53 protein-coding genes, 1 tRNA gene and 3 pseudogenes (2 of these 57 running past the window's edge) are annotated in these 57450 nt (G+C 66.7%); 28 read left to right on the forward strand and 29 right to left on the reverse strand.

The genetic code is table 11. The features are described from left to right. Positions 1-748: pseudogene (lplAB, locus tag BM394_RS23575) on the reverse strand (lipoate-protein ligase LplAB); it reaches 302 nt to the left of the window's first position. Positions 749-975: 227 nt separating this feature from the next. Here lplAB and BM394_RS00280 point away from each other — a divergent pair. After that, on the forward strand, positions 976-1155 hold the full coding sequence (locus BM394_RS00280) for a hypothetical protein (protein ID WP_092972589.1): 180 nt from the start codon (positions 976-978) through the stop codon (positions 1153-1155). Between the two features lie 121 nt (positions 1156-1276). Here the strand turns inward: BM394_RS00280 and BM394_RS00285 are convergent, their stop codons facing one another. Both BM394_RS00285 and BM394_RS22600 read right to left on the reverse strand, forming a co-directional pair. Next, on the reverse strand, positions 1277-2110 hold the full coding sequence (locus BM394_RS00285) for an alpha/beta fold hydrolase (protein ID WP_217643259.1): 834 nt from the start codon (positions 2108-2110) through the stop codon (positions 1277-1279). Positions 2111-2333: 223 nt separating this feature from the next. Beyond that, positions 2334-2486: a hypothetical protein gene (locus tag BM394_RS22600; protein WP_175529894.1), complete on the reverse strand. Its 153-nt coding sequence runs from the start codon at positions 2484-2486 to the stop codon at positions 2334-2336. Positions 2487-2534: 48 nt separating this feature from the next. On the opposite strand from BM394_RS22600, the gene BM394_RS00290 reads away from it, so the two are divergent. Beyond that, positions 2535-2891 (forward strand): GntR family transcriptional regulator, encoded by a 357-nt coding sequence (locus BM394_RS00290; RefSeq protein ID WP_245779878.1) that lies wholly within the window; start codon positions 2535-2537, stop codon positions 2889-2891. Positions 2892-2975: 84 nt separating this feature from the next. After that, positions 2976-3440 (forward strand): GNAT family N-acetyltransferase, encoded by a 465-nt coding sequence (locus BM394_RS00295; RefSeq protein WP_092972593.1) that lies wholly within the window; start codon positions 2976-2978, stop codon positions 3438-3440. Positions 3441-3589: 149 nt separating this feature from the next. Here the strand turns inward: BM394_RS00295 and BM394_RS00300 are convergent, their stop codons facing one another. After that, the gene (locus BM394_RS00300) at positions 3590-4342 is read right to left on the reverse strand and encodes a TetR family transcriptional regulator (RefSeq protein ID WP_092972595.1); all 753 of its coding nucleotides are present in this window, start codon (positions 4340-4342) and stop codon (positions 3590-3592) included. 163 nt (positions 4343-4505) lie between these two features. Here BM394_RS00300 and BM394_RS00305 point away from each other — a divergent pair, with 163 nt between their 5' ends. Further along, positions 4506-5660 carry an acyl-CoA dehydrogenase gene (locus BM394_RS00305; protein ID WP_092972597.1) on the forward strand — a complete coding sequence of 385 codons (1155 nt, stop codon included), beginning with the start codon at positions 4506-4508 and terminating at the stop codon, positions 5658-5660. Between the two features lie 215 nt (positions 5661-5875). On the opposite strand, the pseudogene BM394_RS00310 reads toward BM394_RS00305, so the two are convergent. Next, positions 5876-6190 (reverse strand): annotated as a pseudogene (locus tag BM394_RS00310) (TetR/AcrR family transcriptional regulator); the annotation flags it as partial. A gap of 15 nt (positions 6191-6205) precedes the next feature. Here BM394_RS00310 and BM394_RS00315 point away from each other — a divergent pair. Genes BM394_RS00315 through BM394_RS22935 form a run of 3 tightly spaced genes read left to right on the forward strand, consistent with a single transcriptional unit; the run spans position 6206 to position 7568 of the window. Further along, entirely contained in the window at positions 6206-6859 is a 654-nt protein-coding gene (locus BM394_RS00315; protein ID WP_092973566.1) for a hypothetical protein, read from the forward strand. A 53-nt stretch (positions 6860-6912) separates the two neighbouring features. Further along, on the forward strand, positions 6913-7299 hold the full coding sequence (locus BM394_RS22930) for a hypothetical protein (protein ID WP_217643262.1): 387 nt from the start codon (positions 6913-6915) through the stop codon (positions 7297-7299). Continuing rightward, entirely contained in the window at positions 7272-7568 is a 297-nt protein-coding gene (locus BM394_RS22935; protein ID WP_217643263.1) for a hypothetical protein, read from the forward strand. Before BM394_RS22930 ends, BM394_RS22935 begins: the two co-directional genes overlap by 28 nt. Here BM394_RS22935 and BM394_RS00325 read toward each other — a convergent pair. Continuing rightward, a complete protein-coding gene (locus tag BM394_RS00325) occupies positions 7565-7960 on the reverse strand; it encodes a hypothetical protein (RefSeq protein WP_092926549.1) in 396 nt (131 codons plus the stop codon). The genes BM394_RS22935 and BM394_RS00325 overlap by 4 nt on opposite strands. Before the next feature lie 202 nt (positions 7961-8162). Here BM394_RS00325 and murJ point away from each other — a divergent pair, with 202 nt between their 5' ends. Next, the gene (gene murJ, locus BM394_RS00330) at positions 8163-9797 is read left to right on the forward strand and encodes a murein biosynthesis integral membrane protein MurJ (RefSeq protein ID WP_092972599.1); all 1635 of its coding nucleotides are present in this window, start codon (positions 8163-8165) and stop codon (positions 9795-9797) included. A gap of 303 nt (positions 9798-10100) precedes the next feature. Next, complete coding sequence (locus tag BM394_RS00335; RefSeq protein WP_175529895.1) at positions 10101-12758, forward strand: EAL domain-containing protein; 2658 nt, start codon at positions 10101-10103, stop codon at positions 12756-12758. Positions 12759-12880: 122 nt separating this feature from the next. Here the strand turns inward: BM394_RS00335 and BM394_RS00340 are convergent, their stop codons facing one another. The 8 genes from BM394_RS00340 to fdh form a co-directional block, all read right to left on the reverse strand. After that, positions 12881-13597: a type 1 glutamine amidotransferase gene (locus BM394_RS00340; protein WP_092972603.1), complete on the reverse strand. Its 717-nt coding sequence runs from the start codon at positions 13595-13597 to the stop codon at positions 12881-12883. Then, the gene (locus tag BM394_RS00345) at positions 13594-14961 is read right to left on the reverse strand and encodes a MurT ligase domain-containing protein (protein WP_092972605.1); all 1368 of its coding nucleotides are present in this window, start codon (positions 14959-14961) and stop codon (positions 13594-13596) included. Before BM394_RS00345 ends, BM394_RS00340 begins: the two co-directional genes overlap by 4 nt. 843 nt (positions 14962-15804) lie before the next feature. Further along, positions 15805-16251, reverse strand: coding sequence for a VOC family protein (locus tag BM394_RS00350; protein ID WP_092972607.1), 447 nt, complete (start codon positions 16249-16251; stop codon positions 15805-15807). 60 nt (positions 16252-16311) lie between these two features. After that, positions 16312-17256 carry a DUF5996 family protein gene (locus tag BM394_RS00355; RefSeq protein WP_092972609.1) on the reverse strand — a complete coding sequence of 315 codons (945 nt, stop codon included), beginning with the start codon at positions 17254-17256 and terminating at the stop codon, positions 16312-16314. Between the two features lie 135 nt (positions 17257-17391). Further along, entirely contained in the window at positions 17392-18384 is a 993-nt protein-coding gene (locus tag BM394_RS00360; RefSeq protein ID WP_092972611.1) for a ring-cleaving dioxygenase, read from the reverse strand. 149 nt (positions 18385-18533) lie between these two features. Further along, on the reverse strand, positions 18534-19484 hold the full coding sequence (nrfD, locus tag BM394_RS00365) for an NrfD/PsrC family molybdoenzyme membrane anchor subunit (RefSeq protein ID WP_092972613.1): 951 nt from the start codon (positions 19482-19484) through the stop codon (positions 18534-18536). Then, positions 19481-20500 carry a 4Fe-4S dicluster domain-containing protein gene (locus BM394_RS00370; protein ID WP_092972615.1) on the reverse strand — a complete coding sequence of 340 codons (1020 nt, stop codon included), beginning with the start codon at positions 20498-20500 and terminating at the stop codon, positions 19481-19483. Before BM394_RS00370 ends, nrfD begins: the two co-directional genes overlap by 4 nt. 2 nt (positions 20501-20502) lie before the next feature. Further along, positions 20503-23796 carry a formate dehydrogenase gene (gene fdh / locus BM394_RS00375; protein ID WP_139235103.1) on the reverse strand — a complete coding sequence of 1098 codons (3294 nt, stop codon included), beginning with the start codon at positions 23794-23796 and terminating at the stop codon, positions 20503-20505. A 33-nt stretch (positions 23797-23829) separates the two neighbouring features. On the opposite strand from fdh, the gene BM394_RS00385 reads away from it, so the two are divergent. The 5 genes from BM394_RS00385 (at position 23830) to BM394_RS00405 (ending at position 28009) form a co-directional block, all read left to right on the forward strand. Beyond that, positions 23830-24609, forward strand: a complete 780-nt coding sequence (locus BM394_RS00385) for a hypothetical protein (RefSeq protein WP_092972621.1) — start codon at positions 23830-23832, stop codon at positions 24607-24609. Continuing rightward, positions 24602-25189, forward strand: coding sequence for a DUF3558 family protein (locus BM394_RS00390; protein WP_175529896.1), 588 nt, complete (start codon positions 24602-24604; stop codon positions 25187-25189). The genes BM394_RS00385 and BM394_RS00390 overlap by 8 nt, the downstream gene beginning before the upstream one ends. A gap of 53 nt (positions 25190-25242) precedes the next feature. Further along, complete coding sequence (locus BM394_RS00395; RefSeq protein ID WP_175529897.1) at positions 25243-25902, forward strand: DUF3558 family protein; 660 nt, start codon at positions 25243-25245, stop codon at positions 25900-25902. A gap of 14 nt (positions 25903-25916) precedes the next feature. Further along, entirely contained in the window at positions 25917-27137 is a 1221-nt protein-coding gene (locus BM394_RS00400; protein WP_092972627.1) for a hypothetical protein, read from the forward strand. Between the two features lie 89 nt (positions 27138-27226). After that, complete coding sequence (locus BM394_RS00405) at positions 27227-28009, forward strand: ESX secretion-associated protein EspG (protein ID WP_092972629.1); 783 nt, start codon at positions 27227-27229, stop codon at positions 28007-28009. A gap of 105 nt (positions 28010-28114) precedes the next feature. Here BM394_RS00405 and BM394_RS00410 read toward each other — a convergent pair whose 3' ends face one another. Then, positions 28115-28345, reverse strand: coding sequence for a hypothetical protein (locus tag BM394_RS00410; RefSeq protein ID WP_092926521.1), 231 nt, complete (start codon positions 28343-28345; stop codon positions 28115-28117). Between the two features lie 163 nt (positions 28346-28508). Here BM394_RS00410 and BM394_RS00415 point away from each other — a divergent pair, with 163 nt between their 5' ends. Beyond that, positions 28509-29375, forward strand: coding sequence for a helix-turn-helix domain-containing protein (locus tag BM394_RS00415; protein ID WP_092972631.1), 867 nt, complete (start codon positions 28509-28511; stop codon positions 29373-29375). Positions 29376-29379: 4 nt separating this feature from the next. Next, positions 29380-29571: a DUF397 domain-containing protein gene (locus BM394_RS00420; protein WP_245779880.1), complete on the forward strand. Its 192-nt coding sequence runs from the start codon at positions 29380-29382 to the stop codon at positions 29569-29571. Between the two features lie 128 nt (positions 29572-29699). Here BM394_RS00420 and BM394_RS00425 read toward each other — a convergent pair whose 3' ends face one another. Further along, the gene (locus tag BM394_RS00425) at positions 29700-31427 is read right to left on the reverse strand and encodes an MFS transporter (protein ID WP_092972635.1); all 1728 of its coding nucleotides are present in this window, start codon (positions 31425-31427) and stop codon (positions 29700-29702) included. Between the two features lie 105 nt (positions 31428-31532). On the opposite strand from BM394_RS00425, the gene BM394_RS00430 reads away from it, so the two are divergent. Beyond that, positions 31533-32186 carry a TetR family transcriptional regulator gene (locus BM394_RS00430; protein ID WP_092972637.1) on the forward strand — a complete coding sequence of 218 codons (654 nt, stop codon included), beginning with the start codon at positions 31533-31535 and terminating at the stop codon, positions 32184-32186. A 66-nt stretch (positions 32187-32252) separates the two neighbouring features. Here BM394_RS00430 and selD read toward each other — a convergent pair whose 3' ends face one another. Beyond that, entirely contained in the window at positions 32253-33269 is a 1017-nt protein-coding gene (selD, locus tag BM394_RS00435; RefSeq protein WP_092972639.1) for a selenide, water dikinase SelD, read from the reverse strand. A gap of 61 nt (positions 33270-33330) precedes the next feature. Here selD and BM394_RS00440 point away from each other — a divergent pair. Further along, positions 33331-33426: transfer RNA gene (locus tag BM394_RS00440), tRNA-Sec, on the forward strand. A 347-nt stretch (positions 33427-33773) separates the two neighbouring features. On the opposite strand, the pseudogene BM394_RS23855 reads toward BM394_RS00440, so the two are convergent. Further along, positions 33774-33995, reverse strand: a pseudogene (locus tag BM394_RS23855) (DnaJ family domain-containing protein); the annotation flags it as partial. Positions 33996-34244: 249 nt separating this feature from the next. On the opposite strand from BM394_RS23855, the gene BM394_RS00450 reads away from it, so the two are divergent. From BM394_RS00450 to BM394_RS00470, 5 genes are all read left to right on the forward strand, one after another. After that, a complete protein-coding gene (locus BM394_RS00450; protein WP_092972641.1) occupies positions 34245-34955 on the forward strand; it encodes an MBL fold metallo-hydrolase in 711 nt (236 codons plus the stop codon). A gap of 246 nt (positions 34956-35201) precedes the next feature. Then, positions 35202-36473, forward strand: coding sequence for an L-seryl-tRNA(Sec) selenium transferase (selA, locus tag BM394_RS00455; RefSeq protein WP_425427643.1), 1272 nt, complete (start codon positions 35202-35204; stop codon positions 36471-36473). Continuing rightward, positions 36464-38227, forward strand: coding sequence for a selenocysteine-specific translation elongation factor (gene selB, locus BM394_RS00460; protein WP_092972645.1), 1764 nt, complete (start codon positions 36464-36466; stop codon positions 38225-38227). The genes selA and selB overlap by 10 nt, the downstream gene beginning before the upstream one ends. 186 nt (positions 38228-38413) lie before the next feature. Next, positions 38414-39442 carry a non-homologous end joining protein Ku gene (gene ku, locus BM394_RS00465; RefSeq protein ID WP_092972647.1) on the forward strand — a complete coding sequence of 343 codons (1029 nt, stop codon included), beginning with the start codon at positions 38414-38416 and terminating at the stop codon, positions 39440-39442. A 122-nt stretch (positions 39443-39564) separates the two neighbouring features. Continuing rightward, positions 39565-42093, forward strand: coding sequence for an ATP-dependent Clp protease ATP-binding subunit (locus BM394_RS00470; RefSeq protein ID WP_092972649.1), 2529 nt, complete (start codon positions 39565-39567; stop codon positions 42091-42093). A gap of 161 nt (positions 42094-42254) precedes the next feature. On the opposite strand, the gene BM394_RS00475 is transcribed toward BM394_RS00470, so the two are convergent. After that, positions 42255-43142, reverse strand: a complete 888-nt coding sequence (locus BM394_RS00475; RefSeq protein ID WP_092972651.1) for a universal stress protein — start codon at positions 43140-43142, stop codon at positions 42255-42257. Between the two features lie 216 nt (positions 43143-43358). After that, a complete protein-coding gene (gene ligD, locus BM394_RS00480; RefSeq protein WP_175529898.1) occupies positions 43359-44261 on the reverse strand; it encodes a non-homologous end-joining DNA ligase in 903 nt (300 codons plus the stop codon). 464 nt (positions 44262-44725) lie between these two features. Between ligD and BM394_RS00485 the strand changes: the two genes are divergently transcribed. Both BM394_RS00485 and BM394_RS00490 read left to right on the forward strand, forming a co-directional pair. Further along, positions 44726-45247, forward strand: coding sequence for a hypothetical protein (locus tag BM394_RS00485; RefSeq protein ID WP_092972655.1), 522 nt, complete (start codon positions 44726-44728; stop codon positions 45245-45247). Positions 45248-45390: 143 nt separating this feature from the next. After that, on the forward strand, positions 45391-45783 hold the full coding sequence (locus BM394_RS00490) for a gamma-glutamylcyclotransferase family protein (RefSeq protein ID WP_092972657.1): 393 nt from the start codon (positions 45391-45393) through the stop codon (positions 45781-45783). Between the two features lie 4 nt (positions 45784-45787). On the opposite strand, the gene BM394_RS00495 is transcribed toward BM394_RS00490, so the two are convergent. From BM394_RS00495 to BM394_RS00520, 6 genes are all read right to left on the reverse strand, one after another. After that, on the reverse strand, positions 45788-47293 hold the full coding sequence (locus BM394_RS00495) for an SDR family oxidoreductase (protein WP_092972659.1): 1506 nt from the start codon (positions 47291-47293) through the stop codon (positions 45788-45790). A gap of 211 nt (positions 47294-47504) precedes the next feature. After that, on the reverse strand, positions 47505-47765 hold the full coding sequence (locus tag BM394_RS00500) for a DUF3040 domain-containing protein (protein WP_092926488.1): 261 nt from the start codon (positions 47763-47765) through the stop codon (positions 47505-47507). Between the two features lie 302 nt (positions 47766-48067). Beyond that, positions 48068-48475, reverse strand: coding sequence for a cold-shock protein (locus tag BM394_RS00505; protein WP_092972661.1), 408 nt, complete (start codon positions 48473-48475; stop codon positions 48068-48070). A gap of 297 nt (positions 48476-48772) precedes the next feature. After that, positions 48773-49711, reverse strand: a complete 939-nt coding sequence (locus BM394_RS00510; protein ID WP_092972663.1) for a quinone oxidoreductase family protein — start codon at positions 49709-49711, stop codon at positions 48773-48775. 130 nt (positions 49712-49841) lie between these two features. After that, on the reverse strand, positions 49842-50852 hold the full coding sequence (locus BM394_RS00515; RefSeq protein ID WP_245779881.1) for an iron-siderophore ABC transporter substrate-binding protein: 1011 nt from the start codon (positions 50850-50852) through the stop codon (positions 49842-49844). A 334-nt stretch (positions 50853-51186) separates the two neighbouring features. After that, positions 51187-51477 (reverse strand): WhiB family transcriptional regulator, encoded by a 291-nt coding sequence (locus BM394_RS00520; RefSeq protein WP_165400782.1) that lies wholly within the window; start codon positions 51475-51477, stop codon positions 51187-51189. Between the two features lie 711 nt (positions 51478-52188). Here BM394_RS00520 and BM394_RS00525 point away from each other — a divergent pair. Both BM394_RS00525 and BM394_RS00530 read left to right on the forward strand, forming a co-directional pair. Continuing rightward, complete coding sequence (locus BM394_RS00525; protein ID WP_092972667.1) at positions 52189-52836, forward strand: response regulator; 648 nt, start codon at positions 52189-52191, stop codon at positions 52834-52836. A gap of 115 nt (positions 52837-52951) precedes the next feature. Beyond that, positions 52952-54703: a sensor histidine kinase gene (locus BM394_RS00530; RefSeq protein WP_092972669.1), complete on the forward strand. Its 1752-nt coding sequence runs from the start codon at positions 52952-52954 to the stop codon at positions 54701-54703. A 50-nt stretch (positions 54704-54753) separates the two neighbouring features. On the opposite strand, the gene BM394_RS00535 is transcribed toward BM394_RS00530, so the two are convergent. Genes BM394_RS00535 through BM394_RS00545 form a run of 3 tightly spaced genes read right to left on the reverse strand, consistent with a single transcriptional unit; the run spans position 54754 to position 56907 of the window. Then, positions 54754-55347, reverse strand: a complete 594-nt coding sequence (locus BM394_RS00535; protein WP_245779882.1) for a CBS domain-containing protein — start codon at positions 55345-55347, stop codon at positions 54754-54756. Between the two features lie 27 nt (positions 55348-55374). Then, entirely contained in the window at positions 55375-55980 is a 606-nt protein-coding gene (locus BM394_RS00540; protein WP_175529899.1) for an Rv1733c family protein, read from the reverse strand. Between the two features lie 36 nt (positions 55981-56016). Beyond that, entirely contained in the window at positions 56017-56907 is an 891-nt protein-coding gene (locus tag BM394_RS00545; RefSeq protein WP_092972673.1) for a universal stress protein, read from the reverse strand. 170 nt (positions 56908-57077) lie between these two features. On the opposite strand from BM394_RS00545, the gene BM394_RS00550 reads away from it, so the two are divergent. Next, on the forward strand, positions 57078-57450 hold the 5' portion of the coding sequence (locus tag BM394_RS00550; protein WP_092972675.1) for a pyridoxamine 5'-phosphate oxidase family protein. Its footprint extends 53 nt past the window's final position; the window shows 373 of its 426 coding nt (coding positions 1-373); it begins with the start codon at positions 57078-57080; its stop codon lies beyond the right edge, outside the window.

A 57450-nucleotide genomic window follows, 5' to 3' on the forward strand; every position in this document is an offset into this window, starting at 1 on the left:
CCGCCGCTACCCGCTTCTGCGCCGCACCACCGATCTTTCCGCCGTCGGACGTGATGTCGTTGAGCGGCTGGTACCACACGTTCAGCCCCAACTCCCGCAGCACCTGCAGCACCCAATCGTCGAGAAAGGCGTAGGAGGCGGCGAACGACATTCCCGCCACCAGCGAACTCGGCGCGTACAGCGAGTAGGTCACGGTGTTGCCCGGTTCGACGAACATCGCACCACCACCGGTGATACGTCGAACCACCTCCACCCCGTACCGTTCGGCGCTGGGCATGTCCACCTCATTGCGCACCGACTGGAAACTGCCGATGATCACCTACGGAGCGGCCCACTCCCAGAAGCGCAACGTGGGAGGCCGGTTCCCGGCGGCCACCTCCTCGGCCAACACCTGATCCAACGCCATGTGCATCAACGGCGAACGAGCCGACTCCCGCACCAACCGCCACTCGTGATCGAGCCACCCCGTCGACCCGGTCACCGCGCGCCGCACCGCCACGGCCACGGACTCGACGGTGAACCCCACCAATCGTGTCTCGGGATCGAGTCCCTGCCGGACAAGAGCGGTCAGCGTCTCGGTGTCCGCATTCACGGAAGCGCCCCGCAACGACCGATTGAGATCTTCCAACGCCTCGTCGGGCTCCAGGAAGAAATCCCCGCTGATCCGCACCCGACTCAATCGCTGGTCCACCACCTCCACATCGGCCGAAACCAGCTTCCCGTCCGGAACCTTGTACTCACCGTGCACCCGTGTACCTCACTCCCAGCGCCGCGTCATCCGTCCGAGAATCAACTCTAGGCAGCACAAGCCACGACTCCCCACGAGCGCTGCGAAGTTGTGAGATGCGGAACGAGTCGCGGTGACGTTCCTCAATCCGAGTACGTTTACCTCGAGGACACGCCAATCGGAATGCGCACGCAATGTGGGAGCCGCATGATGGGCGGATACAACCACCTCCCGCTAAGGAGTACACCGTGCACTCCGAACAGAACGAAGCCAAGCACCCCGTCACCACCACTCCCCTCGATCAGGAAGCGATGCGGACGGCAGCACTGCGGATACCGAGGCAGAGCGCCTACCACTTCAGCGACACCACCACCATGTGGGAGTCCGATGATCTTGAGGAGACGCACTTCGTTCGCGGTTATGACTGAGTATTTATTCCGTACTTGGTAGGTTTTGTTTTATTTGGTTTTTATTTCGTTCAACACTGAAATAACAGCATGAATAAATTCACTGCACCACACCACGGAGAACACCCTCGAGCGCGAGTGATCAGCCCACGTCCAGGAAACTGGCGATGGTCGAGGCGAAAGCTTTCTCACGCACCACACCGAGGTGGTCCCCGGTGAGAGTGGACAGGGTCGCGTGTGGAAGTGCCTCGACGAGTCGTTCGGGATTCCGGGCCAAGTAGTCCTCGGTGCCCGCGATCAGCGCGGTCGGGGCTGTGATCGCGGGCAGCTCGATCGGGGTGTCATGGACCGCCGCGGCCTGCGCCGCCAGCGAGGGAAGATCGGCACCGTTGGCCTCGGCGAATCGGCGGAACTCCGCGGCCGGTCCGGTAAGGTTGGTGGGATCGTCGGCACGCAGCGCCGAAACCAGCTCCCCACCACCATCCAACGCGCCGGTGTCGACCCCGCCGAGCTCGACGACAGCCCCACCGACCCCACCCACGACCAGGCGACGAACACGTCGATCCCGACTGGCCGTAAGCAGCGAAACGATCGCCCCCATCGAGTAGCCGACCAGATCGACCTCGGACAGCTCCAGCCGATCGAACAACGCCTGGTGATCACGGGACATGTTCCGCTCACCGAAGAAGGCCGGATCCCCGCTCTTCTGCGAACGACCGTGCCCGCGTGCGTCGACACCGACCACCCGCCGACCGGATTCGAGTAGCGCATCGACCACACCGGGCCCCACCCAGTTCGACTCCGTGCTCGCCGCGAAGCCATGCTGCAGCACCACTGGAGGAACCCCTTCGGCGGCTACCCGTGGTTCCCAGGTGTGATACGCGATCTCGGCACCGTCGAAAGACGTGAAAACCGCCGTGTCCATGCCGTTGCTCCTTACGGTCAGCGGGCCGTCGTCGAGCACGAGCCCTGTCATTGGCCACAACTGTCGAATCAATCCCACTGTCGCTGTCGGGAGAGGCACCTCGGAACCGAGGGTGAGCTGTGGCCGAACAGGACGCTGCCAGCACTGGCACCACGTTTGCTGTCACCACTGAACGAGGTGATGTCACGACGACACGGTGGTGATCGTGTTCGTACGACTCCCGTATCGGGACGATTCACCACCGCTGAGCCTTCGGACGCTGCCAACACGAGGTTTACCGATCGCGGTGACCGCCGGGGGGACGGGTGAGCATGTCCCTGATGTCTCCGAGGGAACGTACTCCCTTGGTCAGCAGCAGGATGTAGACGGGCGTGAGCAACACCGCGATCCCCGCGGCGATGACTGCGATCACTGTCTCGGCGTCCATGCACGCACCTCCTTATTTGTGCTAGTAAGACTAGCACAAATTGTGCTAATGTCACTAGTTATGGAGCTCCGATTGGACCCCGACCTCGGTGTCACGCTGCACGATCAGATCACCGGTGTGATCCGTCGTGCGATCAGCGAAGGGGCCCTCTCGCCGGGAGAACGTCTCCCCACCGCGCGTGAGCTGGCCAAGCAGCTCCAAGTCAACCTCAACACTGTCCTGCGTGCTTACCGCGAGCTGGCAACCGAAGAGTTGATCGAGCTACGCAGGGGACACGGAGCCACCGTGCTGGCGAAACCCGACCTCGCTCGGCTCTATCGATTGGCCGACGAGTTGTTGGCGGAAGCGGCCCGTGTGGGGGTCACCAGAGGAGAATTGGCAGCGTTGCTCGCCAGGCGGTCGTGAACGGAACCGGCCGATCGAACAAGTCGGCTCGCGAGTCGTGCGAGAACGGTCCGCGACGCCGAAGGCGTGTGACAAACTGAGGTCATGCACGAGTTCGCGATCCGAACCGAGGATCCCAACTCCACGGAAGTGAGGGAACTGCTCGGCCGGCATCTGAGGTTCACCCGGGACCACAGCCCGGCGGAGGAGTGCTATGCGCTCGACGAAACGGGCCTCGACTCGAAGGAGGTCTCCTTCTTCGGCCTGTGCGACAACTCCGAGCTGCTGGCCATCGGTGCACTCAAACGGATCGAACCGTTCCACCTGGAACTCAAGTCGATGCACACCGCGGAGTCGGCCCGGGGACGCGGTGTGGGACGAGCGATGTTGCGTCAGCTCGTGGAGTGGGCAGGTTCGAACGGCTACTCGCGGATAAGCCTGGAGACCGGGAGCAACGCGGATTTCACTCCCGCTCGCCTGTTGTACGAATCGACCGGCTTCCGGATCTGCGAACCGTTCGGGGACTACGCCCCCAGCGTCAACAGCGTCCACATGACTCTTGAGCTGTAGTTGCTCTCTCGTGGTTCGAAGCGTTTCTTGGTTCTTCTTTGTGGTTTGGTCTGGTTGATGTTGTGTTTTTATTTCATTCAACACTGAAACAACAGATGCAATTTATCGAAAACGTACTACGGCCCACGTCGAGTGTCGGGACGGCTTGCTCAGTCCGAGTCGTTCTCGGCCACCTCACGGAGCACACGTTCGACTCGTTCACGCACCGTGTGAACGGATGTCGAGGTACGAACGACACCGACAACGACCTCTCCGGTGTCGGCGGCCGACTCCGGAGACGAGACGCGCGTGTCTTCGGCCGTCACTTCGTGCAGCGCTTCCCGGAGCGCCGCACGCGCGTCGAACCCTCCCCCGCTCTTCAGCCAACGACGCAACACGTGGTTGTGCGTGGCCACGACCGTGGCGGCGGTGACAGCGGCCCGCAGTTCCGCGTCGGGCGGCTCCGAGAACCGTTGTCGGAGATAACGTGCGAAGACCCGCTGATAGCGATCGATGCTGACGATCTCGCGGTCGCGCAACGAGGGAACCTGCCTGGTCAGTTCGAAACGCTTCAACGAAACCTCGGGATCGGCCAGATACATGTCCAGCACCGTCTCCGCTGTACGGCACACCACCGACATCGGCGGTTCGGATTCCCCGGCCTGTTCGAGCTCGCGTACGACCCCGGCGAGACGCTCGTCGTGGTCCGGGAACACCACTTCCTCCTTGGAGCGGAAGTGCCGGAAAAACGTACGTCGCCCGACCCCCACCGCCGCCACGATGTCCTCGACGGTAGTGGACTCGTAGCCCTTGGCGGCGAACAGGTCGAGCGCGGCCACGGCCAGCGCACCACGCAGTTGACGGCGTCCGTCCGCCGTACGGCCGGCGCGCGGCTTGGACTCACCGGAGTTCCCCTCGGACATGCCGGTAATGTAACAGGCCAGGATTGCTGATGGCACTCAGTGCCGCTAGCATCGCGACAACATGCCGCACCACGGCACTCGATGCCAATCTCAGGTGTGTTCCCAAGGCAGAAACAGCAGGAAGCCCGGCTACGGCCGTGTCACATACCAGGAGGACTCTCTCGTGGAATCGAGCTTCGACACCTACCAGCTCTCCGAAGAGCACGAAGCGCTCCGGGAGGCTGTTCGCTCTCTCTCGGAGAAGGAGATCGCACCCTACGCGGCGGAGTGCGACGAGCAGGAACGCTACCCGAGGGAGGCGTTCCACGCGCTGTCGAAGTCGGGGTTCGCCGGGGTTCACGTTCCGGAGGCCTACGGCGGGCAGGGAGCGGACTCCGTGGCCACCTGCATCGTCATCGAGGAGGTGGCCAGGGTCTGTGCCTCTTCCTCACTGATCCCGGCGGTGAACAAGCTCGGCACGATGCCGATCCTGTTGTCGGCCTCCGAGGACCTCAAGCACAAGGTGCTGCCCTCCATCGCGGCGGGTGAGCACACCGCCTCCTACGCGCTTTCCGAACGGGAGGCGGGCTCGGACGCGGCCGCGATGAAGACGCGGGCACGCCGGGACGGCAACGACTGGGTACTCAACGGCACCAAGTGCTGGATCACCAACGGTGGGGAGTCCAGTTGGTACACGGTCATGGCGGTCACCGACCCGGACAAGGGCCCGAACGGGATCAGCGCCTTCGTCGTCCACGCCGACGACCCGGGCTTCGAGGTCGGCGGCAAGGAGAAAAAGCTCGGGATCAAGGGGTCACCGACCGCCGAACTCCACTTCAACGACTGCACCATCCCGGAGGACCGCATCATCGGTGAACCGGGAACCGGCTTCAAGACCGCGCTGCGAACCCTGGACCACACGCGACCCACGATCGGGGCGCAGGCACTGGGCATCGCGCAGGGAGCACTCGACGCCGCCGTGGACTACGTCAAGGAGCGCAAGCAGTTCGGACAGGCCATCGCCGACTTCCAGGGTGTGCAGTTCATGCTCGCCGACATGGCGATGAAGATCGAGGCGGCTCGCCACATGATCTACGTCTCGGCGGCACGTGCCGAGCGCGAGGAGGGCAACCTCGGTTTCATCTCCGCCGCGGCGAAGTGCTACGCCTCGGACGTGGCCATGGAGGTCACCACCAACGCGGTGCAGTTGTTCGGTGGAGCCGGCTACACCCGCGACTTCCCGGTCGAGCGCATGATGCGCGACGCCAAGATCACCCAGATCTACGAGGGAACCAACCAGGTCCAGCGCATGGTGATGGCCCGCTCGCTGTTGAAGTGAGGATCGGCGTGGCGTGAGATTCCGGTGCTCCGTCGATCTCGTGTCCGGCGGTCGGTCCGATCGTCGACCGCCGGACCAGGCCGACGTCGCCACATCCCACGAAACACGTACGGCGGAACTCCGGCCGATATCTCGACCAAGGTGGGCTGTAGACCTCGCCCACACCGAACGTTTCAGCCCTGTTCGAGCGGTCCACCGATCGCTTTGGTCCGGACTCAAGCGGGAGAGCTCAGGACACAATCGACCGCGGTGTGGAGCGTCTCGGCCTCGGACCGCAGGATCGACTCCTCGGCCGGGAGCGCCCGCTCGATCGACAGGCCGTTGAGGACGGTGCAGAGGAATCTGGCGCGTCGCGTGTTGTCGCCGTCGGCGAGCGCGCCCTCCTCGACCAGGACGCTCAACCAGTACTCGACACGACGCTGCCCCTCGCGCTCCATGCCCAGGTACGCAGCGCGGATCTCATCGGTCTGCTCGGGGACGATGAAAGTCCGGAAGACCGTGATCCAGGCCTCCCGCGCCTGTTCGCCGACTTGGGAGAGGTGTTCGTGTTCGAGGAGTGGCGACGTCGACGTGCCGCGAGACGTGTACGCGAGGGTGACGGTCGAGCACTGCAACGCTTCCGTTGGTGGCAGCTGCCGGGACGCGCTCTGTTCCGGCTCCGTCTGCCGCGCCCCTCGGGGACCCAGGTGGACTACGCGGTCGACGTGCGGCACTGGCAGAACCAGGGTTCCGGGGAGGTCGAGGCGCACCTCTACCTCGACGATCGGCAGCACGCCGTCTCGAAGCTCCCCGCCGCGTTTCCCGTCGAGGGCGGCACGATCGAGGTGGCGATGAGCGGTTTCGGGATCAAGCGCTGCCACTACATGACCACCGGTGGTGCCGAGAAGCAGCTCGTCCCCGACTCCCGATCGGCGGAAGGACGCCGCGCACGCCTGGACCGGGAACATCCCGTGGTCAGCCGCGGTATCGGTCTCCTCTCGCTGGTCCTGCTCCTGATCGGCGCCTGCCTACTCCTCCTGCAGATCGTCGAACCGGTTTCGCAGATCCCACCCGTCGCCCAGCGCTTCGGAAGCTTCGAATCCCCGATCCAACCGCCGCTGTGGCTCAACCTCACGCTCGGCGCCTCGGCTGCGATAGCCGGTGTGGAACGAGCCCTCCGCCTGCGATACCACTGGCTGCTCGACGGTGCGGCGAACTGATCGCGAAGCGCCGCCGTGCCTCTCGCCGACCACGAACTCCCCGGGAGTGCGCGATGCCTACTCGTCCCCTCGACGTCTCCGCCCCGCCGATCGACACATCCCGACCGTTCGGCGCCCATGTCCGGATGAACTGGTGGAAACCCCTGGTCATCGTCTCGGTACTGCCGGTGGTGATGGTCCTGCTGCAGCTCGTGTTCTACTACGCGGCCGCGGTGATCGCGGGTAGGGACGATCCGCTCACGAACGTGATGACGCCATTGACGCTTCTGGCGAACAACCTCAGCGTAGGGGTGACAGGCTTGCTGGCCGTGTCATTCGTGGTACGGCTCGCCGAGGTGCCCTGGCGCAGCCTCCTGAGCTCGTCGCTCCGGGCGACACCGGCTGGACCGGCTTCGAGATCACCAACACGACGGTGGCGCTTCTCCTCGTCGTCGTGCTGACCACCCCGCTACAGGCCGCCGGTGAGGAACTCATCTTCCGCGGCACGATGCTGCCTGCGATCGCGTTCCACGTCTGCAACAACCTCGTGGTGACGCTGCTCAATTCGCTGTTCGCCGACGGCGGCACGTCCACGTACGAAAGATCGGTGGGTGCGGGTGGACCGTCCTACCTGATCCTCGCCGCGGTCGATCTGGCGGTGGTCGGCCTGGTGTGGCTATGCGAACATGGATGGCACCGCCCGGGGAGCGGGGAGGACGGACCGCACTAACCACGGCTGAGCTGCGCGTCGACGAACTCGTCGACCTCCTCGTGGATGCGGCTCAGCCCCCAGGCCCACCCCCATCGGTCCATCCCGGACAGTTCGCCGGTTCCCCCGAGAAATCGGGCGCGCACTTCCTGGGACCAGAATCGCTCACTCGGTCCGAACTCCAGCACCACCCAGTCCCCCAGCTTCTCGGGGGCCAGCGCCTCACCACCACCGCGGCTCACCCGGCCTGGGCGATAACGACTCCAGCCGCTGGACGGGCCCGCCAACCGCGCGAAGCCGTAGAACAACCCGCGCAGCTCCCCCACCGCGCAGTCCACCCCCGCACGGCGCCAACTGTCCAGTACCCGCACCTCTGCCGGAAGATCTTCGGAAAACACCGGAGAACCGCCCATCACCCCTCCCCTGTCGAGTCGGCACGACTCCCCCGGAGGGGTCAGTATGCGCCCGATAAGCCCAGCTCGCACCGGAAGTTTTCCATCGAAATCACGTGGTTGAGCGTTTTCGAACCCGCGACCGGCTCAGTGCTTCGTTACGGTTTGACCAACCGGATTCGGCGGTGCCTGAGCAGCCGTACTTCAGCCAGGGGGAACTTCCGTGGTCGAGCAGCGCCAGCGTCCACCACGTGGGCGAACGCCGTCGCTGGGCAGCGCCAGCGGCGCCATGGCCGTGGCCACCATGGCCAGCAGGATCAGCGGACTGTTCGCCAAGGTGTTGCTGGTGTGGGTACTCGGTCTGGGAATGATCAACGACTCCTACACCGTGGCCAACACCCTGCCCACCGTGGTCAACGAGTTGCTCCTGGGGGGCGTGCTCACGAGCGTCGCCGTTCCGCTGCTGGTGGGCGCGCGGCAGAACAGTGCGGAGGAGGGCGAGTCCTACGCGCAGTGGATGATCACGATGGGCGTGGTTCTGCTGGTGGCGGCAACGACACTGGCAGTGCTGGGGGCACCGCTGCTGACCGAGCTGTACCTCGGCTCGCACACCCGCGCCAACAGCGAGTTGACCACGGCCTTCGCCTACCTACTGCTGCCGGGGATCGTGTTCTACGGCCTGTCGGCACTGCTGATGGCCATTCTCAACGTACGTCAGGTGTTCGGCCCACCAGCCTGGGCACCGGTGATGAACAACCTGGTGATCATAGCCACGGTGAGCCTGTACGCGGTGACTCCCGGCGAGATATCGGCCGATCCGGTGCGGATGGGGCAGGCGAAGCTGTTGATTCTGGGACTGGGCACGATGCTCGGAATCGCGGCACAGAGTGCGGTGATGGTGCTCTCGCTGCGTAGAACCGGTTTCCGGTTCCGTTGGCGGTGGGGTTGGGACCGGCGGCTGGCGGAGTTCGGTTCGCTCGCGGGCTGGGTGGTGCTCTATACCGTTGTCAGCCAGATCGGCATGATCGTGACCATCCGGGTGGCCGGACAGGGCACGTCGGGAAGCGTGGCGACGTTCCACTACGCGTGGCTGCTTTCGCAGGTTCCCTACGGGGTGCTGGGGGTCTCACTGCTGCAGGCGCTGATGCCGCGAATCAGTCGTTCGATAGCCGAGGGGGACACCGAGGGATTCGTCCGCGACGTGGGGTTGGGATCGCGGTTGAGTGCGATCCTGCTGATGCCGGTGAGCGCGTTCATGCTCACGGCGGGATCGGGTATCGGGGTGGCGTTCTTCTCGCTCGGCCAGGGCAGTGTCGGCGCCGCGGACCGTCTCGGGGTCACGCTCGGCGTGGCAGCGGCCGGAATCGTGCCGTTCTCGATCACGATGCTGCAGCTGCGGGCGTTCTACGCGATGAAGGACGCCCGGACGCCGATGCTGATCAACGTGATCATGGTCGTGTTCCGCACCGTCGTGTGCTACACCCTGCTGATGTGGTTGGATCCGCGCGACCTGGTGATCGGCGTGGCACTGGCCATGTCGTTGAGCTTCCTCGTGGGCGCCGCCGTGGGCCAGTGGTGGTTGCACATCCGACTCGGGCGGATACAGACCAGGCGGACCCTGGTCGGGGTCGGGTGGTCGCTGCTTGCCTCGGTAGTGGGCTGCGGATTTGCGTACCTCGTCTGGCACTGGCTGGGAGGGAGTATGCACGGACTCGGTGACGTGGCCACGGCCTGGGTGGGCCTGGGAGTTCGCGGCACGCTCGTGCTCGGCCTCGGCTTCGGACTGATGCTGTTGTTGCCGATACCGGAGATGACCATCGTCCGGCAACGACTGCGGGGACTGCTGAATCGGGTGTGACCTGCTCCCCTCTCCGCTGCCACACTGCAGGGCCCGGCTCGCGGAAGTACGACCGTGAAGTTGCCACGAGGGTGGTAAGCGGCGCACACGGGCACCGGAAGCGAACGGATACCGCCCCGCGGTCGTATCCCACATCGGAATTTCCCGCGATGAGTTGCTTCCGATGCTGGTAGATCTCGAAACTTCTCTCTATCCTCGCGGGCGAGACGGCTGGTGAACGGCTGCATACCGACTGTGCGCAGGTACTGGCCAAGGATGTCTTCGATGGCCGGCGCCTGGTGGGCGTCAACCGAGAGGAGCGCGATGCACAGGGTATTGCAGACGAACAGTGACACGTTGTTCCAGGCTCTGCCGACGGCGATGGCGGTGCTGGATGAGAACGAGCGTGTGTTGGCGGTCAACGAGTCGCTGTGTGCGCTGCTGGGCCGCACCCACGAAAACCTTGTCCGGCGCTCGTCGATGGAGTTGCTCTCCCCACATGACCGCGGCAGCGCTCTCACCGCGTATGACGGTGGTGTCGGCACGGACCACGGCGGCGATGGGTTGACGCGTCATCAACGACGGTTGCGGTGCGCCGAGGGGCGGACGGTGTTTTGCGATGTGTACGCCACGTTCCTGGCGTACGAGGGTCGGGCCGGTGTGTGGCTGGTGGCCTTCATCGATGTCAGGCAACGCCACCACTACACGCAGGCCCTCCACGCCGAGACCGAACATGACGAGCTGACCGGGCTGCTCAATCGCAAAGGCGTACGCCGCCTGCTGGACCAGCAGCTGTCCGACGAGGGGCAGCGTGAGAGCGCTGTGCTGTTCTGCGATCTCGACAACTTCAAACGCATCAACGACACGCTGGGGCACAAGGCCGGAGACGATCTGCTGGTGCGGCTGGCACAACGATTGCAGCAGGGTCTGCCGCCGGAATGCGCGGCGGCACGGCATTCCGGCGACGAATTCCTCATCGTATGCCCGGACGTGGCCGCCCACGGCGGACCGCAGGAGCTGGCCGAGAGGATCTCGGTGCTGCTGCGCACGAGTATGGCCAGGGAAAACCATTTGATCGCGGTATCCGCCTCGATCGGAATCGCTACCACGAGTGATCTCGGAATCGAGCGGTCCGACGAGCTACTGCGATTGGCCGAGGTGGCCATGTACCAGGCCAAAGACCACGGCACCGGACATGTTTTCCGCGCCAATGCCGGCTTGAGCACATCGTTGGAACGCGAGGCCAACTTCGAACAGGAACTGCGCCAGGCACTGGCCCGCGATGAGCTGAGGCTGCACTACCAACCCATCGTCGACCCCACCGGCCGCGTACACGGCGCGGAAGCGCTGCTGCGTTGGCCGCATCCGCAGCACGGCCTGCTGTCGCCGGGGGTGATCCTGCCCGCCGCTCGCAACGCTCACCTGGTCTCCGAACTCGACCGGTGGGTTTTGAGCGCCGCCGCGCGTGAAGCGGCAACCTGGCCCGACCAACAGGGGCGGCCCGTGGCGGTGACGGTCAATCTCAGTAGCACACTGCTGCACGAGCCCGACTTCGCAGCGCAGATCGAACGGATCGTGCCCGCGACCGGGTTGGATTGGCACCGGCTCGTCCTGGAGATCACCGAAACCGACCTGCTCGATCTCGCCCCGGCCACCCTGACAGCCATGCACGAACTCGCGGAGCGGGGCGTACGGTTCGCCCTGGACGACTTCGGCACCGGCTATTCGTCCTTGGAACGTCTCAAGGAACTTCCCGTCCAGATCCTCAAACTCGACCGCACCTTCGTGGCCGGTCTGGAGCGGGAAGCGGTCGATGCCGCCATCGCCGGCGCTGCCCTGAGCATCGCTCAGGCCCGGAACATGACGTGCGTCGCCGAAGGAGTGGAAACCACCGGCCAGCTCTACCAGCTGGCGCGAATCGGCTTCACCGACTACCAGGGCTTCCTGTTCGCGGCAGGCGTCCCCGCTCCCGAACTGCGCGCTCTGATCCAGCGTCCCCCCGCCCTCGCGGCCCGCGAGGAGACGAGGATCCACCCGCACCCCACCGAAACCCAACCCGCGCGCGACGATCCCGACACGGTGGCCCGCACACCGACCATCGCACCACCGAGTAGGCGAACGACCGGCGAAATCGCCACTGCGGGCGCTCCCGTTCCGGGCGGGCACGAATGCTGGATCTTCCGAGATCACGAGGAGTTTCGCACCCGCGCCCGCGAGTACGTCCGGGACGGACTCAGACACGGGTACTGGATCGAATACGTAGACCACGCCCCCGCCTCACGGTTACGGGCACAACTCGCCGCCGACGAGGTCCTCGGCCCCGCGATGGAAACGGGCGCGATGACCGTCGCAACCATCGAAGAGTTCTACCCCACCAGCGTTGGAGGAGTCGTCGATGCCGAAGCGGCCATGCACGCCCGCGTCACATCCGTCGAGAAGGCGCTCGCCGCCGGCTACGCAGGTTTTCGTGCCATCGTCAACGCCACAGCCATGGTCACCACCCCCGACCAGCGCGCGGCCTTCGCCTACTACGAGTACCTGTGCGACCACGTGATCAGCACCGAACCCGTGACCGCACTGTGCGCCTACAACCTCACCGAGCTCGGCAGCGCCGCTGTCGCCGAGATGGCCTGCCTGCACCCGGTGACCACTCCCACCGCCAGCCCTTTCCGCCTCTACGCCGACAGCACCGGCGAGCACACCGACAACGAATACGACACCCACCTCGCCCTGACCGGAGTGCTGGACCTGCCCTGCGCCAATCTGTTCACCGCCGCGCTGGAGCACACCCGAGCCCAAAATCTCCTGGTCAACGACCACGGCCTCGACATCCTCGACCCCCGCGTCATCCACGCCCTCGACCAGCACGCCCGCGCCCACCACAAACAAGTCACCCTGCGACTGACACAGCCCTTGAGCACCCGGCTACAGCCGCTCCTCCACGACCTCACCCACACCCGCATCGAAACCCATCAGTCGTAACCCACACTGACCACGCCCCCACCCGCACGGGAAGGTGCTTTCCGACTTCGAGGAAACATCTGAAGTCACGGCAGGAAGCTCTCGCAGGAGGACAAGCGAGATGACCCGGCCGACGCGGGCGGTCATCCGGCGGCTCGCGCCCGTTCGGTCCGCAGCTCGGTGAGTTCCGGGAAGGGAGCCAGTTCGGACAACGGCTCCCCTACCGCCCAGGACAGCATCGTGTCCGCCAGCGCCGGATTCCGCGCCAACGCCGGGCCGTGCAGATAGGTGCAAACGACACGCCCGCTGACAGCCCCCTCGGTCTCCTCTGAGCCGTTGCCGATGCCGTGCAGCACACGTCCCAGTGGACGGGCCGCCGGACCCACCGTGCTCCTGCCGAGGTGGTTCTCGAAGCCGGTGAGCAGCCCCAGACCGTGCTCCTCGGAGCGCGTGCTCAGTTCGCCGATGGCCCGGTTAGGACCGGGCTCGGTGGAGATGTCGATGAGTCCCAGTCCGTGCTGAGTGGTGCCGTCACCGGTGGTGAAGCTGGTGCCCAGCACTTGCAACCCACCACAGACCCCGAGCACGATCGCCCCCGCGTTCACGGCCCGCCGTAGTCCGTCACCACGTGCCAGGAAGTTCACCGCGGCCTGTTGCGCGACGTCCTCGCCACCACCGAGCAGATAGATGTCGCAGGAGTCGGGCAGGGTTTCTGCCGAGGACAACACGGTCACGATCTCGGCGCGATAACCTCTCCAGCGCAGCCGTTGCGCGAGTACCAGGGCGTTTCCCCGATCCCCGTAGGTGCCCAGCAGGTCGGGCACCACGAGTGCGATGCGGATCGCCGAATCGTCGGTCAATGTTGTTGCCTCTTCGCGAACAGATCCCGGAAAGCGGTGTAGTTGGCGATGATCTCGACCGAGTCGGCCGAGTCCCCGATGGTGGCACTGTGCAGCGCTCGCTGCACGTTCGTGGCGATTTCGCAGTTCACTTCCGCGTAACGCAGTCGGACCGCCAGATCCAGCGCCCGCTCCCCCGTGACGACGACCTTCCTTCCCGCCAGCCGCTCGAACTCGATGTCCCACAACCAGGAGACGTCGTGTCCGTCGGCCTGCCTGCTGTTGACGACCAGGATCAGCGGGCGGTCGTTCTCGGCCACCAGGTCGAGCATCTCGAGCCAGCTGGCCGGGTTCTTCGCCAGCAACAGCCGCACGTCGTGTCCGGCCATGGTCGTGTGTTCGTATCGTCCGCTGGCATCGCGCAGTCGACGGATGCGGTCGAGCGCCTCGGCGCGGGGTATGTCCAACGCCGCGGCGGCCGCGAGCGCGAACGTGGCGTTGACCCGATTGACCTGCCCGGGCAACGGCAGGGACAGTCCCTCGCTCGCTCCGTCCGGAGCGGTGAGCCCGCCCGCGTCGACCGTCCAGTCGGCGTTGGGCCTGCGCAACCCGCACACGCATTCCCACGCCTCGTCGATTTCCCCGAGGAAGGCCCCGCACCTGGGGCAGTTGAGCGCGTCGTGTTTCCAACGGCAGCCGCCCGAGACCCAGGTCACGTGGGGATGGTCGGCCGCGACCGAGACGATGTTGGGGTCGTCGGCGTTGGCGACCACCCGTGCACCCGGTGCCTGCCGCAGTGCGCGCCGCAGGCTGGACTCCACGCTGCGAATCTCCCCGACACGATCGAGCTGGTCACGGCTGAGGTTGAGCAGCAGAATCACCGAGGGCTGGAATCGGTCGGTCAGCTGGGCCAGATGCAGCTCGTCGACCTCCAACGCGGCATACGGCGCTCGTGGCTCGGCCATCAGGGCGGCGACGTGGCCGTCGAGCATGTTGGCCCCGGTGGCGTTGCTGACCGAGGCCCCACCGGCATGCAGCGCCTGGGCCACCATGTGGGTGGTGGTGGTCTTGCCATTGGTTCCGGTGATCACCACGATTCGTTTGTCCACGACCAGTCGTGTGAGCAGATCCGGTTGCAACGCCAGTGCCACTCGGCCTCCGATGATGCCGCCGCTTCCCAGCCGCAGGCTTCTGGAGGTGGTCGTGGCGAGTCTTCCCGCCGCCAGTGCAGTGCCGGTGCGGAGTCGGGACAGCACGTCGGCCCGCCGCGCACGACGCGCGGAGACCACTCGCCAACGCTGTCCGGGATCCGGTGCGGACGGTGTGTGCTGTTGTGATTGACCCGTTGGTTCGCTTCGCTCGCTCCGGCGGGTCGTGTTCGTCATCGACCGGTCCTTTCCTCGACGCGGCGGACTGGGGGCGGCACAGTGATCCGACGGTGGGGTGGGCTTCGTGACTTCGTCTCACTGTCGTCGTCAGCGCGATCGTTGGCCGCTGATCGCGTGATGAGAAGTCGGATACCGAAAATCGCGGCCAGTGTCATTCCCACGGCGACGGCAGCGATACCCACCCATTCCCGGGGTAACGCGACGGCCAGCTGTAGTGCCGCCACGAGACAGGGCAACTGTTCTGCGAACATGATTCATCGTGTCCGTTTTCGCGCGTTCACACCTATGACCGGCGGCTTCTGAGTCCGCTCTCACACACCTTCCGAATCCGATTCGCGGATCGTTTCGATCTCACTAAGGGTGACCCCTTGACCACAGTTTACTCCGAATCGCCGACATCGGGAGCCGACACTCATTCCCGCCATGCATTTCCCCTTAAAGAATGACACCAAACAACGGAGTGACCGCGTGTGATTAAAACACGAAAATCAACAGCTTGCTGTTCGTATTCAACGGCTCGTCACACAACCGTCCCACCTTCCCGGCAGAAATCGAGGCAACACGCAGTAGCAGAAACCGAAGGACGATCCAAAACGGACCCGAACACCCGAATGACATCCACTTGACTCGAACGAGTGAGTGAAACACGCTTGAACCACCGTCGAGGAAATCCGCCGGAGAACGGCTGGTTCGCCGCGTGCGCACCAGCATGCCGAGGAGGCACCGATGGAGATGATCGTGCTGCTGTTGCTGTCGGGTTTCGTCGCGCTCGGAATCGGGTGGACGGTTTGGGACATCCACATCGACAGACGCAGGTAGCGGCTCGCCCTCGGGAACTGATCACGTCGGCGGGGGGTCGGCGAATCTCCCCCGAAGCATCCCCGTGGCCTGGCCGACTTCGATGAGATAACCGTCCGGGTCGCGCAGATAGCAACGCAGCTCTGCCCCACGATCCACCGGAGGAGTCAGGAATTCGGCTCCCCGCTCGCTCCAGTCGCGATAAACGGCCCAGATATCGGCGACGCGTATGTTGAGGAAACAGGACACCGGATCTCCGTCGGCCGGCGGACGCAACGTGGTTTCCGGCTTGTCCGGAGTGGGACCGCCTCCGGGATTCATGATCAACCAACTGTTGGCCACACGCAACGTGCACGGATTCTCCTCGAGAACCACTCGGCCGCCGACGACGTCCCGGTAGAAAGCGCGCGAGCGGCTCACGTCGCTGACCGTGAGAAAGTGGGTCAGCAGCATTCCCTCGCTCGGTGCCGGGAATTCCTGGACACTCATAGTCACCTCATCCGTTCCGCGAAATCGATATCGAAGGCGAGGCAGCACGACGAACCGGGATCACCGCGCCGAGGCTCGTCGCTTCGGGTCGTCCTCCAACGCCCGGCGGTCCCAACCACCGCATTCGGCCGCCGCTTCGTAGGTGGTGCGCAGGAACTCCGCGAGCATCCGCTCCGGTGAGGAGGCGGTTCGAACGTCCTCGTAGGGCAGCAGGAACTCGCCCTGCTCGAAATAAGCCGCCGCCGGACCGACCGGGTACCGGTCGAATCCCGGTGGCTCCGGGTAGGCGTAGGCATAGAACGCGCCCTCGGCTCCGCCGCCCGGCCAGAAACCGCAACTGCTGAGCTCGTGCGAGTACCCCTCGACCATGACCCAGTCGCCACAGTTGGGAGCCCCACCCGGGTGACGAGGTGCCTCACGTCCGGAGAAACGGGTCACGGCCAGATCCATGGCTCCCCAGAAGAAGTGCACCGGGCTCACCTTGCCGATGAAGCTCGACCTGAAATCGCTGAACACCCGGTGCGCGCACAACAACTGCCGCCAGAACGACCACGCCTTGTCCGGCTCGTAGGAGGCGTGCTCGGTATCGGTGTCGAAGGGCAGAGCCCGCACCACCTCGTTCGGGGTACGGCTCACGGTGAGCCGTATTCCGAGTTCGTCCAACGCCGCCATCGTCTCCCGGTAGAAGTCGGCAACGGTTCTGGCGGTAAGAGCGATCTCACGTCGCCCACCGTCACTGCGACGGATCAACAACCGGTGCTCGTGGAAGTCGAACTCGATGTCGAACACATCGTCGTAGTACGGGACCGAGTCAGTGGTCAGGCCACGAGCCGAGACGTAGAGCGGCACCTGCCACCAGTGGTTGATCATCGGTTGGCAGGCCAGCTTGATCTTCCCGACCAGCTGTAACCACATGTGCAGGGTGTCACGGGTATCGCTCCAGTCCTCGACCCGCAGTTCGGGCCAGTGCGGTCCCCGTTCGGTTCGTGTGCTCGTACCGTTCATCACCTCTCCCTCCCGACCTGTTCCGAGCCGGCGGCCGAATCCGGGACATCGGCGCTGCGCGGGAGGTGGCCAACTCGCGTCCGAACCCAGGACGCCGTCGTCGAGAACGACCGTCGGAAAACCGCGCGGAATCGTTCACCTCGTGCGCTGCGCGGGTGGGGGCGTGAAAGTGATCTCCTCGTCCGGAGCGGGAACCCTGAGTGTGGGCAGCACCTGCTCGATCTCGGCGCGGGAGGGCTCCAGCCACGGAGGGAGTTTCAACGCCCTGCCCAACTCCATCAACGGCTCGTCGACGGTGAAACCCGGTGGATCGGTGGCGATCTCGAACAACACGCCACCGGGTTCACGGAAGTAGATGGAGTGGAAGTAGCGACGGTCCAGCACCGGGGTCACGTCGAGCCTCTGATCCAGCAGCGTGTTCCGCCAGTCGACCTGTTCGGCGTCGTCGGAAGCACGCCAGGCGATGTGGTGCACGGTGCCCGCCGCGACCATCCCCAGCGGGGCTTCGGGGCTACACAGCACGTCCACCATCGCGCCGGAGCCACCGGCACCCGTGGCGAATCGGAACCGCGCACCGGACTCCTCCACGAGCCGGAACCCCATGGTCTCGGTCAACAGTTCAGCGGTGTGCTCATGCCCGATTTCCGTCACGGTGACCGAGTGAAGTCCCCGTATGGCGTACTCGGGCGGGATAGGTCCCTCCTCCCAGGGCGCGCGGGAGTCCGCCTCGGGATGCCCGACCAGCTCGATCAACAGACCGTCCGGATCGGCGACCGTCAGGGTCTCCTCGCTCGACCTGCTGGTGGGGGTGCCGACGTTCACCTCGAGACCGTCGAGATGCTGCTGCCACCACCCCAGCGAATGCTGCGGAACGGAGAAGGCAACGGTCGTGGTCTGCCCGGCACCACGACGTCCACGCGGCGCCGCGGGCCAGGGGAAGAAGGTGATCAGTGTCCCGGGCTGACCCGATTCACCCCCGAAGTAGAGGTGATAGGTGTCCGGAGCGTCGAAGTTGACGGTCCGTTTGACCAGCCGCAGCCCCAGCGCGGTTCGGTAGAAATCCGCGTTGCGCTGTGGATCCGTAGCGATCGCGGTCACGTGGTGTAATCCGCCTGGCGTAGTCGGCATGATCTCCGCCTCCCTCGCTGGCACCCGCTACGGTTGGCGAACCAACCGACGGGACGGCTGTGGCTGTTCGCCCCATCCTCCGGTATCTCCGTGCTTCTCGCAGCGCACGCGACCAACCGAGGAGACGAACGAGGTGGGGTGCGCCGGCGTCACTGCTCGGATCGGCCGTCCTGTCGCTGCGGCACCACCGTGTAGTAGGGATCCCGAGCCGTCTCCCGCCCCGCTTCGAACACCCCATAACGAGTGGCGGCCGACGCGGCGGTGCCACTGACGGCCACCAGCACCGCCACGCTCCCGCTGCGCCGAGCGAACAGCGCACCGAGGGCGCATCCCGCTGCCAGCACGCGAGCCGTTCGCAACGCAGTGCCCGCCCTGCCCGTGCGGTAAGCCTCGGCGATCCTGCCCGCCCGCTGTTCCAGCACCCGGCTCGCGAGCAGTTCGCCGAGAGACCCGAGCACGGCCATTCGCCGCGCCGGAGCGGCCTCCGACCGCGGTGCCAATCCCGTTCCCAGCGCACCGGCCGCCGCCACCGAACTGAAGGCGAACACGAAGGGAAGCTCACGACGAGTCTCGTGCCAGCCGGGTACCGCCGTGTCGGCGAGCAACACCGCCGTGTAGGTCGTCATCGCCGGGGCCAACACCGCTGCGAACCCGGCCGCCATCCTGGCGAGCGGACGAGCGAACCCGGTGAGTTCGGAGACCGCGACGGCACCGCTGAGCGCGGAGAACGGAGCGAGGATCCAGGATCCCACGCTCAACGGCGAGGTGGGTTTGAACACGCGCAACATGTTCAGGAAGCGTCGCGGCCGGCCGAGATCGTGAATGAGCGCCAGCACGCTGGCACCGGAACCTCCCGCCGCACAGAGCAGCCCGACCCGGCGCAGCCGGGAATACCCACGTAGCTGGGCGAGGGCCCCCATGACGGACGAGGCGCCCGCCATGCCTCCCAGATAGAGGTAGGCGGGCACGTCCGGCACCTTCCAGGTCGGTTCCTTGATGATCGGCCTGCCGTAGTACGAGCGAAACGGCTCCCGCGCTTCGTGCCCCGCACTCCGGTCTGAGCCCTCCGCACCCGCATCGCGGTCCGCTCGCGCCTTCAACGACGACCTCCCAGGAAACAGGCCGCAACGGTCAACGCGGCCGTAGCGGCGGCGATCGCGGCGTGTGCGGCCATGGCGGGCAGATCCCGGGTGGTGACCACCGGGTCCGGTGGCAGACCGTAGACCTCGGGCTCGTCCAACAGCAGGAAGAACGCCCCGTCACCTCCCACACCGTCGGTGGGGTCCTGCCCGTAGAGCCTGGCTTCGGTCATCCCCTGCTCGTGCAGCTGTTCGAGACGTTGCTCGGCCCGCTGCCGCAACTGGTCGAGCGGACCGTACTGAATGGACTCGGTGGGACATGCGGTGGCACACGCCGGAGCGAGTCCCGAACCGAGCCGGTCCTGGCACAACGTGCACTTGAACGCTCCGCCGTTGTCGGGATGGATGTCGATCACACCGTAGGGGCAGGCGGGAACGCAGTAACCACACCCGTTGCACACGTCGTCCTGCACCACGACCGTGCCGTACTCGCTGCGGATCAACGCTCCCGTCGGACACACGTCCAGACAGGCGGCATGGGTGCAGTGCTTGCACACGTCCGAGGACATCAGCCAGCGCACCTCGGTGGCATCGGAGTCCGCGCCCTCTTCCGGGGTCGTGCTCGGGGCTCCCATCCCGGGCATCCCGATGTCCACGCGGGCACGCGTCGAAGGGTCGATCCGCTGTTCGACGAAGGCCACGTGCCGCCACGTGGTGGCACCGAGGTCGGTGGTGTTGTCGTAGGACATGCCGGTCAGATCCAGCCCGTCCTCTTCCAGCAGGTTCCACTCCTTGCAGGCGACCTCGCACGCCTTGCACCCGATGCACACGCTGGTGTCGGTGAAAAACCCCATCCGCTCGGGATGCCGCTCCGAGTAGCCCGCCTCGGCGCTGGGATCATCCAGCGGGCCGCTGAGCCGGTTGCCTCCCGCCGGGGAATCCGCGGTCCCGGATACGGACGTCCGGACGTCGCCACCGGACTGTGCAGCACGTGCGAGTCCGAACAGCGGGTGTTCGGCAGCGCCGTCAGGACTCATCCTCACCTCCGTCGGTGTCGCTCGCCCTGGTACCGGGCATCCGCCGCCGAAGGCGGGTCGTCGGTGCCGGTGTCCTCGGTGATGCCCGCCCGTGCGCGGTAGGTGGCGAGCAGCGTCTCGAGTTCCACACCGCGTGGTCTGCTGCCGGGACGGATGTCGCAGGTGCCCGCTTTGGTCTCCATGATGTGCACGGTGGGGTCGAGCGCGACCCCGAGCAACTCGTTCGCGGCGTCACCGGTGGTCAACCCGTTGGGACCCCAGTGCCAGGGGATGCCGATCTGGTGCAGTGTCCTGCCGTTCGAACGCAACGGACGGATCCGTTGCGTGATCAGCACGCGTCCCTCGATCGCTCCGCGTGCGGTGATCACCGTGGCCCAGCCGAGGTGAACCAGCTCGCGCTCGGCCGCCAGTTCCGGGGAGAGTTCGAAGAACATGGCCGGGGCCAGCTCGGCCAGGTGCGGCAACCACCGACTCATCCCGCCTGCCGTGTGGTGCTCGGTGAGCCGGAACGTGGTGAACACGTAGGGAAACACCTCCGCTCCCGGTTCGGCACCGCTGGGTTGGTACCGGTTCTCCGGGCGGTGGTACAGCTGCCGCGCGGAGTTTCGCTGCGTGGAGTGCAGCGTGTTGCGCAGCGGTGATTCCTGCGGTTCGTAGTGGGTGGGCAACGGCCCGTCGCGCAGTCCGGCGGGTGCGTACAACCAGCCGAGCCCGTCGCCCTGCATGACGAAGGGGTCGGTGCCGCGCAGCGCGTCAGGGCCGTGTGCGTCGGGGGCCGGCAGGTAGTCGGGGGGTTTGGTCGCCTCGAAATCGGGCACGTCGTGGCCGGTCCAGCACCGCTGTTCTGCGTCCCACCAGACGTAGGCCTTGCGTTCGCTCCACGGTCTGCCCTGCGGATCCGCGGCGGCGCGGTTGTACAGGATCCGCCGGTTGGCGGGCCAGGCCCAGCCCCACTCGGGGGCGACCCAGGACTGCCGCTCACCCGGTTCCCGCCGGGCGGCCCGGTTGACCTCGTCGGCGTAGACGCCGCAGTAGATCCAGCACCCCGAGCGCGTGGAGCCGTCGGAGCGCAACCGGGTGAAGGAGGACAGCGCCCGTCCCTCGGCATCGGTGCCGTTGATCTCGCGGAGCACGGCGTCCGCGCTGGGTTCGGCGATGTCTCCCTCGGTGGGATAGTCCCAGGTCAGTTCCAGGACGGGGCGGTCGCGTTCGCGCTGGTCCGCGTCGCGTTCGAGTCGTCGGGCCGCGAGCTTGGACTTGATCCGCAGTCCCAGGTGGTAGAAGAACCACAGGTCGCTGCGCTGGTCCTCGGCAGGTTCGACGGCCTTGTGGTGCCACTGCAGCATGCGCTGGGTGTTGGTGAACGTGCCGTCCTTCTCGGTGTGCGCCGCCGCGGGCAGGAAGAACACCTCGGTGCCGATCTCGGGCGGCGTGGTCTCACCGTTGTCGATCTCCGGCCCGTTCTTCCAGAACGTGGCGGTTTCGATCATGTTCAGATCGCGCACCACCAGCCAGTCCAGACTGGCCAGCCCCATGCGCTGCTGGTGCGCGTTGGCGGTGCCCACGGCCGGGTTCTCGCCGATGACGAAGTAGCCGCGCACCCCGCCCTCGATCTGGTCGATCACGGTGCGGAAACTGCCGTGGTCGCCGGTGAGCCGGGGCAGGTGATCGAACCGGAAATCGTTCTCGGCGGTGGCGTACTCGCCCCACCAGGACTTGAGCAGGCTGACGACGTAGTCGCGGATGTTGCCCCAGTACCCCTTGTCGGCGGCGTTGGTGGCCACGAACCCGTCCAGCGAGAGGTTCGGGTGTGCCCGCGGCATCGGGATGTAGCCGGGCAGCAGGTCGAACAGGGTGGGGATGTCGGTCGAGCCCTGGATGCTGGCGTGACCCCGCAGCGCGAGAATCCCACCGCCGGGTCTGCCGATGTTGCCGAGCAACAGCTGCAGAATGGAGGCGGCCCGGATGTACTGCACCCCCACCGTGTGGTGGGTCCAGCCCACCGCGTAGGCGAAGGCGGTGGTGCGCTCCCTTCCGGAGTTGGCGACCAGCGCCTCGGCGACCTCGTGGAAGCGCTCCTGGTCGATCCCGCACAGCTGCTCCACGAGCTCCGGAGTGTAGCGGGCGAAGTGGCGCTTGAGGATCTGGAACACGCAGCGCGGATGGGTCAGGCTCGGATCGGTCTCGGGCTCGGCACGAGGTGTCGACTCCCCCTCCGAGGCCGCTCGGTCGGGATCGGGTGAACCGAAGACGTCGTTCCACTGGTCACGCTCGCCCGCCGCGGGGTTGATCCGCGCCCCCTGGTAGTACCAACTGCTCTGGTCGTAACCGCTTCCGGTGAAACCGGAGAACACCCCGTCGAGGTCCTCGGTGTCGGCGTAGGACTCGTCGACGATCGTGGCCGCGTTGGTGTAGGCGGCCACGTACTCGTGGAAGTAGTACCCGCCCCGCAGCACGTAGTTGATCAGCCCGCCGAGCAGGGCGATGTCGCTGCCCGCTCGTAGCGGAACGAACGTGTCGGCCATGGCCGAGGTGCGGGTGAATCGCGGATCGATGTGAATTATCTTCGCGCCGCGCCGGTTGGCTTCCATCACCCACTGGAACCCGACCGGGTGTGCTTCGGCCATGTTGGACCCCTGGATCACGACGCAGTCGGAGTTGCGCAGGTCCTGCTGGAAGGTTGTGGCCCCACCACGGCCGAACGAGGTTCCCAGACCGGGAACCGTGGAGGAGTGTCAAATGCGGGCCTGGTTCTCGATCTGGATGGCTCCGAGGGCGGTGTAGAGCTTCTTCATGAGGTAGTTTTCCTCATTGTCCAGCGTGGCCCCGCCCAGACTCGCGATTCCCATGGTGCGGCGCAGCCGCGTACCGTCCGAATCGGTCTCCTGCCAGGTCTCGTCCCGGGTGCGGATCACCCGGTCGGCGATCATGTCGACCGCGGTGTCGAGATCCAGTTCCTCCCACTCGGTGCCGTACGGCCGCCGGTAGGCGACCCTGGTTCGCCTGTCGGGCGAGGTCACCAACGAGCGGCTGGCCGAGCCCTTCGGGCAGAGCCTGCCCCGGCTAACCGGCGAGTCGGGATCGCCCTCGATCTGGGTGACGGCCCCGTCACGCACGTACACGCGCTGCGCGCAGCCCACGGCGCAGTAGGGGCACACCGAGCCGACCACCTCGTCTGCGTCCTCGGTGCGGGCGTGCTCGCGGTCGGTGGCCGCGGAGCGGGCCGCCCGACCCCGACCGAGCGGGTCGGAGCCCGTCAACTGGCGCAGCACGGGCCAGCGCAGCCATTCCCGCATCGCCGATCACCAACTCTCGTTACCTCCCCGGTGATGCTGCGCCCGCCGGTGCGGTGGCGCAACCGCGAGGCTTCCGCTTCCCAACCAGGCTGCCGATCCACGCACTCGGGCGAGCCGGTGGTGGCGGGGGTTTCGCCGGATGTGCTGAACCCGGCACACGCGGAGTGCGCGGTGCGGTACGTTCCCGATGGGCAACTGATCATGCAGCCGGGCGAGCGCATGACACGTACGAGTGACCTTCAGGGGGAAGGCGTGGCCGACGAGGCGAACGGACAGTCGAGCACGGGCGAATCGAGTGGTTCGGGAACGAACGCTCAGTCCGGGATGGATGCGGCGGACCAGGCGGCGATGGACGCCGAGATGCAGGACGTGGCCGACAGTGCGCTGTTCCCCGGCCCCGCCGGGCTCGCCAAGGAGATGGCCGACATCGCCCGGATCGCCGAACGTGCCAACACCAAGGCCGAACTGGCCCAGGCCATCAGCGACAACACGCGCATGGTCGTCGACCCCGACGAGGTCGACGCACTGGCGGGGTTCTTCGAGGGGAAAGCGCAAGAGCTGGAGGACCGTTCCTGGGGCATATATGAACTGTCCAATGTCCCTCCCCCTGGCACGGATCCGGTCAGCACAGGAGCGGTATCGCTTCACGGAGAAGTCGCGGCTGGTGATGATCGAGCCTATTACGAGAACTACATGAAACTGGCGCAGGTATTCAACGACACCGCCGCGAGCCTGCGCTCCAGCGCCGAGCAGACCCGCACCGACGACGCCAATGCCGCCGACAGCTTCGACCGGGAGATCCGGAATGCGTAACACCGTCACCACAGGGATCTCCCTGGCAGCCGGGCTGCTACTGCTCGCCGGATGCGGTGGTGGTCAGACCGGCCAAGCGGCGCAGGACACCACCGACACCGGAACGAGCGCACCCACCAGCACCAGCAGCGGCGCCGGAGTGGGCCTGCCGGAACGCACCGCGCCCGCCAAATCCCTCGACCTCTCCGAGCCCTGCGCCATCATCTCCCAACAACAAGCAACCAACCTCGGAGTCAACCAACCATTGGAAAGCGCTAATTCCAACGAAAAGAAGGGGTGTAGGTACCAAAAAGGAAACCCCGGCACCGAGGGCGGTTGGTACATATTCGTCGCCGCAGACACAAAACAGACTGCACAAGACTTCTCCTCGCGATCCCCAGATGGCCGAGTCACAAAAATATCTGGGTATCATGCATATCAAGTCGATGACGGTGGAGCATGCATGATCGCAGTTGACGTTTCTGACGAAGGATCGATTTTCATCAACGGGATAACGCGACTTCAGAAAAATCGTGCTGCCGCTTGCCCGATCTCTACCAAGTTCGCCGAAGCCGCGATCGAGAACCTACCTGAAGCATGAAACGTACTGAGCACAGGAGACATACTGGAAAGATCCCCATTTCGCCTGCCAAGGTGGAAGCAGTACCAGCCGAGGTAACGGAACCGGTCCATGCGGACGGCACGCAACTACACGGGAAGCCGCATCCGGTAATGCGTAACACCCTCACCACAGGAATCTCCCTGGCAGCAGGCCTCCTGCTACTCGCCGGATGCAGCGGCCAACCCGACTCCACTGCACAAGAGACCACCGGGGCGGGGTCGAGCACCCCCACCACCAGCAGCGCCTCCGGAGTAAGCCTGCCGGAACGCACCGCACCCACCAAAAACCTCGACCTCTCCGACCCCTGCACCATCGTCACGAAGCAACAACAGCATGACCTGAATATCAATCAAAAACCAGAAGAAACCAACCTCAGCGGAATACAGGGATGCAAATACCAAAAGGGAGACTCAGGCGCTAAAGGAGGATGGTTCGTCTTCGTCGCAACAAACCCCAACAAAACAGCAGAAGAGTTTGCTCAAAAACGCCCTCGCGGCCAAGTGACAAATATCGCTGGATACCCAGCTTACAAGATAGAAAAATTCCCCAACTGCCAGATTTCTGTTAACATCGCGAATTCTGGTTCACTTTATGTCAACGGAGGGAGTAGGATACAAGAAAACCGCCCCGATCCCTGCCCGATCTTCACCGAGTTCGCCGAAGCCGCGATCAAGAACCTGCCCAACGCCTGAGGGGAGCCCGAATCATGGGGGACAGACGCACGCTGCCACCGTCCAACCTCGACGGGGCACAGCTGGAGCAGATGCGCTCCTGGGTCAACAGCGGCAAGGGCGCCGAGGCGCTCCACGAGAAGAGCAGCCGCTGGCGTGACGAGGAGCGGTACATGCGCGACCTCGCCACCGAGGTCAAGGACAGGCTGAAGCGGGCCGGGGCCGTGAACCGGTCCAAGGGTCAGGAGGCCATGCAGGGCGCCATGTCGCCGGTGGTGCTGTGGACCGAGGTCGCGGCCGACAACGCCACGGCCGAGGCGGTGCGGCTGGAGGAGCAGGGTCAGGCCTTCAGCAGGGTGTACTCCTCCGTTCCCGCCGCGTCCGAGGAGAAGCCCGTGCCGGAGGAGAACTTCCTCGGGCAGGCCTGGGCAGGCCTCACCGGCGGCAAGACCGACAACGAGCAGGCGTTGGCGCACAACGAGAAGTTGCGGCAGGACGCGGTCACGGCGTTCAAATCCTACGACACCGCCTCGCAGACCACCGTCAGCGCGACCCCGACGTTCACCGCTCCCCCGCCGGGCGGCGTCGAGACCGGCGTGCGCTCCGGATCGAATCCCGAGGTCGGTGGCTTCGCCACTTCCCGGGGCACGGGCGGCGGCGCTGCCGCGGGCACCCGCAGCTCCTGGACCGGATCCCTGGACACCTCGGGCCAGTCGGCGGGCCGGGGCGGTTCGGGGATCAACCAGCCCGCGGGCAGTCAATCCGCGTGGCAGCGCCCGCCGGAAGGCGGCTCCTCCGGGTACCGACCGGGGCAGTCCGGCACTCCGGGCGGCGGCGCCGGAAGCGGTTCGGGCAGCGGTCGCGCCCCTGGCGGTTCCGGCGTCGCGGGCGGCACCGGACGTGCCCCCGGCAGCCGGATCCCGATACGTGGCCTCGGTTCGCTCGCGGGCGGCTCGGGTGGTGGAACCGGCTCCGGAACGGGTGGTCGAGGCTCCACCGGACTCGGTGGCCGTTCCCTCGGCCCCGGTGGGCAGTCCGGGATCGCGCGCCCGTCCACCGGTTCCGCCACGGCGGGCGGCGCTTCCTCCTCGGGAGCGGCGAACGGTCGCGGCGGCATGGCGGGAGCGCCACGCGGTCGCGGCCAGCAGGGCGAAGAGGACGAGGAGCACGAGACGCCGAGTTACCTCGTGGGTGACTACGGCTACTTCGACGGCGACCTGCCGCGCGTCGCGCCACCGGTGATCGGCGAGGACTGATCCGGGCGGTCGAAACCCGCCATCGGATCCAGCAGCGTGTGTCGCGGCGCCGGGTGCCCTCCCGGCGCCGCGATCGTTCGGGGGCAAGAGTGAACATCGAACTTTCCGAACAGGCGTTCCACCTCGCCTGGCAGCACTTCCGGCTCGGGACGAAGCCGCTCTCGCTGCACGTCCTGCCCGAGGGGCTCACCGAGTCGGAGCGGCGCGACGTCGAGCAGCGGAGCTGGGACGAGCTGCGTCGGCTCGGTTTCGGCGACCGGGACGCCGAGGACGCCGTCTCCGGGGTGTTCTTCCCGCTGAACCGCTACCGGGCTTCCTTCGATCTGGTGTATCGCTATCTGTCCGAGGAGGGTGAACACCGCCGTACGGCGTTGGCCGCGAACGGTCCGGCCAGCTCGGCCCTGGCCGTCCGGGAGGACGGCGTGGTGCGCCTGCGACAGCTGCGCACCGACGACGCGCCGCACCGGGCCGTGGTGGGTGTGCTCCCCGAGCTGACCCCCGGCCCGGGCAAGGCGGTCTCGGTGCCCAGCGACCAGCTCGACGCGGCGGCGGCCGAGGCGGGGGACTCCGACCGGGCGATGCGCGAGGCGCTGCTGCGCCGCGGGGTGCGGCGCGACGACGCGAGCGCTCTGGTGGACATGGCGGGCGGTGAACGCGTGGGCTACGCCCAGTTCGGGGCCGCGCGGATGGACCGGCGCGGCAACCGTTCCAGGGCACCGATGGTGACCAACTGCTTCGCCACCAGCAACGGGTGGTACTTGATGGAGGAAACCATCCGCAGTGGGCGGGCGTGGACCACCTTCGCCCCGATCGACCGGAACCGGCTGGCGGAGCGGGTACGCGAGCTGGCCGGAACCATCGAGCCTGATTGAGCCGTCGAGCTTGCCCGCTCCGGCTCCGGTGAGGACTCGATCGGGACGATCTCCCCGCTGCTCCCGTTCCGGAAGTACCGACTTCGAGCGGGTGGCGAACAGCGATCAGGGCTTGCCGACAACCACCTGCTCGGACAGGTTGACGGCGGCTTCCTGCAGGCCGGCACCGTGGAGTTCGTCCAGCCAGAACAGCGTGTCCAACAGCTGTCGCAGTTGATCGCTGTCCACTCGCAGCACGCTCTCGTCCTGCCGGATCTCCAGTTCGTGCAGACCCGGCATACTCAGGTACACCGCTGCCGTACCGCTTCCCGCTTCGACCAACCACTGCGCGCGCATCTGCCCTCCCGAAGGTGACGGCTACCGAATCGATCATGTCGAGGGAAGGTTCGACGGCTCCCCAGCGGTCACGCAACGACACTTTCGCGTGATCTCACTTCCGTGACCACTGGTCAACCGGTCAGGGTGCGAGCGAACAGTGACCGGCGAGGAAGGGTCGAGCATGGAACGACGCAGCGGAATTCCGGCACGGGTCAGACGGGTTTCCGGCGAGCTGCGGGAACTGCGGGACCGCAACGGGCTCAGCGCCGCCGAGGTTTCCCGTTCGCTGGGGATCTCGATGAGCAAGCTCAGCCGGATGGAGACGGGAACCCGCAGCCTGGCCGCCGACGACGTCGCGGCGCTGCTGGGGCTCTACCGCGTACCCACCCAGCGGCGCGAGGAGATCCTCGCGCTGGTGCGCAACGGCACGGACCGCAACTGGTGGCAGGTCCAGCACGCCGCGCTGCCCGCGATGTGGCAGGACCTGATGCGGTTCGAGGCCGAGGCCACCGCGATCCACGGCTGGGAAACGCAGTTCATCCCGGGACTGCTGCAGACGGACGAGTACGCCGAGGCCGTCATCCGGGGCACCACCCACGGCCTGCCGGAGCGCGAGGTCCAACGGCTGGTCGAGGCCCGCGTCGGCAGGCAGACCGTGCTGCTCGGCAGCCGCGCCCCGCGGTTGGAGGTGCTGCTGGACGAACCGGTGCTGCGCCGCCCGACCGCCGACCCCGGCGTGATGCGGCGGCAACTGCTGCGCCTGGCCGAGAGCAACCTGCGACCGAACGTCACCGTCCGGGTGGTCCCGCAGCGGGCGGGGATCCACCCCGGCATGGAGGGACCGTTCGTGCTGTTGGACTTCCCGAAGCAGCCGAACCTGGTCTACCTGGAGCACCGGGGCAACAGCGCGTTCCTGGAGCAGCCCGAGCACGTCGACGCCGCGGAACGCTCCCTGTGGCGGTTGCGCGAACTCGCGCTCACCCCGGATGATTCCGGCGAGATCATCGCTCACCTCGCCGACGAACCGGCCGAGCACGAGAAGGAGTGAGTCCGTGGCATCCGTGAAGCACTGGCGCAAGAGCAGCCGAAGCAGCAGCCAGGCGAACTGCGTGGAGGTCGCCGCCACCGAGCACGGGGTCGCCGCGCGGGACTCCAAGCGCCCGCACGGCGGTTCGCTGCTGTTCCCCCGCGCCCGGTGGAACGACTTCCTGCGCAGTCTCGCGTCGGACCGCGCCGGGAACTGAACCGGCGATTTCGCGCGAAATCGCCGCGCCGGTGGGGGCGGTGCCTCCAGCACGACGTAGATTTCGCGCGAAATCGACACCCCGACGGCGATCACCACACCGGCACGGCGGTCATTGAATCGGCGCGGTCACTGCTCGGTGACAGCCGTGTCGGACCTCTCGGTGGCCCGCCCAGAATTCTCGTTGACGCTCTCCGACTTCTCGTTGGCGCTGTCCGGTTCCTCGGCCACGCTTCGCTCCGTCTCCGACGAGGTCTGAACCTCGGTGCGTCGCGTCTTGCCGGGCAGGAAGAACCACGCCACCAGCGCGGCCACCGCGATCAACCCCGCCGAGGCCAGGTACGCGGTCTGCGAGGCGTTCATCCAGGCCACCGAGACCTCGTCAGCGAGCCGCTGCCCGCGTGCGCCCAACGACTCGGCGACCATCATGCCGCCGGGCAACGATTCCTCGGCGGTCTGCCGCAGCTGCTCGGGCAGGCCGGTCAGCGAGTCCGAGATCCGTGCGGCATAGCTACCTCCCAGCACGCTGCCGAGTACGGCGACACCCAACGAGGCCCCCACCTCGCGGGTGACGTCGTTGGTGGCCGAGCCCATCCCCGCGCGCTCACGCGGCACGTTGGCCATCAGCTGATCGGTGGCCGGAGCCATCGCAAGCGACATCCCCGCCGCCGTGCACGACAGCGGCAGCAGGATCTGCCAGTAGCCGGAGTCGACGGTCAACGTGCTGAGCCCGACCATGCCCAACGCCGCCAGCAAGAGTCCGACGGAGATGGTGTCACGCGGACCGAACCTGTCCACGATCCTGGAGACCTGCGGCGCGATGAGCATCATCATCACCGACATGGGCAGCATCGCGGTGGAAGCCATCAGCGGCGAGTAGCCGAACACGAGCTGCAGGGTCTGGCTCAGCGCGAAGAACACGCCGATCATCGCGAAGAACACCAGCGTCAACGCCACCGCCGAAGCGGAGAAACCACGGCTGCGGAACAGCCGAACGTCCAGCATCGGATCGGCCACCCGGCGCTCCCAGAGCGCGAACAACGCCAGCAGCACCAGCCCCAGAGCCACCAGGGAAAGCGTGCGCGGTGACAGCCAGCCGACGTACTGCGCCTCGATCAGCGCGTAGACGGCGATCGTGATCCCGGCGGTGGACAGCAGCGCCCCCAGCAGGTCCAGCCCGCCGTGTCCCCCCTCGGTTCCGGTGTGCGACGGGATGTAGCGGATACCGGCGATCACGCCGATGACGACCACCGGCACGTTGATCACGAACACCGATTCCCAGGAGAAGTACTGCAACAGCACACCGGCGATCACCGGTCCCGCGGCGCTGCCCGCGCCGGAGACGGCGGCCCAGATGCCGACCGCCTTGGTACGCTCCCCACTGGGGAAGACACTGGTCAGAATGGACAGCGTCACCGGCATGATCATGGCGCCGCCCACACCGAGCAGGGCCCGTGCGGCGATCATCTCGGTGCTGGATCCCACGAACAGCCACACGTAGACCGACACCAGGCCGAACAGCACCATCCCGGCCTGCAGCATCCACTTGCGCCCGTAGCGGTCAGCTATCGAGGAGGTGGTGAACAGCAGACCGGCGAACACCAGCGCGTAGGCGTCCGAGAACCACTGCTGCGCCGAGGTCGAGGCCCCCAACGCGCGAGAGAGCTGGGGTAACGCGACGCTGAGCGAGGTGTTCGCGAGCATCGTGGCCGACAACGCCAGACACAGCACGAGCAGGGTCGCCCACCTGCGGCGGTAGACCCGCACGTCGATGCCCTCGGCCAGGGCACCCTCCTCTCCTTTGTCGGGTGTCGTCGCAGCACCCGTCGCCCCGTGGCGGGCGTCACCGTCGGACATGCGTGTCTCCTTTCCCCGCCCACAGAATATGGCAGTACTGCCATTTGTCATCGGTGACAACGGGCACAGTTGACGCTGAACTGCGATTTCGAGGAACCTGATGCCATGACCAGCGTTGCGGTGGATCCGACCGACGAAACGGAGGGCAGGGGCAGGCGAGCCGTCAAGGCGGCCAGGACCCGAGCGGGCATCGAGTCCGCGGCCCTGAAACTGTTCCGCGAACAGGGCTTCGAGGCCACGACCGTGGAACAGATAGCCCGTGCCGCCGACATCGCCCCCAGGACGTTCTTCCGGTACTTCCCCAGCAAGGACGCCGTGCTGTTCGGCGACCTCGGCAACGAACTCGAATACGTGCGCGAGGCGCTGAACGCGCGCGGCTCCGGGGAACACCCGATGCGCGCACTGGCTACGTCGATGCTCGACGCGGCCGACCGCATGGAGGCCGACCGCGAACAGCACCTGATGCGCGCCGAGCTGCTGCAGGTGCTGGAGTCCACCGGTCAGTACGAGATGTATCTGATGCGGCAGCGCTGGATGCAGGACATGACCGAGCTGGTGGCCGAGCACATCGAAGCCGATCCCAGCTGCGACCCTCGTCCCGGCGCGTGGTCGATGACCATGGTCTCGTGCTTCGGTTCCGCGATGCACGCCTGGCTGACCCGGCGCGACGGCACCACGTTGCGCGAGATCCTCGTGGACGTGCTCAACAGCACCAACGAAGGACTCTGCCAGATCACCGGGAAGGGCTCCGCGGACTGAGCGACTGCCTCCGCACGCGTTCGCCGCCATGTGATCACGCGCGGTGGAGCGAGCAGGTGTGCGTGATCAGCGAACCGTAATGGCGTTCTCCTCGGCGCTGATCAGTCGGCCGATCACCGGGGCGTTCGGCAGCTCCCCCGCGACGAGCAGTCCCCCGGAGGTCTGCGCGTCGGCCAGCAGCAGCGCTTCGTTCTCGTCCACGCGGGACAGATCGGTGCACTCGCCCACCCAGCGCAGATTGCGACGTGTCCCACCGCTGACGTACCCGTCACGAACCGCCTCACGTGCTCCGTCCAGATAGGGAACGGCGTTCGAGTCCAACACCGCGGAGACACCGCTGGCGCGGGTGAGTTCGCGCAGATGTCCGAGCAGTCCGAACCCCGTGACGTCGGTGGCGCACTCGGCACCCAGCGCCAGCGCGTCCCGCGCCGCAGTGTCGTTGAGGGTCGTCATCGTCTCGACCGCCTGCGGGAAAACCTCTCCGGTGGCCTTGTGCCGGGTGTTGAGCACCCCGATGCCGAGCGGTTTGGTCAACGACAGCGGAGCACCGGGGGTTCCGGCGTCGTCGCGCAGCAGTCGAGTGGCAGCCGCCGTACCGGTCACCGCCATGCCGTACTTCGGCTCGGGGTCGTCGAGACTGTGTCCACCACCCACCGGGCACCCCGCCAGCGCCGCGACATCCGCACCACCGCGCAGCACCCGTTCGGCCAGTTCCATCGGCAACGACTCACGTGGCCAGCCGAGCAGGTTCAACGCCACCAGCGGACGCGCACCCATCGCGTAGACGTCGGACAGCGCGTTGGCCGCCGCGATCCGGCCCCAGTCGTAGGGGTCGTCGACCACAGGAGTGAAGAAATCAGCCGTGGCCACGATCGCGGTGTCGCCGTGCAGCCGCACCACGGCGGCGTCGTCCCCGGCACCGATCAGCACCTCACCGCCCGCCGGAGCGCCACCGCCGGAAAGCCCGGCACCGGTGACCATGGACTCCAGTTCGCCGGCGGGGATCTTGCAGGCACAGCCGCCACCGTGCGCGTACCGTGTCAGACGGTAGTTTTCGGTCGTGACGGTCCCGGCATCGGTCATGCCCCGAAGCTAGTCCACGGGGTGGACAACGGCTTGGCGGAACACGCGGGACGGCGGCACTGGAGGCGTAAGGGTGCCTGGTGGCCCCCGCGGTCTTCAAAACCGACGTGGCCGAGCAACTCGGTCAGGCGGGTTCGATTCCCGTCCGCCTCCGCCACGCACCAGTCTGCGCCACCAGGTGCGCGGCCCGGAACGACCACCACGTCCGGTCGCGGCCGGTTCGGTTGCCCCGTCGGTGTCGGCACGCTCGGCCGACGACGAAGCGGCCTGGACCTCGGTCTCGGCTACGGTGGCACGCCGGTCACGCCAGCGGCGCACGACCTCCTCGACGTCCACGGGTGCGACCTTGACGCGTGGACCGCTGGGAGCCCGCAGCCACTCGGCGATGCGCAGGTTGAGCTCACCGACCTGCTCACGCACCGCCTGCTCGGAACGCAACTCGGCCACGGTGTCCGGAAGCCGGTCGATCTCCTTGCGCAGCTGCACGGCGGGCGGCAGCAGCGCCTCGGTGGACAGCCCCTCCCGTTCGACGTACTTCTTGACCCAGGACAGTTCGCTCTCGTTGCCGAGATCCGGCAGCGGCTTGCCGGTTCCGGGCAGGTCGTCGAGCTCCCCGCGCTCCCTGGCAGTGCGAATCTGACGGTCGATCCAGGTCTCGAAGTCCATCCCCGGCGGTTTCCGTTCGGTCATGACCCGATTGTGCACCGGCATCTCCTTGCGGATCATCTGTTGAATCGGTGTCTCGCGAGTGTTTCGTGTTGTGGATTTATTTCGATCAACACTGAAACAACAGTATAATCAAACAGCGAATTCCGCACCACGAGATCGAGGCTTTCCCGAAGTCCATTACGAACAGCTCTGCTGCGCGTCGACAGCGCGCCCTCCTGCCGCCTACGCACGAATCGCGAGCAACGGCACTTCAGCCGCTCGTGAACAGGGAGATCGCTGACCCGTGCGCGGGCTACGCTCGATCACGTGGACATCGTCGACCTACGCCCCGATCTCCGGATGTTGACCAGTCCCCCTGGTCAGGCCTATTTGCTGCGCCACGCGGGAGAAGTACTGCTGGTCGATACCGGACGGGTCGGCGACAGCAGCACGATCGCAGCCGCCTTGCGTGACTGGGGTCTGGACCGGGACGCGCTCACCCGGGTGGTGCTGACCCATTGGCATGCCGATCACACCGGCGCTCTTTCCGAAGTCACCCAGTGGCCGAACGTGGAAGTATTCGCTCATCACGAGGATGCCGCGGTGATCCGCGGCCACCGGAACGGTGCGGAAAGCGTGCTCACCACCGCTGAGGATGTACTACACGCCCGAGTAGCGGACGATCTTCCCGAAGCTCCGCCCGCCCGCGTCGATCACGAGGTTCATGACGGCGAGCTCCTGGAGGGGATCAGTGCCCGGGTCATCGCCACCCCGGGCCACACCCCCGGCAGCATCGCGCTGCACCTGGAGGAAGCCGGAGTACTGTTCACCGGCGACATCGCGGCCGAGTACGAGGGGCAGGTCGTTCTCGGACCGTTCAACAACGACAGGGAACAGGCCCGACGTTCATTCCGACGGCTGGCGGGCCTGCGTTGCGACGTGGTCTGTTTCGGGCACGGCCAGCCCCTCGTCGGTGATGCCACCACTACCCTGCACGAAGCGGCCACGGCGCGCTCCGTACCCGATCCCCTCGGCTGACCCACGACGAAGGTCCTACTCTCCCCTTTTCGTGCCGTGCGAGTCGTGGTATCGAGGTCGACGCGGCAGAGCTCGGGGAAGCGAACCGCGAAACCCCCCGGAAGCACGTACCGGAACTGTTCCGGCAGCACCGGGCCGACATGCCGTGTCGAAAAGCTTCCCCGATACTCCCCACTGCGTATCGTCACGAACGTGGATGAGCGGCGGAACATCCCTGCCACGGACCGGGTGCTCGAGGAGCCCCGGATGGCCGCGGCCGTCGAGCGCTTCGGCCGGGAACGGGTGAAACGCGCCGTCCATGACGCACAGCGACGCGCTCGGGCCCGTGAGATCCCCGCCGATCAGGTGATCGAGGAAGCGGCGGCGAACCTGCCCACCTCGACCGGCGGTCTGCGTCCGGTGCTCAACGCCACGGGCGTACTGCTGCACACCAACCTGGGCCGCGCTCCCCTCTCGGAGGCCGCGGTGCTGGCCCTGCGGGAAGCCGCGGGAACCTGCGACGTCGAGCTGGATCTCCACAGCGGTCAGCGTGGCCGTCGCGGAGCCGGCGTCATACGCGGCCTGCTCGACGCTGTCCCCGAGGCGGAGAGCGCACACGTGGTCGGCAACGGAGCGGCCGCACTCACGCTGGCCGCCACCGCCCTGGCAGCGGGCCGTGAGATCGTGCTGGCACGGGGCGAGATGGTCGAGATCGGCGCCGGATTCCGCATCCCCGACCTGTTGTGCTCCACCGGCGCGGGACTGCGCGAGGTCGGCACTACCAACCGTGTCGAGCTCGCCGACTACCGAGCGGCGATCGGAGCGGAAACCGGATTCGTGCTCAAGGTGCACCCGTCCAACTTCGTGATCAGCGGCTTCACCTCCGCCGTCGAGCCGGGCGAACTCCACGAGCTGGACGCGCCGCTGGTCGTCGACATCGGATCCGGGCTGCTGGAACCGCACCCCAGGCTGCCGGACGAACCCGACGCGCGCGGCACGCTGCGGGCGGGGGCGGATCTGGTGGTGGCCAGCTGCGACAAGCTGCTCGGCGGTCCGCAGGCCGGGTTGCTGCTCGGCAGGGCAGGCATCGTCGACAAGCTCCGGAGACATCCGCTGGCTCGTGCGCTGCGCCCCGACAAGCTCACCCTTGCCGCGCTGCACGCCACGCTGCACGGACCTCCCACACCGACCGCGCGTGCGCTGGAGCGCTCGCGGCGGGAACTGCGTGCCCGCGCCGAACGGATCGCGGAGTCGTCGCGGGCATCGGGTGTGGCGGCGACGGCGGCGGAGACCACCGCGGGCATCGGTGGTGGTGGGGCACCGGGAGTGGAGCTGCCCAGCGCGGCCGTCGTGCTGCCCGAGCACTGCTCCGAACGACTGCGCCGCACCGTGCCGCCGGTGCTGACCAGGATCGAACGGGGGAACTGCCTGGTCGACCTGTTCGCGCTGGCCCCGGAGCGGGACGAGGAACTGGTCGAGGCGATTCGCCGGGGTGCGCGGGCGACGGATCCGCTCGTGGGAGGCGCGTCATGCGAGTGATCGCCACGGCAGGTCACGTGGACCACGGCAAGTCCACGCTCATCAAAGCCCTGACCGGCAGCGATCCGGACAGGTGGGCCGAGGAACGACGTCGCGGGCTGACCATCGACCTGGGATTCGCGTGGACGACCCTGCCCGGTGGCGAGACGATGGCGTTCGTCGACGTGCCCGGTCATCAGCGATTCGTGCGCAACATGCTGGCCGGGGTCGGCGAGGTCGCGGGCGTGCTGTTCGTGGTGGCCGCCGACGAGGGGTGGATGCCGCAGTCGGACGAGCACCTGCAGGCGTTGCACGCCCTGCGCGTGCGGCGGGGGGTGCTGGCGATCACGCGCGGCGATCTCGCCGACCCGCTCCCCGCGCTGGAACAGGCACGACGGCGACTGGCGGGCAGCTCGCTGGCGGGACTTCCCGAGGTGGTGGTCAGTGGAACCACCGGGGCCGGGTTGCCCGAACTCACCGGGAAGCTCGACGAGCTCGCGAGCCTGCTCCCGAATCCCGACCCCACCGCCGACGTGCGGCTGTGGTTGGACCGCTGCTTCAGCGTTCGAGGCGCGGGGACGGTGGTGACCGCGACGCTCTCCGCGGGCACGCTGGCCCGAGGCGACGAACTCGTGGTGGCCGGAACCGGAAAACGCGTGTCTGTCCGGGGACTACGGAGCCTCGGAGAGGAGTACGAAACGGTCCGCGCGACGGCGCGGGTCGCGCTGAACCTGCGCGGGGTGCACGCGGGGGAACTCGATCGCGGGGACGCGTTGCTGACACCGGGGGCGTGGCGGAGCACCGACCGGGTGGACGTGCTGTTGCGGGACAGCGAATCCGGCGAACTGCCCCGCGAACTGGGCATGCACATCGGTGCGGCCACGAGCGAGGTGCGACTGCGGCCGTTGGGAGCGGACACCGCGCGACTCTCGCTGCGTGTCGGGCTTCCGCTGCGGATCGGTGACGACGCGCTGCTGCGGGACGCCGGACAGCACCGGATCCCCGCAGGGATCCACGTTCTCGACGCGCGTCCGCCGGAATTGCGTCGTCGGGGCGCTGCCGCCTCCCGTGCTCGCGAGCTGGAGCGGGCGAGAGATCAGCCCGCAGGCGCCGTGCTGCTCGCGAGGGATCGCGCGATCCGCGCCTCGGAGCTCCGTGTCCTGGGAGCGGCCCCTCCCCCACATGCCCTGGTGTCCGGGGACTGGCTGCTGGATCCGAACGCCCGGGACGAGTACGCGGCACGGCTCGTCGAGCTCCTCGACCGGGTTCACGAGGCGGATCCGATGGCGGACGGTCTCTCCGAGCAGGAAGCGGTACGGCAGCTGTGCCTGCCCCACGCATCGTTGCTGCCACTGGTGCTGAGCTCGGCGGCTGCCGCCGGTATCGGAACGGGCGACGGGAGGCTGCGGCTGCGAGGCCCCGAGCTGAGCGAGCACGTGCGGCGGGGCGTCACCGCTATCCGTGCGCGGCTGGCCCGGCATCCCTTCGACGCACCCACCGCGGCAGAACTCCGAGAACTCGGACTGGACAGCGAACAACTCGGCGCGGCGAACAAGGCCGGTCAGCTGCTTCGGATCGGCGAGGGAATCCACCTGCTGCCGGGGGCGTTGCGGCGGGCGCGGGACGTGCTGGCCGCGCTGCCGGAACCGTTCACCCCGAGCGAGGCACGTGATGCCCTGGAAACGAGCCGCCGGGTGGTCGTCCCGTTGCTGGAACGGCTCGCCCGCGAGGGCTACACCCGACGACTTCCCGACGGAACCCACCGAGTGCGCTGAACGGTCCCGACAGGAACAAGAACCGCCCGCTCGCGGCCGGTCGGCGGATGGCCCTCCCTGGGCCGACCGGGTGACCGACGCGAAGAGGTTTGCCGGGCCGCGTCGACTGGGCATCCAGCCTGCAGGGACGACGCGTGCCTCGCGGAGGCGTGTCCTGCGGGCCACCGACCGGGTGAGGAGGAAACCATGCCGCACAAGATCTGGGCGGGTTCGCTCAAGTTCGGTCTGGTGACCATTCCCGTCGGGTTGTACAGCGCCACCGAGGACCACGGCATCCGCTTCAACCAGTACGAGCGCGGAACCCACGACAGGGTGCGTTACCGCAGGATCAACGAGCGAACGGGTAGAGAACTGGAAGGTGACGAGGTCGTCAGGGGTCTGGAGGTCGACGGCACGCTGGTCACGGTCGAACAGCGGGAGCTCGACGACATCGCACCGGAGCGTTCCGGAACGATCGAGATAGCGGAGTTCGTGGCGCTGTCCGAGATCGATCCCGTGCACTTCCAGAAGGCGTACTGGGTCGCTCCCGCCGACAGGCGGAACGCGCGGGGATACAGCCTGCTGCGTCGTGCGATGGCCGAGACCGAGCGGGTGGGCATAGCCACCTTCGTGTTCCGCGGCAAGGAGTACCTGACCGCACTTCGCCCCGAGAACGAGGCGTTGGTGCTGCACACCATGTTCTTTCTCGACGAGATACGGGACCCCGCGAACGTGCTGGAACACGCTCCACCGGACGACTCGTACGGCTCGCGGGAACTGCGGCTGGCCGGCGATCTGATCAGGTCGATGAGCACCGCGTGGCACCCGGAAGAGCACGTCGACACGCACACCGCCCGGATCGAACGACTGCTCGCGGACAAGGCGGCGGGGCATGCTCCCCGGAGCGGGGCCGAGCACGTCGAAACGACCGCGACCGTGGATCTGGCCGAGGCGCTGCGCCGCAGCGCCGAACATGCCCGCGCCGGGAAGAACCGGTCCGGGAGCGGGAGTGAGCGCCCGGACCGGAGCGCCGAACGGTCGGAGTCCGCACCGGTGTCCACCCTGACCCGCGAGGAGCTGCGGAGACGAGCGCGCGAGCTCGACATCCGGGGCAGATCCAAGCTCAACCGGGCCCAGCTGGAAAAGGCCATCACCGAATCACCCGGTGTGCACGGAGGTGGGCGGGCAGCCGAGGAGGACACCGGAACCGGGGCACCTCGAAAAGCAAGGAGGTAACTCACCTTGAGCCCTGCGGATGCGTTAGCCTTGAGCGAAACCGACTCAGGAATGCCGATCGGCGTCGCTCATGTTGCACGGGACGCGATCCGCAACGAAGCGTGCGAACGAGAGAGGTAGTGATGAACAACTTCTTCGGTTCCAGTGGGCCCGGTTCGAGTCCGTTCGACGACTTCCTCGCCCGGTTTCTCGGTGGTCAGGGCGGTACGCCGCGGCCGGTGCAACGAGTCGACATCACCCGTCTGATGACCCACCAGGCCCAGGAACTGATGGCTGCCGCCGCGCGGTTCACGGCCGAACACGGCGGACACGATCTGGACGCGCATCACCTGTTGTGGGCGGCGACCCAGACCGAGACGACGCGTTCGATGCTCGAACGGGCAGGTGCGGACCCCGCCGCGATCGCCCAGGGAGTCGAGCAGCAGCTGCCGCAGACCGAGAGCACCGACCAGCCGCCAGCGCTGACTCCGGCGGCCAAGCGGGCACTGCTGGACGCGCACCGGGTCGCCCGCGCGGTGGGCTCGTCCTACATCGGTCCGGATCACCTGCTGCTCGCGTTGGCGGCGAATCAGGAATCCACGGCGGGCCAGATGCTGGCGGCGGCCCACGTGACCCTGGAGTCGCTGCAGAGCGGGGCGTCCGCCCGCGGCTCCGGCGGTCAGCAGACCACCGAGGCACAGCAGCACAGCCCGACCCCCACGCTGGACGAGTACGGTCAGGACCTGACCTCACGCGCCCGTGAGGGCGGACTGGACCCGGTCATCGGTCGCGAGTCGGAGATCGAGCAGACCGTGGAGGTGCTCTCGCGCCGCACGAAGAACAACCCGGTGCTCATCGGTGAGGCCGGTGTCGGCAAGACCTCGGTCGTGGAGGGCATCGCGCAGCGCATCGTCGACGGCGAGGTCCCCGATGTGCTGGCGAACAAGCGAGTGGTGCAGCTCGACGTGTCCGGGGTGGTCGCGGGTACCCGCTACCGGGGCGACTTCGAGGAACGGATGAACAAGATCATCGAAGAGATCAGCCAGCAGAGCGAACAGCTGATCATCTTCATCGACGAGCTGCACACCGTCGTCGGCGCGGGCGGCTCCGAGGGTGCCGTGGACGCGGGCAACATGCTCAAGCCGAGACTGGCCCGGGGTGATCTGCACGTCGTCGGGGCCACGACACTGGACGAGTACCGCAAGAACATCGAGAAGGACGCCGCGCTGGAACGTCGCTTCCAGCGCATCGACGTCGCCGAGCCCAGTGTGGAGGAGACGGTCCAGATCATGCGGGGGCTGCGGGACCGCTATGAGGCGCACCACCAGGTGCGGTTCAACGACGAGGCGATCAACGCCGCCGCCGAGCTCTCCGACCGCTACGTCACGGACCGCTATCTGCCGGACAAGGCCATCGACCTGCTCGATCAGGCCGGGGCGCGCAAACGTCTGCGCAACCGCACCCCCACGACCGATGTCCGCGAGCTGGAGGAGCAGGCCGAACAGCTCAGCAGGGACAAGGCCCAGGCGGTCACGAACGAGAACTACGAGCAGGCTTCGCAGCTGCGGGACGAGATAAACCAGGTGCAGACGAGGATCCGGCAGCAGCGGCACAGCCCCGACGGGATCCCGGAGGTCGGTTCGACGGACATCGCGGAAGTCGTGTCCCGGGCCACCGGAATCCCGGTCACGCAGCTGACCGAGGAGGAGAAGGGCAGGCTGATGCGGCTGGAGGAACAGCTGCACCACCGGGTCGTCGGTCAGGGCGAAGCGGTTCACGCGGTCTCTCGCGCGGTACGCCGCTCACGAACCGGCATGGGAGATCCGAACCGGCCGGTCGGCACCTTCCTGTTCCTGGGGCCCACCGGCGTCGGCAAGACCGAATTGGCCCGCGCGCTGGCCGAGTCGCTGTTCGGTGACCAGGACCGGATGATCCGGCTGGACATGAGCGAGTACCAGGAGGCGCACACCGCCAGTCGGATGGTCGGCGCTCCCCCGGGCTACGTCGGTTACGGCGAGGCGGGCCAGCTCACCGAGGAGGTCCGGCGCAGGCCCTACTCCGTGGTGCTGCTCGACGAGATCGAGAAGGCACACATCGACGTGTTCAACATCCTGCTGCAGGTCATGGAGGACGGCCGCCTCACCGACGGCCAAGGGCGCACGGTGGACTTCCGGAACACGGTGCTGATCATGACCAGCAACCTCGGTTCGGACATCATCTCCAACCGTTCCGGGGTACTCGGATTCAGCACCAGGGAGGAGGAACAGACCACCGAGGCGGCACGGGACCGGTTGATGGTTCGACTCCGTGACTCGTTCCGCCCCGAGTTCCTCAACCGGATCGACGAGATCGTGGTGTTCCGCAAACTGGAGTCGAACCAGCTGCGCAGCATCACCGAACTGTTGTTGGACGAGACCAGGCAACGACTGCGGGCGCAGGGAATCGACATCACGTTCGAGTCGGACGCGGTGGACTGGCTGACCGAACACGGGCACCAACCCGATTACGGTGCCCGCCCGCTACGGCGGACCATCCAGCGGGAAGTGGACGACTCGATCTCGGACCTGCTGCTGGACGGGGAACTCGCCCACGGTCAACGCGTGGTCGTCGGAGCCGACCAGGACCGGCTGCGGTTCTCGGTGCAACCGCAACCGGCGGAGGCCTCCGCCTGATCGGGCTTCCGGTCGGGACTCTCGACGGGTGAGACCCCACCCCGCCACGGGGCCGACACCGGGTAACGGCGGGCGGCGATTCCATCCGGAGTCGCCGCCCGTTCTCGTGTCGCTGCTCGTCCTCGTGTCGACCGCCCGGTTATCCGGGGTCGGGTGAGCACTCAGCGAGCCACGAGGACCGGACAGGGCGCGTGGTGCAGCAGTGTCTGGCTGGTCGATCCCAGCAGCAGCCCCGCCAGCCCGCCGCGACCACGTGCCCCCACCACCACCAGTTGGGCGTTGTCGGCCTGTTCCAGCAGCAGTCGTGCGGGTTTGCCGTAACCGACCACCTCGTGCACCGGCACGTCGGGATAGTCCTCCCGCCAGCCCGCCAGCACTTCGGCGAGCAGCCGCTGTTCATCGGCGCGGACGGACTCCCAGGTCTTGTCCGCCTGCTCGCGCGTCCACAACTCCCCCACCACCAGGTCGTGCCAGGCATGCACCGCCATGATCCCGGTCGAGCGGGACGAGGCCATGTCGAACGCCCACCGCAGCGCGAGCTCGCCGGGCCCGGAACCGTCCACACCGACGACGACGGGGAGTCCGGGGGGCTCCGCACCCTCGTCGGGCTCGCGAACCACCGCCACCGGACACTGCCCGTGGTGTGTCAACGCGATCGCGACCGAGCCCAGTATCACCCCACTGAAACTGCCGAGACCACGGCTACCGACCACGACCAATCGTGCCGTGCTGGACTCGTCCAGCAGCACGGTGCGGGCGGATCCGGTACGTACGGCCGTGTCCACCACGAGTTCCGGATCCTCGGCGGCCGCGATTTCCCGAGCGTCGCGCAACCAGTCGCTGACGAACTCCCGTGCCGTCTCGTTGGTGGGTTCCGGTGTGGAGGTTCCCAGCGTGTCGGGAACATAACCCAGGGCGGAGACGTCCGCGTGCACCAACCGCAGCGGTGCCGAACGGTGGGATGCCTCGCGAGCCGCCCAACGCACGGCTTCGAAAGCGGTGGGAGAACCGTCGATTCCGACCAGAATCGGCTTCGCGATGGTAGACATGTCTCACTCCGGTGGTCGTGGCCTCGGTCCGGGCGGGGATGGAGGTCGGCGCGGTGTCCCGAGCCTGCCGGGGCTACCGGGAACGGCGCCCGGAACCAACCATGACACCTGCCGTAGCGGGCCGCAGCGATCCGAGAAGCCGCCGCCCCGGAATCCGCCGCGCGAGCGTTCACCGATCCGGCGGGCTGACGTGCGGAGCACTCTGTCCGGTGCGGCCTACCGCATCCGGGACAGCAGGCTCCGCGCGTGCGTGGCCGACCGAGCGTGATCAGCGAACTCGTCCCACGGGTCGCCATAGGCACGCAACCGAGCGGGCATGTCGTGGATGGTGAACGCGGCCGGACCGACCGAATCCAACTCCGACCACCACAGCGGAGCGGCGACCGGTGCACCGGTGCGGGCCCGCACCGCGTACGGCGCTACCGCGGTCTGGGCATAGGCGTTGCGCAGATAGTCGACGAAAACGCGTTCGCCGCGTTCCTTCTTGCGCTGCTCGACGGTCAGCCTCGCGGGCTGCCGCGCGGCCAGCAGCCGGGCGATGCCGAAGGCCAGTTCGTGCGACTCGTCGAACGAGAGCTCGCCACGTATCGGGGTGACCACGTGAAACCCACGGGATCCGGTGGTCATCGGGAAGGGGACGAGGCCGAGTTCCTCCAGAGCCTCGCCGACCAGGTGAGCAGCCGTGCGCAGCGACTCGGGCTCGTCGACCGACGGATCGAGATCGAACACCAGCCGGTCCGGCACCGCCGGATGCTCCTGGGTGGACAACCACGGGTGAGGGGTCAGGCAGGCCTGCCCGGCGAGGTAGAGCAGTGTCGGAGCGTCACCACAGACCACGAGCTCGTTGTGCCCACCGCTCTTCTTGGCCACCCGGACGCGGCGGATCCACTCGGGGAAGAAGTCCGGCGCGTTGTGCTGCACGATACGTTCACCGTCGATGCCGTCCGGGAACCGCTCCATGACCATCGGACGGCCACGCAGGTGGGGCAGCATCGTCGGAGTCACCTCGCGGTAGTAGGAGACGATCCGCTGCTTGGTGATCCCGTCGATGGGAAAGAGCACCTTCCCGGGACGGGAAACGTTGACAGACCTACCGTCAACGTCGAACGAGACGTTCAAGTATCCGCTCCGGACTGCTGGGCAACGGCTTGCTGGAGCTTTCCGCTCGTACCGCCCGAGGAGGCCGCCGAACGGTGTCTTCCCCGGAGTCCCCTCGAGGATGCGACTGTGAGGCGAAACACGCCACCGGGATCACACGTGCTTGACCCGCGACACGCCGCACCGAACAGCCGCGGAGTCACCCGGTGGCCGGTGGGTACGATTCGGTCGGTGACCATGAATATGCGAACATTCGAAGTATCACGCGAATGGACGTTGCGTTACCGCGGCCCCACTCGGTAGGCGCGAACGTCAACGCGGGACAGTCCAGCCGGGTGTGCGTACCGTTGTCGGCATTACCGTCACGTACCTCCGGTGGGAAGTGACAACTGGTTCGTGGGCCGAGCCACAACCGCAGAGGCTCCGGTTGGACGACACGTGACCTTTCGGTTACCGGCTACGACGCCGACGAGGGAAGGACCGAGGTGGATACCGAGACCGCGCAGACCGACGACCTTCGGCTCGTTGCGCTGCAAAGCGCCGTGAACTGCACCGACATGTTCGTCCGTTTCACCCTGAGCGAGTGGTCCCTGCGCCCGATGACCGACGAGGCGACAGCGGCGGCCACCCGGCTCGTCTCCGCCGTCGTCGAGCACTCGGATTCGCAGTCACCGGGTTTCGTCTCGGTCCGGCTGCGGATTCACGGCAACAATCTGGTGATCGAGGTCGAGGACGACCAGAGTGTGCTTCCCCCCGCTGTCTCGTCGAACCTCGCGGGGGTGCACACCGGTGTGGTCTCGCCCGAGGGACGTGGCCGCATCGTCTGGTGCGAGCTGGAGCTGCCGCAGGGGATGCGTGCTTCCGACGTTCCGCTTCCTCGCCGGGAGCCGAAGCGTTCCAACGCCTCCGAACAGTCGGAGGACCTTCCCGATGACGTCGATCCACAGGTGATGGAGCGGCTGCTGTCCGGGCTGAGCAAGCGCGAGCCCGACTCCGATTCACAGTAGCTCGGTAACTCCCCGCTGGCACGCGACCCGGTGACGCACCAGGTCGGTGATCACCGGTGGGATCTGCCCGGGAGTTTCCCGCCGGATCCGGGGATCGTGTGGCTGGGCGACCGTTTCGAGCGAGCCGTGTGGGAACGACGAACATGACACTCCCGCGACCCGACGAACAACGACCCCGGCGGGTCGCTGTTTACGGCACGTTGCGCAGCGCCGGCTCGGCCGGTGACCTCATGAGATCCCTGGCGAGCCTGCGGGAGAACGACACTCTGCTCGCGGGACGGCTCTACGACACCGGGCAGGGGTATCCGGCTTTCGTCCCCACGGAGGCAGCTCCCGCGACGAACGAGGGGGTTCCCGCTGAGGTCTACGTGCTGCGGGAACCGGAGCGGTCACTGCCGATTCTGGATCGCTACGAAGGTCCGGAATACCTCCGCCGCGTCCGCACGCTTCGGGACCGTCGCCGGTGCTGGGTCTACGTCTGGCGTGGTTCGGTGTCCGGCATGACCGAACTCTTCCACGGTTGGTGCGAGTCCTGACGGCTCATCCGGGCCCGTGATCCTCGGAAGAACCCGTCGCGGCACGGTGCCTCCCGGCCGACTGCTCCGCCTCGCGAACGATGTTGCGTGCCATGCCACCGAAAACGGCCCCGTGGAACGGGGCTACGGCCCACCAGTAGAGATGGCCGGACAGACCTCGGGGCACGAACACGGCCCGCTGGCGGTACACGGATCCCGAGCCCGTGTCCGGATGGACACCCAGTTCGAGCCAGGCACGTCCGGGTAGCTTCATCTCGGCACGCAACCGCAGCAGCCTGCCGTCGTCGAGTTGCTCCACTCGCCACCAGTCCAGCGCGTCGCCGGTTCGGAGTTCGTGCGCGTCACGACGTCCTCTCCGGAGTCCCACGCCTCCCGCGAGACGATCGACCCAGCCTCGTGCCGCCCATGCCAACGGCATGGAGTACCAACCGTTGCTCCCTCCGATGCTTTCGACGACTCGCCAGACCGTCTCCGGTGCTGCCGATGTCCGACGGACCCGAACATCGCGATAAGCACTCCCACCCGCCCACCGCGGATCGGAGGGCAACGGATCCGAAGGGTTGTTCCCGGAGGCATCGGACCAGCGGGTGTCGACCTGTCCGCCACGAACCCGGGCCAGAGCCAGGCGCACGGCCTGTTCGTACGAGAGCAGTCCCTGCTCGGGTCCGGCGACGTAGTCGTCGATGTCGTGTTCGGTACACACCGCCTCGTGCACCAACGAGTCGATCAGCGGAGCTCCGATCGATTTGGGTACGGGAGTGACTATGTTGATCCAGTGCGAGCTCAGCCTGGGTGAAAGCACGCTCACCGGCAGCATCACGCGGCGCGGCAGTCCCGCGACCGCCGCGTAGCGCCGCATCATCCGTTCGTAGGTGAGTACCTCCGGTCCACCGATGTCGAAGGTCCGATTGAGCGACTCCGGAATCTCGGCGGCACGAACCAGGTAGTGCAGCAGATCCCGAATCGCGATGGGCTGAACGCGATTTCGTACCCATCGCGGGGTGACCATCACCGGTAGCCGTTCGGTGAGGTAACGCAGCATCTCGAAACTCGCCGATCCGGAGCCCAGTACGACAGCGGCCTGCAGCACGACGGCGGGTACGGGGCCCGAGAGAAAGATGTCTCCGACCTCGACACGCGAACCGAGGTGTTCGGAGAGTTCGCTCCGGTCGGCCGGGTGCAGACCACCGAGGTACACGATCCGTGAGACGCCGGCTTCCGCGGCCACTCGACTGGTTTCCGAAGCGCCCCGGCGGTCGCGTTCGGCGAAACCGGTTCCGGACATCGAGTGCACCAGGTAATAGAGCACGTCAACACCGTGGCAGGCGGCGCGCATGCTGCCAGGATCCAGCACGTCACCACGAACGACCTCGATCTGGTCGGCCCAGGGGACGTCGCGGAGCTTGTCCGGATCGCGCACGAGACAGCGGACTCGATGACCATCGGCCAACAGACGCGGCACGAGTCGACCGCCGATGTATCCCGTGGCACCGGTTACCAGGCACAGCATGTCGACATGATGACAAGGGAAAATGGTTCACGCATTCCCGTTCCAGGTTGACGGGCACCAGTGGGTTCCCGCGGAACCGGAGAGGATTTCGTCGTGATTCGTGCCGGCCGATCGCACGGCAGAAGGCGCGAAAACACCGAGAACAAATCCGTTCCCACCGAGAAGGCACCGCGCGCCAACGACGCTCGCCGCCCGGATCGAAGAAGTCTGGTCAGGAACGGCCGCGCCAGTACCAGAAGGCCGATACTCCACCCGCCAGCACAGCGGCGAGCACGGCCGATCCGAACTCGGCGAGTACGAGCAGGGTCACCGAAAGCATCATCACGACGGCGGCCAGCACGAGCAACGGCGGAAACCTGCGCCGAATGGTTTTCGGTTTCCCCTGTGCCAGTCCACGTGCCAACTCGGGATCTTCCTGGCTCAGCCGGTTCTCGATCTCTTCCAGGCTGCGACGTTCGTACTTGCCCAACATCGGCAACCTCCCGTACCTGCCTGTCCGCGTTGCCGTCCTCCGGGGTAAGTAGTGTCACACCGGACGGGGGTGAACGACCAGCCCTCGCAACAGGAGAAATCTCGAAAATTTCCCACTCCGGACTGGCGGTTCGTCCTCCCGGTTTACCGAGGTACTCACGCGAGGAGATCTCCCGCCGGACGCGCGGGCCGGCCCGGGCATCCGGCGGGAGAAGGCTCGTCCCGGCAACTACGTGCCGGCCACACGAACCGACACGTACGAAGGTTCGAACGGCAGGGAGTCACGGCAGGACTCGTCGCTCGTCACCGTCCGACCCAACCGTGTTCTTCGGCCAGTTTGAGCAGCCGTTGCCGAGCCTGCAGAATCTGACCACCCGTCATCGTGGGAATCGCACCCAGCAGTGCCTCGGTTATCTCGGCGGACAACTCATCGGGCGAGAGGACGTCGGAGTCCCCCTCCGAATCGGCCGATGGCCTCCCACCGGAGCCGCCGGCGGATCGGGCGCCACCGGCAAGGCGAACGTCCGAAGCCTTCAGTCCGCGTTCGCCGTCCTCGACGTTGAACTCGACGGTTGTGCCCGGAGAAATCAACCCCTCGTCCACCAACAGGTCGTTGACGTGGACGAAAACATCCTCACCACCACTTTCCGGCGACACGAACCCGAAGCCCCGGGAACTGTCGAACCGGATCACCTCACCCTTGATACCCATTACCTCGTTTCATCAACTCTGAACAGCGTGCGGGATCCCGCTGAAACATTCCGAGCCGTCACACCACACACGGTGTGAAAGCCGACGGACTCGCCCGTGGTACTTCCCAGCTCGTGCTCGATGACCCGATCGGACTTTGATCCAGCTGCCACGTCCCGGTCGGCCACCGAGCTGTTCCGGATGGGCGGACTCGAGCTCTCGGTACCCGGTGAATCCCGGTCGGTAATGTATCAGCGACAACTCGACGAACGACCGGACGCTCTGGACGCGTCCGGTCGTTCGTCGAACGGGGCTCGTTCAGGATTCGAAGTCGAGTACGAGACGTCCCCGCACTCCACCACCTTCCAGCCTGCGATGGGCCTCGTCGGCCCGCTCCGCCGGTAGGACGCTCGCGACTCGAAGGCTGAGCACGCCGCTCTCGACCTTCGCGCGCAACAGGTCCAGCGCGGCGTGGTCCCGGGCGGCATGGACCACGAGCACCCGGTGCACACGGATGTCACGTCCGGGATCGCCGCTCCAGCCGCGCACCACGGCGAGACCACCACCGTCGCGGATGGCCGGGGCCACCTCACCGTCGAGCACCGCTCCGTCGGCCACTCCTGCCACGCCCTCGGGCACCAGGTCACGAATTCGCTCGGCCACATCCGCACCACGGCGTACCACCGCGTCCGCACCGAGATCACGTACCAGCTGCTCGTCGGCCGTTGACGCATCGGCGATCACGTACAACCCGCGGTCCTTGGCCAACTGAATGACATAGCCGCCGAAAGCACCCGCGGCCCCCGTGACGGCCAGGGTCTCGCCCTCGGCCAGGTCGAGTTGCTCCAGCGCCAGATGAGCGGTCAACCCGTTCATCGGCAGTGTGGCGGCTGCGGCGAAATCGACTCCCTCCGGGATGGCCGCCACGGAATCCTCGGGAACCACGATCTCGTCGGCGTAGGCACCGCCCCGCTCATCCACGGGGACCACTACGGCCATGACGCGGTCCCCGGGTTGCCGAGTGGTCACGCCGGGCCCGACCGCGCTGATCACTCCGGCAGCGTCCATACCCGGTATGTAGGGCGGTTCCAGCCCCGCTGTGCGATGACCGCCCGCGCGCAGCACGGTGTCGGTAGGGTTCACCGCCGCGGCGTGCACCCGAATCCTGACCTCGCTCTCCTCGGGTTTCGGCTGCGCGACATCCACGGCACGCAGCTTCTCGGGTCCGCCGAACTCGGTAACTCCAATAACTCGCATACCCCGCACAACCGCACATCCGCCGTGAATCTTCCACCTGGGTGGGCTCTCCCCGGCCGTGTCGGTGTTCGACGACGGCCCGGGAAAGCCGCGACCCAGCGGGGGAGGAACACGTACTGGCGGGAACGGCTCAGGAGTCGGCCACGTGCTCGGCGAAGACCGGAGCGACCTGTTGCAGCGCGTACTCCATGCCACTGGCGGAACCGCTGGAGAAGGCATTGACGACCTCGGGGTCGTCCAGAATGACGAGGCGATCCTCCCGCGCGGCGGAAGTCCGGTTCAACAGTTGATCCTGCCGCAGTTGCCGCGGACTACCGTTGATCGCGAAAACCACTGTCAGATCGGCGCTGAGCACGTCGAGCCGTTCCCGGGAGATGTCGACGTAGAAGCTGCCGGAGCCCAGCTCGTCGATCTCGGGTTTGTTCGTCATCCCAAGCTCTCGCATGAAACGAACCCGGGAGTCGCCGGTGAGATAAGCCCCGTACTGGTTGCTGCCGTAGTAGGCCCCCACCCCGACCGTCTTGTCCTGTAGCCGGGGGTGCTGGGACAGCGTTTCGGAGAACGCCCGCTCCACCTCGGCGATACGGGCCTGCCCGGCATCGGGCTTGCCCAGCGCTTTGGAAACCAGGTCGAGTTGCTGGCGCCAACTGGTGCCGTACGGAACGGTGTCAGCGGGAGGGGCGATCGTCGGCGCGATCTTCGACAGCGTTTGGTGTTTTTCCCCGGATCCGTCCGACCGGGTGTTGAGGATGAGGTCGGGTTCGAGCGAGGCGACCTTCTCGTAGTCGACCTCGTTGGTTCCCAGCATCTCGGGGGATTCGGTGAACTCTCCCGCCGCCCAGGGGCCCACCCCGTTTCCGCCGAAATCGAGCCAGTCGCTGACCCCGACCGGTTGAACGCCCAGATCCAGTGCGGTCTCCGCGTCCGACCAACCGAGTGCGACCACCCGCTCGGGTTTCTCCGGCACGGTGACCTCGCCGAACTTGGTCGAGACGGTGACCGGGAAAGCCGCGTTGTCGGTGGCTTCCCCCGTGGACTCACCCGAGGATCCCCCCTGGCCACATGCCGAAAGCGCGGTGGCCAACAACAACACGCTCAGTAAACCGCCGAGACGGCGTACGTCTCCGAGTCTGCTCCGCAACCCTGTCCTCCCGCTGTAGCGGCCGATGGTGGCGGTGTGGCCGGGCCGAGCCCGACCACACCCAACCGGTGCGAAGGTTAGCCTAACCTAGCGAACGGGATCAGCGGCAGCGGAGCCGATCACTCGAGGTGTTCATCGCCCACGGAAGTGTCACGACGAGACGGCCCACCCGGATATCCGACGCGAAATCTCCCCGCCTGCTACCCCGGCGAGCCGCAGCCGTGCCGGGAAAGGCGGAAAACGCCTTGGTCACGATCGAAACATCCGGAAAGAACGAGGCAGCGGCATGACGCGGGAGGTATGTTCGAGTCCGTCCTCGTCGACTTTCCGCGAATCACCGACGAGCGGCGGACTCGCGGGAATCGGCGACCCTCGCCGCACCACGAGCACGGCGTCCCGACTCACGACGCTCCTCCGGAGTCATCCCACCGAAAATGCCGAAATCCAGTCCGGTACGCTGCGCGTAAGCGAGGCACTCGGAGCTGACCGGGCACTGGGCGCATATTTTCTTGGCCTGCTGCACCTGCTGCGCGCCCGGCCCCACCTCGGATACCGGGAAGAACAGTTCCGGATCCTCGTCGCGGCAGCTCGCGCGGTGCTGCCAATCGGTATTCGTGTTGTCCATCATGTGGCGCCTCCTCTCTTCTCGGGCGCGGTCGTGTGCCTGCCTGGTTGATCTGTTCGGGAGTCATGCCCACGCATGAGCGCAAGCCGTGGCTGTGAAAAGGCCGCACGGACGCTACGTGCCGTTCACGTCGACGTCACGAGGATGGCGACCAACCTCACCCGCAACGTCGCGGAAACGGCGACAGTTCCGTTCCGGCCGCGTGTGTCGGCTCACAACGCCCCGCCCGATCGCACGAGAAACCTCGTCGAGCGGAAAAACCGGCCGCCGCGCAGCACATGTTTACCGTCGATCCGAGGATCTCGGGAAAACGCGCGCGCCGTCGCACCGCGAAATAACGCGGTAGCGCCCTTCTGTTGTTGCCGCCGCATCCACCGTGATTACCCCGGGACCGACAACGCGATCACACTCACCGGACCACAAGCTTCCGGCGTCACGGCCGAATTACCACGGTAGCCACGTTTGCCTTGTTTGACCAGCACCGCGTTTAGCGAGCTCAAACCTTGACTGGCCCCAGTCTCCCCCGCAGAGTGGTAACCACAGCCGCGTGCTACTCACTGCGGAGCAACCCGCGACAGCGGGGCGTACCAATGGCGGGGCTGCCAATCAACCGTACGAACGCTCACCCGCACGAAACTGATCGACTGCATCCTACACATCATTGGGCTCCGCCGTACACCGGTGATCGCCAAATCGTTGGGGTGATATCGCATGATCACGGTGTTCCTGGTCGACAACCACGAAGTCGTCCGTCGTGGGGTCGCGGATCTGCTGGAATCGGACCCGGAACTGAAAGTGGTCGGTGAAGCGGCCACTGTCGCACGAGCGCTGGCTCGCGCCCCGGCCCTGCGGCCCGATTTGGCGGTGCTGGACGTGCGGCTTCCCGACGGCAACGGGGTTGAACTGTGCCGGGAACTGCGTTCCAAAGTTCCCGGGTTGAACTGTTTGATGCTGACTTCGTTCACCGACGAAGAAGCGATGCTGCAGGCGATTCTGGCCGGAGCCGGTGGTTACGTCATCAAGGACGTGCAGGGATTCGAACTGCTCTCGGCCGTGCACCGGGTGGGGGCGGGGCATTCGATACTCGACAGCAGGGCGACGAGAACGCTGTTGAGCCAACTGCGGAGTGGCGGGGGTGGCTCGGAGGAGCTCCCCCAGCTGTCCGAGCGCGAACGGATCCTGCTGGACCTCATCGGGGAGGGACTGACCAACCGTCAGATCGCGCAACGCATGTACCTGGCCGAGAAGACGGTCAAGAACTACGTCTCCCGCCTGTTGACCAAACTGGGACTGCAGCGTCGTACTCAGGCGGCCGTGCTGGCCACCCGATTGCGCGACCAACGACGGACTCCGCGCTGAGGGCCCGTGCCAGCGGCTCGCTTCACGCGGTTCGGGCGATAGCGTGGCGTTTCAACGCTGCCGACCACGGAACGTGAGAGTGGCAGGGTGTCGCGACCGGTGGCATGGTGGAAACGTGTCGGGCAGTGAATCGCCACACGGAGGACCCGGCGATTTTCCGCTTCCCCACGAAACACGAAACGCGCAGTCGCAGTCCGGTTCACAGGAACTTCTACGCGGTGTTTGGGAGCTCATCGAACGGGACAACGGTGCCGGCGACAGGGCGGACGTGCTGCTGGAAGCGATACTGGCGGTTTCCTCCGAGCTGGAACTGGACACGACACTCCGGCGGATCGTCCAGGCGGCTACGGGGGTCGTGGGAGCGAAGTACGGCGCACTGGGGGTACTGAATCCGGACGGTGACGGGCTGGCGGAGTTCATATACGAGGGTATCGACGAAGAGACCCGCCACCGGATCGGCGAGCTGCCCCGTGGAAGGGGACTGCTGGGACTGCTGATCGATCACCCCGAGCCGGTGCGGCTGACGGAACTGTCGCGGCATCCCCAATCGGTGGGTTTCCCGGCGAGTCATCCTCGGATGCGGAGCTTTCTCGGTGTGCCGATCCGGCTGCGTGACAAAGTGTTCGGCAATCTCTATCTCACCGAAAAGGTCGGTGGTGATGCCTTCACCGAGGCCGACGAGACGATGGTTCGTGCCCTCGCCGCCGCGGCGGGAATCGCGGTGGAGAACGCGCGGCTCTACGAGCGGGCCCGATTGCGGCAACGCTGGCAGGAGGCGACGAGTGAGATCCGTGCCGCGTTGCTGGCGGCCACCGATCCCGCCGAGGTGCTTGACCTGATCGCGAATCGGGCGCACGAGATCAGCCACGCCGACCGCACGTTGCTGGCCTTGCCACAAGACCCCGATCTCCCTCCCGAGGAGGTCGACAGGCTCTCGGTCTCGGTCTCGATCGGATCATTGGGCAGCGGACTGGTGGGCAGGGACCTCCCGGTGACCGCCTCGACCTGTGGAGCGGTTTTCCGCGACCGGGTTCCCCGACAGGTGAACAGGCTCGATCTGGGCGATGACGCGGGGGCTTTCGGTCCGTCACTCATTCTGCCGCTGCGCTCCAGTCCCGAAACGGTTTCGGGAGTGCTCGTAGTGGCTCGGAATCCGAGAGCCACTTCCTTCGACGCCGAGCAGCTCAGGTTGGTGGCCGGATTCACGGACCAGGCGGCACTGGCCCTCCGACTGGCGGACGACCAACACCGGCTGCGCGAACTGGAAATACTCGGCGACCGGGACCGGATAGCGCGTGATCTGCACGACCACGTGATCCAGCGACTTTTCGCCATCGGGCTGTCCCTGCGGAACACGCAGGGACTCGTCACCGATCACGAAGTGGGACAACGGCTGAGCACGACCACCGCGGAGCTACAGCAGGTGGTCAACGACATACGCGACACGATCTTCGATCTGCGCAACAGCGCGCGCCACGGCTCCGAGCTCCGTACCCGAGTGAACGAGCTCGTCTCGGAGTCGATCGCCGAAACCGAGCTGGAAGCGAAGGTGCGCATGACCGGTCCGCTCAGCGCGATCCCCGACAAGCTGGCCGAACAGGCCGAGGCCGTGATCCGGGAAGCGCTGAGCAACACCGTCCGGCACGCCGACGCGAACAGCGTGTCGGTGACCGTCTCGGTCACCGACGAGCTGACCGTCACCGTCGTCGACGACGGTGCGGGAATACCGACCGGTATCACGCGTAGTGGCCTGGACAACCTCGAACAACGGGCACGACGGGCGGAGGGAACGATGGAGACGACACCGCTGCCCGGAGGAGGCACCAGGTTGAACTGGTCGGCACCACTGCCCCGTCCGAATTCGTGACGGCCGGCAACGAACCGGGCGGTGCGCGGACTTCCGGAAACGACGACTCCTCATCCCGTCGCCGTCGACTCGGCCGCGCTGCACGTGGCGCGCAACACCCCGGGCACGCTCTCGGCCAGCACGCGGGCGACGTGTCGGTCCTCCGGACTGTCGAACTCGTCGACGATGACCGCCACACCGCCGGAGACCCGAATGCTCCATCGCCGGGGGCCACCTATGAAGGAGAGCCGGTAGCGGATGTCGCGGGCCAACAGATCGTCGTCCCTGGCGAGAGTGCGAACCAGGTCCCGGCCGGTGATCATACCGACGAGTCGCCGCTCGTCGATCACCGCCACGCTGCGCACGCGTTCCTCAAGCAGCACCTTGACCAGATCGGTCACATCGGTTTCGGGTTCGATACCGGTTATGCGGGTCGAGATCAGTTCTCCCACCGTTTCCGGAGGCGCGAGCCGCTCCCGGTCCTCGTTGGAATAACGCGGATCACGCGGGAAGCGATCCCGTACGAGATCGAGCTCGGTCACCGTGCCGAGCGGGTAGTCCTCAGCGTCGAGCACCGGCAGTGCGGTGAGTCCGTGCTCGACCAGTAACGCGGCGGCCGTCTTGACCGGCGTGTCGGTACGCACCGTGACGGGTACCTCGCTCATCACGTCTCTTACGCGCATCTCCGCTCCTCACTCCTCACCGCTGTCCCGATAGCCACTCCAGTGGCGTTCGAAGTGTTCCCACTCGCGTTGCCAGCTACACCGGCGGAGACGATCCAGGCACCGTCGGAACAACCAGAATCCACCCACGGCGCCGAACAGCACGGTCAGCCACAGCGTGGCCGCTGCCGCCGTCGCCTCGCGAACCGCCGCGGCCGAGGTCATCGGGGGTGGGACGGAACGACCACTGGGATCCGTCCAGATACGTACCCGGCTACGCTCGGGGGAACCGGCAGGGGCCGCCACCATGCCGGTACGGGCGGAACCGTCGGGAGCCTGCCAGGTGGCGCGCACCTCGGCCCTGGCGCGGGCACCGGCGCGTACCGCTGCCGGTGGCGGACCCGCGTTGTCCAGCAGCACCGCGGTGACCTGTTGCCGTTCCCGTGTCTGACTACGCGCCGCCCCGAGCTGTTCCCCGTAGGTCTGTGCACCGCTGGCCACCGCGAACGGTGTGGCAACCAGCGGCAGCAGCAGCACGAGAGTCAGCACTCTTCCTTCGATCCGGTCGGAGGTCCTGGCCAGTGGGTTGGCGCCCGGCAGCAGCAACCGACGCAACCGCAGGAGACACTCCCCCATGGTCACCGCCTCTCTCGGGGTATCCGTGACTTCCGGTCACCACTCCTCCTGCCGAGGACGTATCACCAGTACCGGACAGTGGGAATGCTCGATCAACGCCTGGCTGGTGGAACCGAGCAGCAGTCCACGAAAACCGCCGCGACCGCGACTTCCGAGCACCACGAGACGAGCCGTCTCGGAACCGCGCAACAACTGCTGTCGAGGACGGTCCCTTCCGACCACGCGCCGCACGGTCACGTCGGGATAGCGCTGCCGCCACCCCGCGAGACGCTCGGCCAACAACCTCTCCCCGCCTTCGGCGTAGGACTCGTCTGTGCCGTCGGAACTCGCCGACGCGTCGTACTCGACATCGCTCCAGGCGTGCACCGCCACCAGTGCGGTGCGCCAGTGTGCCGCGTATTCGAACGCGGCGGCCAGGGCTCGTTCGCTGATGGGGCTTCCGTCGATACCGACCACCACCGGCCCTTCGACCGGGAAGTGCTCCTCCCCGAGCCGGGAACGTACTACCACGACCGGGCAAGCGGCCCTGCTGAGCACCGCTGCCGCGGTCGAGCCGATCAGCATCCCGGTGAATCCGCCACGTCCGGAAGCACCCAGCACGAGCAGGTCCGCGTGTTGTGTCTCCGCCAGCAGTGCGGGCACCGCTCGCCCGTGCACGCTTCGGGTGGACACCGGTAGGTCGGTGGCGATCTCGTCGGCCGCCGAGGCCGCGAACGAGAGAATGTGTTCGGCATCGTGCGATGTCCCGGCCCCGACGTGCTCCTCCTGCCGGTTGCCCGCCGCTACGGGGCGAAACACGTGCATCACCAACAGCCGGGAGTGGTGCCACGAAGCCACCGAGGCGGCCCAGCGCACCGCCTCGGTGGCGGCATCGGAACCGTCGACACCCACCAACACGGTCCTGCTCGGTACACCGGCCGGACTCATAATCCCTCCATCCGAACCGAGCATGACCGGCCGGTGGCATTCGCGCACGGCGACCACGGATGACTCGCCACGCGAAGACAGCCCCGGATGACTTTGTGCCCTGTGATGCCACGGGGAGTTGGTGGACCGTTGGCGTTACGAATCCGACGATTACCACCGGGATCCCCACGATGAACACACACAACGAGCTTCGCTCCCTGACCACGCGAGAGAGCATCGTGCTGCTGTCCTCCGCGCAGGTGGGTCGAGTTGTGTTCACCGACGAGGCTCTGCCCGCGATCCGGCCCGTGAACTTCGTGGTGGACGGCGCGAGCGTGGTGATTCGCACCGGCAGGGAGGGCAGCCTGTCCAAGCTCAACGGGAACGTGGTGGCCTTCGAGGCCGATCACATCGATCTGGCGACCCGGTCGGGGTGGAGCGTGATAGTCCACGGACGCGCCGAACGGGTCCGTGACATCGATCAGCTGGTCACACTGGCTGATCCGGCCAAGTCTTCCTGGGTGCCGCTGCGGGACTACTTCCTGCGGATACCGTTCGAGATGG

It is taken from the genome of Actinopolyspora lacussalsi subsp. righensis, assembly GCF_900116555.1.
In the GTDB taxonomy this organism is placed as follows: domain Bacteria; phylum Actinomycetota; class Actinomycetes; order Mycobacteriales; family Pseudonocardiaceae; genus Actinopolyspora; species Actinopolyspora lacussalsi.

Coding starts and splice junctions, on each gene's coding strand:
- BM394_RS00410 (WP_092926521.1), bottom strand. CDS start 28,345: ATGCGCGCGCAGTGGTTGGTCGAAGCGGGAAGCGGTACGGCAGCGGTG.
- BM394_RS00355 (WP_092972609.1), bottom strand. CDS start 17,256: ATGAACGGTACGAGCACACGAACCGAACGGGGACCGCACTGGCCCGAA.
- BM394_RS00345 (WP_092972605.1), bottom strand. CDS start 14,961: ATGACGAACACGACCCGCCGGAGCGAGCGAAGCGAACCAACGGGTCAA.
- BM394_RS00360 (WP_092972611.1), bottom strand. CDS start 18,384: ATGCCGACTACGCCAGGCGGATTACACCACGTGACCGCGATCGCTACG.
- BM394_RS00510 (WP_092972663.1), bottom strand. CDS start 49,711: ATGCGAGTTATTGGAGTTACCGAGTTCGGCGGACCCGAGAAGCTGCGT.
- BM394_RS00500 (WP_092926488.1), bottom strand. CDS start 47,765: ATGTTGGGCAAGTACGAACGTCGCAGCCTGGAAGAGATCGAGAACCGG.
- BM394_RS00285 (WP_217643259.1), bottom strand. CDS start 2,110: ATGACAGGGCTCGTGCTCGACGACGGCCCGCTGACCGTAAGGAGCAAC.
- BM394_RS00535 (WP_245779882.1), bottom strand. CDS start 55,347: ATGAGCGAGGTACCCGTCACGGTGCGTACCGACACGCCGGTCAAGACG.
- BM394_RS00425 (WP_092972635.1), bottom strand. CDS start 31,427: ATGTCCGACGGTGACGCCCGCCACGGGGCGACGGGTGCTGCGACGACA.
- BM394_RS00475 (WP_092972651.1), bottom strand. CDS start 43,142: ATGTCTACCATCGCGAAGCCGATTCTGGTCGGAATCGACGGTTCTCCC.
- BM394_RS00525 (WP_092972667.1), top strand. CDS start 52,189: ATGATCACGGTGTTCCTGGTCGACAACCACGAAGTCGTCCGTCGTGGG.
- BM394_RS00335 (WP_175529895.1), top strand. CDS start 10,101: ATGCACAGGGTATTGCAGACGAACAGTGACACGTTGTTCCAGGCTCTG.
- BM394_RS00385 (WP_092972621.1), top strand. CDS start 23,830: ATGCTGCGCCCGCCGGTGCGGTGGCGCAACCGCGAGGCTTCCGCTTCC.
- BM394_RS00495 (WP_092972659.1), bottom strand. CDS start 47,293: ATGCTGTGCCTGGTAACCGGTGCCACGGGATACATCGGCGGTCGACTC.
- BM394_RS22600 (WP_175529894.1), bottom strand. CDS start 2,486: ATGGACGCCGAGACAGTGATCGCAGTCATCGCCGCGGGGATCGCGGTG.
- BM394_RS00415 (WP_092972631.1), top strand. CDS start 28,509: ATGGAACGACGCAGCGGAATTCCGGCACGGGTCAGACGGGTTTCCGGC.
- BM394_RS00470 (WP_092972649.1), top strand. CDS start 39,565: ATGAACAACTTCTTCGGTTCCAGTGGGCCCGGTTCGAGTCCGTTCGAC.
- BM394_RS00545 (WP_092972673.1), bottom strand. CDS start 56,907: ATGAGTCCGGCCGGTGTACCGAGCAGGACCGTGTTGGTGGGTGTCGAC.
- BM394_RS00430 (WP_092972637.1), top strand. CDS start 31,533: ATGACCAGCGTTGCGGTGGATCCGACCGACGAAACGGAGGGCAGGGGC.
- BM394_RS00300 (WP_092972595.1), bottom strand. CDS start 4,342: ATGTCCGAGGGGAACTCCGGTGAGTCCAAGCCGCGCGCCGGCCGTACG.
- BM394_RS00290 (WP_245779878.1), top strand. CDS start 2,535: ATGTCACTAGTTATGGAGCTCCGATTGGACCCCGACCTCGGTGTCACG.
- BM394_RS00390 (WP_175529896.1), top strand. CDS start 24,602: ATGCGTAACACCGTCACCACAGGGATCTCCCTGGCAGCCGGGCTGCTA.
- BM394_RS00295 (WP_092972593.1), top strand. CDS start 2,976: ATGCACGAGTTCGCGATCCGAACCGAGGATCCCAACTCCACGGAAGTG.
- BM394_RS00505 (WP_092972661.1), bottom strand. CDS start 48,475: ATGGGTATCAAGGGTGAGGTGATCCGGTTCGACAGTTCCCGGGGCTTC.
- selD (WP_092972639.1), bottom strand. CDS start 33,269: ATGACCGATGCCGGGACCGTCACGACCGAAAACTACCGTCTGACACGG.
- BM394_RS00325 (WP_092926549.1), bottom strand. CDS start 7,960: ATGGGCGGTTCTCCGGTGTTTTCCGAAGATCTTCCGGCAGAGGTGCGG.
- BM394_RS00400 (WP_092972627.1), top strand. CDS start 25,917: ATGGGGGACAGACGCACGCTGCCACCGTCCAACCTCGACGGGGCACAG.
- selA (WP_425427643.1), top strand. CDS start 35,202: ATGGCCGCGGCCGTCGAGCGCTTCGGCCGGGAACGGGTGAAACGCGCC.
- BM394_RS00520 (WP_165400782.1), bottom strand. CDS start 51,477: ATGGACAACACGAATACCGATTGGCAGCACCGCGCGAGCTGCCGCGAC.
- BM394_RS00350 (WP_092972607.1), bottom strand. CDS start 16,251: ATGAGTGTCCAGGAATTCCCGGCACCGAGCGAGGGAATGCTGCTGACC.
- BM394_RS00540 (WP_175529899.1), bottom strand. CDS start 55,980: ATGGGGGAGTGTCTCCTGCGGTTGCGTCGGTTGCTGCTGCCGGGCGCC.
- selB (WP_092972645.1), top strand. CDS start 36,464: ATGCGAGTGATCGCCACGGCAGGTCACGTGGACCACGGCAAGTCCACG.
- ku (WP_092972647.1), top strand. CDS start 38,414: ATGCCGCACAAGATCTGGGCGGGTTCGCTCAAGTTCGGTCTGGTGACC.
- BM394_RS00490 (WP_092972657.1), top strand. CDS start 45,391: ATGACACTCCCGCGACCCGACGAACAACGACCCCGGCGGGTCGCTGTT.
- BM394_RS00370 (WP_092972615.1), bottom strand. CDS start 20,500: ATGAGTCCTGACGGCGCTGCCGAACACCCGCTGTTCGGACTCGCACGT.
- BM394_RS22930 (WP_217643262.1), top strand. CDS start 6,913: ATGCCTACTCGTCCCCTCGACGTCTCCGCCCCGCCGATCGACACATCC.